This is a genomic window from Bacillus sp. IS1 (assembly GCF_032461585.1).
Classification (GTDB): Bacteria; Bacillota; Bacilli; order Bacillales; family Bacillaceae; genus Bacillus; species Bacillus velezensis.
This window is the reverse complement of record NZ_JAWCWR010000002.1, coordinates 230,685-288,355: the sequence shown is the minus strand read 5'-3', so window position 1 is coordinate 288,355 and position 57,671 is coordinate 230,685. Positions and strand designations below refer to the sequence as shown.

At 47.7% G+C, this 57,671-nt stretch carries 55 protein-coding genes, 1 pseudogene, 1 riboswitch and 1 other annotated feature (1 of these 58 only partly in view); of the genes and pseudogenes, 33 read left to right on the top strand and 23 right to left on the bottom strand.

The features are described from left to right. The 5 genes from RUW00_RS09495 to RUW00_RS09475 all read left to right on the top strand — a co-directional run. Positions 1–272, top strand: partial view of a CidA/LrgA family holin-like protein gene (locus RUW00_RS09495; protein WP_007407725.1) — the 3' portion only. It extends 115 nt beyond the left edge of the window; only the last 272 of its 387 coding nucleotides appear in the window; the start codon falls outside the window, past its left edge; the stop codon is at positions 270–272. Beyond that, positions 254–934: a CidB/LrgB family autolysis modulator gene (locus RUW00_RS09490; protein ID WP_007407726.1), complete on the top strand. Its 681-nt coding sequence runs from the start codon at positions 254–256 to the stop codon at positions 932–934. The genes RUW00_RS09495 and RUW00_RS09490 overlap by 19 nt, the downstream gene beginning before the upstream one ends. Positions 935–1,063: 129 nt before the next feature. Next, complete coding sequence (locus tag RUW00_RS09485; protein WP_280144720.1) at positions 1,064–1,258, top strand: YwbE family protein; 195 nt, start codon at positions 1,064–1,066, stop codon at positions 1,256–1,258. A 155-nt stretch (positions 1,259–1,413) separates the two neighbouring features. Further along, positions 1,414–2,175: a MerR family transcriptional regulator gene (locus RUW00_RS09480; RefSeq protein WP_280145417.1), complete on the top strand. Its 762-nt coding sequence runs from the start codon at positions 1,414–1,416 to the stop codon at positions 2,173–2,175. A 46-nt stretch (positions 2,176–2,221) separates the two neighbouring features. After that, a complete protein-coding gene (locus RUW00_RS09475; protein ID WP_315956600.1) occupies positions 2,222–3,064 on the top strand; it encodes a DUF2268 domain-containing putative Zn-dependent protease in 843 nt (280 codons plus the stop codon). Between the two features lie 81 nt (positions 3,065–3,145). Here the strand turns inward: RUW00_RS09475 and RUW00_RS09470 are convergent, their stop codons facing one another. After that, a complete protein-coding gene (locus RUW00_RS09470) occupies positions 3,146–4,333 on the bottom strand; it encodes a class I SAM-dependent rRNA methyltransferase (RefSeq protein WP_280144722.1) in 1,188 nt (395 codons plus the stop codon). Positions 4,334–4,427: 94 nt separating this feature from the next. On the opposite strand from RUW00_RS09470, the gene RUW00_RS09465 reads away from it, so the two are divergent. Next, positions 4,428–4,811 (top strand): glyoxalase GlxA, encoded by a 384-nt coding sequence (locus RUW00_RS09465; RefSeq protein ID WP_003150894.1) that lies wholly within the window; start codon positions 4,428–4,430, stop codon positions 4,809–4,811. Positions 4,812–4,838: 27 nt separating this feature from the next. Here the strand turns inward: RUW00_RS09465 and celB (RUW00_RS09460) are convergent, their stop codons facing one another. Next, positions 4,839–6,173: a PTS cellobiose transporter subunit IIC gene (celB, locus tag RUW00_RS09460; protein ID WP_007407728.1), complete on the bottom strand. Its 1,335-nt coding sequence runs from the start codon at positions 6,171–6,173 to the stop codon at positions 4,839–4,841. A gap of 161 nt (positions 6,174–6,334) precedes the next feature. Here celB (RUW00_RS09460) and RUW00_RS09455 point away from each other — a divergent pair. Together RUW00_RS09455 and RUW00_RS22990 are read left to right on the top strand one after the other, a co-directional pair. After that, positions 6,335–7,789 (top strand): annotated as a pseudogene (locus tag RUW00_RS09455) (S8 family serine peptidase); the annotation flags it as partial. A 76-nt stretch (positions 7,790–7,865) separates the two neighbouring features. After that, the gene (locus tag RUW00_RS22990) at positions 7,866–8,081 is read left to right on the top strand and encodes a hypothetical protein (RefSeq protein WP_396334718.1); all 216 of its coding nucleotides are present in this window, start codon (positions 7,866–7,868) and stop codon (positions 8,079–8,081) included. A gap of 57 nt (positions 8,082–8,138) precedes the next feature. Here the strand turns inward: RUW00_RS22990 and RUW00_RS09450 are convergent, their stop codons facing one another. Further along, positions 8,139–8,999: a glycosyltransferase family 8 protein gene (locus RUW00_RS09450; protein ID WP_007407730.1), complete on the bottom strand. Its 861-nt coding sequence runs from the start codon at positions 8,997–8,999 to the stop codon at positions 8,139–8,141. A gap of 178 nt (positions 9,000–9,177) precedes the next feature. Between RUW00_RS09450 and RUW00_RS09445 the strand changes: the two genes are divergently transcribed. After that, positions 9,178–9,675, top strand: a complete 498-nt coding sequence (locus tag RUW00_RS09445) for a MarR family winged helix-turn-helix transcriptional regulator (protein ID WP_280144723.1) — start codon at positions 9,178–9,180, stop codon at positions 9,673–9,675. Next, positions 9,672–9,883: a binding site (T-box leader), on the top strand. (Overlaps the previous gene by 4 nt.) A 45-nt stretch (positions 9,884–9,928) precedes the next feature. Next, positions 9,929–11,173 (top strand): tyrosine--tRNA ligase, encoded by a 1,245-nt coding sequence (gene tyrS, locus RUW00_RS09440; RefSeq protein ID WP_280144724.1) that lies wholly within the window; start codon positions 9,929–9,931, stop codon positions 11,171–11,173. Positions 11,174–11,229: 56 nt separating this feature from the next. Here the strand turns inward: tyrS and ywaC are convergent, their stop codons facing one another. Next, positions 11,230–11,862 (bottom strand): GTP pyrophosphokinase YwaC, encoded by a 633-nt coding sequence (ywaC, locus tag RUW00_RS09435; protein ID WP_007407732.1) that lies wholly within the window; start codon positions 11,860–11,862, stop codon positions 11,230–11,232. A 133-nt stretch (positions 11,863–11,995) separates the two neighbouring features. Then, positions 11,996–12,931, bottom strand: coding sequence for a 1,4-dihydroxy-2-naphthoate polyprenyltransferase (locus tag RUW00_RS09430; RefSeq protein WP_007614633.1), 936 nt, complete (start codon positions 12,929–12,931; stop codon positions 11,996–11,998). Between the two features lie 443 nt (positions 12,932–13,374). Between RUW00_RS09430 and RUW00_RS09425 the strand changes: the two genes are divergently transcribed. The 6 genes from RUW00_RS09425 to RUW00_RS09400 all read left to right on the top strand — a co-directional run bounded on the left by RUW00_RS09425 (position 13,375) and on the right by RUW00_RS09400 (position 18,936). Then, positions 13,375–13,524: a teichoic acid D-Ala incorporation-associated protein DltX gene (locus RUW00_RS09425; RefSeq protein WP_003150882.1), complete on the top strand. Its 150-nt coding sequence runs from the start codon at positions 13,375–13,377 to the stop codon at positions 13,522–13,524. A gap of 15 nt (positions 13,525–13,539) precedes the next feature. After that, positions 13,540–15,051: a D-alanine--poly(phosphoribitol) ligase subunit DltA gene (gene dltA, locus RUW00_RS09420; RefSeq protein ID WP_280144725.1), complete on the top strand. Its 1,512-nt coding sequence runs from the start codon at positions 13,540–13,542 to the stop codon at positions 15,049–15,051. After that, a complete protein-coding gene (dltB, locus tag RUW00_RS09415) occupies positions 15,048–16,229 on the top strand; it encodes a D-alanyl-lipoteichoic acid biosynthesis protein DltB (RefSeq protein ID WP_012118762.1) in 1,182 nt (393 codons plus the stop codon). Before dltA ends, dltB begins: the two co-directional genes overlap by 4 nt. 16 nt (positions 16,230–16,245) lie before the next feature. Continuing rightward, positions 16,246–16,482, top strand: coding sequence for a D-alanine--poly(phosphoribitol) ligase subunit 2 (gene dltC, locus RUW00_RS09410; RefSeq protein ID WP_003150875.1), 237 nt, complete (start codon positions 16,246–16,248; stop codon positions 16,480–16,482). Then, positions 16,483–17,661, top strand: coding sequence for a D-alanyl-lipoteichoic acid biosynthesis protein DltD (dltD, locus tag RUW00_RS09405; RefSeq protein ID WP_007407736.1), 1,179 nt, complete (start codon positions 16,483–16,485; stop codon positions 17,659–17,661). Between the two features lie 183 nt (positions 17,662–17,844). Further along, positions 17,845–18,936 carry a branched-chain amino acid aminotransferase gene (locus RUW00_RS09400; protein WP_025650062.1) on the top strand — a complete coding sequence of 364 codons (1,092 nt, stop codon included), beginning with the start codon at positions 17,845–17,847 and terminating at the stop codon, positions 18,934–18,936. Between the two features lie 40 nt (positions 18,937–18,976). Here RUW00_RS09400 and licH read toward each other — a convergent pair whose 3' ends face one another. From licH to RUW00_RS09365, 7 genes are all read right to left on the bottom strand, one after another. After that, positions 18,977–20,305 (bottom strand): 6-phospho-beta-glucosidase LicH, encoded by a 1,329-nt coding sequence (gene licH / locus RUW00_RS09395; protein WP_014419213.1) that lies wholly within the window; start codon positions 20,303–20,305, stop codon positions 18,977–18,979. Beyond that, positions 20,302–20,634, bottom strand: a complete 333-nt coding sequence (gene licA / locus RUW00_RS09390) for a PTS lichenan transporter subunit IIA (protein ID WP_003150867.1) — start codon at positions 20,632–20,634, stop codon at positions 20,302–20,304. Before licA ends, licH begins: the two co-directional genes overlap by 4 nt. Positions 20,635–20,652: 18 nt before the next feature. Continuing rightward, positions 20,653–22,011 carry a PTS cellobiose transporter subunit IIC gene (celB, locus tag RUW00_RS09385; protein WP_007407740.1) on the bottom strand — a complete coding sequence of 453 codons (1,359 nt, stop codon included), beginning with the start codon at positions 22,009–22,011 and terminating at the stop codon, positions 20,653–20,655. 15 nt (positions 22,012–22,026) lie between these two features. Continuing rightward, on the bottom strand, positions 22,027–22,335 hold the full coding sequence (gene licB / locus RUW00_RS09380; RefSeq protein WP_003150863.1) for a PTS lichenan transporter subunit IIB: 309 nt from the start codon (positions 22,333–22,335) through the stop codon (positions 22,027–22,029). 98 nt (positions 22,336–22,433) lie between these two features. Beyond that, a complete protein-coding gene (gene licR / locus RUW00_RS09375) occupies positions 22,434–24,389 on the bottom strand; it encodes a transcriptional regulator LicR (protein ID WP_280144726.1) in 1,956 nt (651 codons plus the stop codon). Positions 24,390–24,535: 146 nt separating this feature from the next. Then, positions 24,536–24,661: a hypothetical protein gene (locus tag RUW00_RS09370; protein WP_260399096.1), complete on the bottom strand. Its 126-nt coding sequence runs from the start codon at positions 24,659–24,661 to the stop codon at positions 24,536–24,538. A 60-nt stretch (positions 24,662–24,721) separates the two neighbouring features. Beyond that, positions 24,722–25,312 carry a DNA-3-methyladenine glycosylase gene (locus RUW00_RS09365; RefSeq protein WP_014419216.1) on the bottom strand — a complete coding sequence of 197 codons (591 nt, stop codon included), beginning with the start codon at positions 25,310–25,312 and terminating at the stop codon, positions 24,722–24,724. 242 nt (positions 25,313–25,554) lie between these two features. On the opposite strand from RUW00_RS09365, the gene RUW00_RS09360 reads away from it, so the two are divergent. From RUW00_RS09360 to katX, 13 genes are all read left to right on the top strand, one after another. Next, positions 25,555–26,553, top strand: coding sequence for a FecCD family ABC transporter permease (locus tag RUW00_RS09360; protein ID WP_280145418.1), 999 nt, complete (start codon positions 25,555–25,557; stop codon positions 26,551–26,553). Continuing rightward, positions 26,554–27,567: a FecCD family ABC transporter permease gene (locus tag RUW00_RS09355; RefSeq protein WP_280144727.1), complete on the top strand. Its 1,014-nt coding sequence runs from the start codon at positions 26,554–26,556 to the stop codon at positions 27,565–27,567. A gap of 16 nt (positions 27,568–27,583) precedes the next feature. Continuing rightward, on the top strand, positions 27,584–28,480 hold the full coding sequence (locus tag RUW00_RS09350) for an ABC transporter substrate-binding protein (RefSeq protein WP_007614657.1): 897 nt from the start codon (positions 27,584–27,586) through the stop codon (positions 28,478–28,480). 102 nt (positions 28,481–28,582) lie between these two features. After that, the gene (locus tag RUW00_RS09345; protein WP_014419219.1) at positions 28,583–28,933 is read left to right on the top strand and encodes an ArsR/SmtB family transcription factor; all 351 of its coding nucleotides are present in this window, start codon (positions 28,583–28,585) and stop codon (positions 28,931–28,933) included. Between the two features lie 13 nt (positions 28,934–28,946). Continuing rightward, positions 28,947–30,245, top strand: coding sequence for an arsenic transporter (locus RUW00_RS09340; RefSeq protein ID WP_280144728.1), 1,299 nt, complete (start codon positions 28,947–28,949; stop codon positions 30,243–30,245). Positions 30,246–30,398: 153 nt separating this feature from the next. Continuing rightward, positions 30,399–30,710, top strand: a complete 312-nt coding sequence (locus tag RUW00_RS09335; RefSeq protein ID WP_280144729.1) for a PTS sugar transporter subunit IIB — start codon at positions 30,399–30,401, stop codon at positions 30,708–30,710. 14 nt (positions 30,711–30,724) lie between these two features. Beyond that, positions 30,725–31,045 carry a PTS sugar transporter subunit IIA gene (locus tag RUW00_RS09330; protein ID WP_061861662.1) on the top strand — a complete coding sequence of 107 codons (321 nt, stop codon included), beginning with the start codon at positions 30,725–30,727 and terminating at the stop codon, positions 31,043–31,045. A 4-nt stretch (positions 31,046–31,049) separates the two neighbouring features. Then, positions 31,050–32,369 (top strand): PTS cellobiose transporter subunit IIC, encoded by a 1,320-nt coding sequence (celB, locus tag RUW00_RS09325; protein ID WP_280144730.1) that lies wholly within the window; start codon positions 31,050–31,052, stop codon positions 32,367–32,369. Positions 32,370–32,398: 29 nt separating this feature from the next. Further along, positions 32,399–33,799 (top strand): glycoside hydrolase family 1 protein, encoded by a 1,401-nt coding sequence (locus tag RUW00_RS09320; RefSeq protein ID WP_267543462.1) that lies wholly within the window; start codon positions 32,399–32,401, stop codon positions 33,797–33,799. 19 nt (positions 33,800–33,818) lie between these two features. After that, positions 33,819–34,700 (top strand): ROK family protein, encoded by an 882-nt coding sequence (locus tag RUW00_RS09315; RefSeq protein ID WP_280144731.1) that lies wholly within the window; start codon positions 33,819–33,821, stop codon positions 34,698–34,700. Further along, the gene (gene manA, locus RUW00_RS09310; RefSeq protein WP_280144732.1) at positions 34,697–35,641 is read left to right on the top strand and encodes a mannose-6-phosphate isomerase, class I; all 945 of its coding nucleotides are present in this window, start codon (positions 34,697–34,699) and stop codon (positions 35,639–35,641) included. The genes RUW00_RS09315 and manA overlap by 4 nt, the downstream gene beginning before the upstream one ends. A gap of 19 nt (positions 35,642–35,660) precedes the next feature. Beyond that, entirely contained in the window at positions 35,661–36,743 is a 1,083-nt protein-coding gene (locus RUW00_RS09305; protein ID WP_017418617.1) for a glycosyl hydrolase, read from the top strand. A gap of 77 nt (positions 36,744–36,820) precedes the next feature. Then, the gene (katX, locus tag RUW00_RS09300; protein ID WP_022553975.1) at positions 36,821–38,434 is read left to right on the top strand and encodes a catalase KatX; all 1,614 of its coding nucleotides are present in this window, start codon (positions 36,821–36,823) and stop codon (positions 38,432–38,434) included. Between the two features lie 39 nt (positions 38,435–38,473). Here katX and RUW00_RS09295 read toward each other — a convergent pair whose 3' ends face one another. Beyond that, complete coding sequence (locus tag RUW00_RS09295; protein ID WP_280144733.1) at positions 38,474–39,460, bottom strand: choloylglycine hydrolase family protein; 987 nt, start codon at positions 39,458–39,460, stop codon at positions 38,474–38,476. Positions 39,461–39,776: 316 nt separating this feature from the next. On the opposite strand from RUW00_RS09295, the gene RUW00_RS09290 reads away from it, so the two are divergent. Then, on the top strand, positions 39,777–41,135 hold the full coding sequence (locus tag RUW00_RS09290; protein ID WP_014419229.1) for a purine-cytosine permease family protein: 1,359 nt from the start codon (positions 39,777–39,779) through the stop codon (positions 41,133–41,135). Between the two features lie 13 nt (positions 41,136–41,148). Here RUW00_RS09290 and RUW00_RS09285 read toward each other — a convergent pair whose 3' ends face one another. The 5 genes from RUW00_RS09285 to RUW00_RS09265 form a co-directional block, all read right to left on the bottom strand. Next, entirely contained in the window at positions 41,149–41,979 is an 831-nt protein-coding gene (locus tag RUW00_RS09285) for an NAD(P)H-hydrate dehydratase (RefSeq protein ID WP_280144734.1), read from the bottom strand. 91 nt (positions 41,980–42,070) lie between these two features. Further along, a complete protein-coding gene (cydC, locus tag RUW00_RS09280) occupies positions 42,071–43,801 on the bottom strand; it encodes a thiol reductant ABC exporter subunit CydC (RefSeq protein WP_280144735.1) in 1,731 nt (576 codons plus the stop codon). Then, complete coding sequence (gene cydD, locus RUW00_RS09275; RefSeq protein ID WP_280144736.1) at positions 43,798–45,501, bottom strand: thiol reductant ABC exporter subunit CydD; 1,704 nt, start codon at positions 45,499–45,501, stop codon at positions 43,798–43,800. Before cydD ends, cydC begins: the two co-directional genes overlap by 4 nt. Next, the gene (gene cydB, locus RUW00_RS09270) at positions 45,501–46,517 is read right to left on the bottom strand and encodes a cytochrome d ubiquinol oxidase subunit II (protein ID WP_014722010.1); all 1,017 of its coding nucleotides are present in this window, start codon (positions 46,515–46,517) and stop codon (positions 45,501–45,503) included. The genes cydD and cydB overlap by 1 nt, the downstream gene beginning before the upstream one ends. Beyond that, on the bottom strand, positions 46,501–47,907 hold the full coding sequence (locus tag RUW00_RS09265; RefSeq protein ID WP_007614697.1) for a cytochrome ubiquinol oxidase subunit I: 1,407 nt from the start codon (positions 47,905–47,907) through the stop codon (positions 46,501–46,503). Before RUW00_RS09265 ends, cydB begins: the two co-directional genes overlap by 17 nt. A 502-nt stretch (positions 47,908–48,409) precedes the next feature. Between RUW00_RS09265 and cimH the strand changes: the two genes are divergently transcribed. After that, positions 48,410–49,753 carry a citrate/malate transporter CimH gene (cimH, locus tag RUW00_RS09260; RefSeq protein ID WP_053285310.1) on the top strand — a complete coding sequence of 448 codons (1,344 nt, stop codon included), beginning with the start codon at positions 48,410–48,412 and terminating at the stop codon, positions 49,751–49,753. A gap of 35 nt (positions 49,754–49,788) precedes the next feature. Here cimH and RUW00_RS09255 read toward each other — a convergent pair whose 3' ends face one another. The 4 genes from RUW00_RS09255 to RUW00_RS09240 form a co-directional block, all read right to left on the bottom strand. Beyond that, a complete protein-coding gene (locus tag RUW00_RS09255) occupies positions 49,789–50,631 on the bottom strand; it encodes a polysaccharide deacetylase family protein (protein ID WP_061861669.1) in 843 nt (280 codons plus the stop codon). Positions 50,632–50,730: 99 nt separating this feature from the next. Next, positions 50,731–51,831, bottom strand: coding sequence for an ABC transporter ATP-binding protein (locus RUW00_RS09250; protein ID WP_014419235.1), 1,101 nt, complete (start codon positions 51,829–51,831; stop codon positions 50,731–50,733). Positions 51,832–51,949: 118 nt separating this feature from the next. Continuing rightward, positions 51,950–52,843 (bottom strand): PucR family transcriptional regulator, encoded by an 894-nt coding sequence (locus RUW00_RS09245; protein WP_280144737.1) that lies wholly within the window; start codon positions 52,841–52,843, stop codon positions 51,950–51,952. Positions 52,844–53,009: 166 nt separating this feature from the next. Continuing rightward, complete coding sequence (locus tag RUW00_RS09240) at positions 53,010–53,846, bottom strand: YitT family protein (protein WP_003150818.1); 837 nt, start codon at positions 53,844–53,846, stop codon at positions 53,010–53,012. Between the two features lie 65 nt (positions 53,847–53,911). Beyond that, positions 53,912–54,013, bottom strand: a riboswitch (guanidine-I (ykkC/yxkD leader). Between the two features lie 346 nt (positions 54,014–54,359). Here RUW00_RS09240 and RUW00_RS09235 point away from each other — a divergent pair. Continuing rightward, the gene (locus RUW00_RS09235) at positions 54,360–54,899 is read left to right on the top strand and encodes a DUF4352 domain-containing protein (RefSeq protein WP_119834765.1); all 540 of its coding nucleotides are present in this window, start codon (positions 54,360–54,362) and stop codon (positions 54,897–54,899) included. Between the two features lie 46 nt (positions 54,900–54,945). Here RUW00_RS09235 and galE read toward each other — a convergent pair whose 3' ends face one another. Then, positions 54,946–55,962, bottom strand: a complete 1,017-nt coding sequence (galE, locus tag RUW00_RS09230; RefSeq protein WP_061861672.1) for a UDP-glucose 4-epimerase GalE — start codon at positions 55,960–55,962, stop codon at positions 54,946–54,948. A 210-nt stretch (positions 55,963–56,172) separates the two neighbouring features. On the opposite strand from galE, the gene pepT reads away from it, so the two are divergent. Beyond that, positions 56,173–57,405, top strand: coding sequence for a peptidase T (pepT, locus tag RUW00_RS09225; protein ID WP_280144738.1), 1,233 nt, complete (start codon positions 56,173–56,175; stop codon positions 57,403–57,405). Positions 57,406–57,671 lie beyond the last annotated feature (266 nt).

Genomic DNA, 57,671 nt, shown 5'->3' with positions numbered 1-57,671 from the left:
TTGTGATTCTTTTCACATTATTGCATTTCAAGATTATCAAACTTGAATGGATTGAGCTTGGCGCAGCATGGCTCCTCGGTGAGCTGCTGCTGTTTTTCATCCCGTCTGCCGTCGGAGTGATTGAATACGGAGATATTATGTCTAAATTCGGCGTAAGCATTTTACTTGTCGTCGTCATCAGCACATTTGTCGTGATGGTTTCAACAGGTACGCTTACACAGCTGATAGCAAAAAGAAAGGAGAAAAAACAAACGTGTTCATCGGAATCATAAGTTTATTCTTAACTGTCTTAGTATATTTGGGCGCGAAAAAACTCTACACTCGTTTTCCGCGGGTGTATACGTCGCCGCTTCTGATTACGCCCGCTGTTTTGGTCGTACTGCTGCTTCTTGTCAATGTCCCGTATCAGACATACAATCTCGGCGGCGGACTGCTGACCGATATGCTTCAGCCGGCAACAGTGGCGTTCGCCATCCCGCTTTATAAATATTTCCCGATTTTAAAGAAATACGCCGTGGAAATTATTTTGAACGTAGCGGTCGGTTCATGTATCGCCATTCTGTCAACGGCCTTTATCGCCAAATGGTTCCATCTCGGCAGCAGCTTAGTCGACAGTCTCGTGCCGCGATCCGTGACGACGCCGATTGCCATGAACGTTTCAGAAATGATCGGCGGGATGCCGGCCGTTACAGCGGTTTTCGTCATTTTAACGGCTTTATTGGGAACGATCATCGGGCCGATGGTCATCCGCTATTTCCGCATTGATAACGAAATTGCCCGGGGCGTGCTGCTCGGAACCAGCGCGCACGGAGCGGGAACATCTAAAGCATTTGAGCTCAGCTCCGTATCAGGAACGATCTCAAGCGTGTCCATGATTCTCGCCGCGATTATGACACTGTGCGCGGCCCCGATTTTGCTTTCGTTTATGTCATAAAAGACTGCTCCTTACAGAGCGGTCTTTTTTTATTTGCTATGAAGGATTGATTTGTCTGTCCTTCATAAAAAGACGAAAACACGATATGATAAGATATGAAGTGAAAAGACTGAAGAACGGATGTGTCATATGAACGGCCAGCAGCGAAGCAGCATCAGAAAAGGACTTGAAGTCGATATCGTCCTGAAAGCCGATCAGCGTTCAGGAAAGCTGACAAGAGGAATCGTGAAGGATATTTTGACGAACTCAAGCTTCCACCCGCGCGGCATTAAGGTCCGCCTTGAAGACAGGCGAATCGGCCGGGTCCAGCACATTATTGAATAGAAAAAAGCCGGAGCTTCACGCCCGGCTTTTTTTCTTTAATTTCAGCAATGAAATCCTCATATGTTCTCCCTTTATATACAAAAAATCTTTATCCAACTATTGACTCTTACGCTGCGTAATACTTTAGAGTAGCCATTAAGGAGGCGGCAAACGTGATGGGTATGAAAGTAAAAGAGGTAGCTGAACTGATTGGAGTAAGCATACGTACTCTCCATCATTACGATCAAATTGGATTATTGACTCCTCAGGAAACGACCGATTCCGGTTATCGGCTTTATTCTGAAGAGAATCTTGAACAGCTGCAGCAGATACTATTTTTCAAGGAGCTCGATTTCTCCTTAAAAGAGATTAAAGAAATCATTAATAGTCCTTCATTTAACCGGAGGGAGGCATTACTTTTACAAAAGAAAATGTTGATTGAGAAACGGAATAGAGTCGATAAGATGATTGCAACCATCGATAAATCAATCAAACATATGATGGGAGAGATTTGCATGACGAACAAAGAGCGGTTTGAGGGAATGAACTTCAATCATAATCTTTATGAACAAGAAGCTCGCAAACGGTGGGGTGATCAACCTGTCGATAAGGTAAATATTAGATTGAAAAACATGACTGATGGTGAGCAAAAAGATTTATCTGATAAGTGGACTGCAATGTTCAATAAATTTGCACTCCTTATTAACCAATCTCCCAAGTCCCCAGACGTACAAACAGCTATCAAAGAGTGGTTTGATTTTCTCAATGAAAATTTTGGTGAATATTCTTTTGATGCCTTTTACGGATTAGGTCAACTCTATATCGAAGATAAACGCTTCACTAAGAACATCGACCGGTATGGTGAAGGGTTGGCGAAGCTCATGAGTGATGCCATTACAATTTATATAGATAACCAAAAAAAGGGTGGTACCCATTAAAATCATTATCGAGGATACAATTGGGCAATACGAAACGTTATTTTCAATGATTGAAAATAGAGAAGATTATTATCGGTATTCAATGATGAAACCTTTTGAAGATATGTGGAAAAAGATGAATGTTCCCTTAAAGGCAAAGGAACCTAACGGATATGATGTAATCATGGCTGCAAATATGCTGGGCTATCTGAGCATATTTGATACGGAAACCGGAAGAAAAGCATTAGAGAATCTAAAAGAAATTCAAGCTCTTCAAATTGCATATGACACTTTAACTCATTGTGTAGAATTTATCAAACAAAACCGCTTAAAAATAAATGCTGATGAAATAAGGTTTGGGATGTATCTGGCTAATCAAAAAAAGCTTGAGTTACATAGAGGGTATTGTGGATTCGGAGGAATTCCGGGATTTATTCAAGTTTCAATATTCCCCAATTCATATAACATACCGAGACTGCCTGCTGTAATCGCACATGAATTTCATCATAATATTCGTTTTTCGTATTTCAATTGGGATTATGGGAACGTAACGGTTGGCGATTACTTAATTATAGAGGGGCTGGCAGAATCGTTTGCCAAAGAACTTTACGGAGAAGCTCTATTAGGTCCCTGGGTTACTTCTTTTGAAAAAGAAGACTTAGAATACTCAAAAGAAATCATCAAAGACTCATTAAATGTGAAAGGGTTTGCTGAGGTCAGCAGTTACATGTTTGGTGACACCTTTGCAGCCGAACAAGGTTATCAGCCTGTCGGCTTATCACCGTTTGCCGGTTATGCGGTTGGCTACCAAGCGGTGCAATCCTTCATGAAAGCCAACAATGTGGGCATTAGTGAGGCCACTTTACTTGGCACAGATGAGATACTAAGAAATAGCGGGTTGTTTCTTTAAGAATGAAGATTATTTTATCCCGTATTAAAGCGATGGAAGAGGGTTTTCTTTTCCCCTCTTTCCACGCTATAAATGATCATCCTATTTTTTCCGCAAGAAAACAACCTTCAAATAATTCCCTTCTTTAAACGCGGGAATCGTTTTGAAATCTTCCGGAAGCATATATTCTTCCAAAATGTCGTAACGCTCATTTGTTTCTTTAAAGGCGGTCTCTATAAAGCCTTTAAATTTCTTCATATTGAAGGCGCTGCTGTTTGTCGAAGCGATGATGATGCCGTTTTTTGCAGTGATGGCGATCGTTTCCTTCAGCAGGTTTTTATAATCTTTCGCCGCGCTGAACGTCCGTTTTTTTGTGCGCGCAAAAGAAGGCGGATCAAGGATGATGAGGTCAAACTCCAGCCCTTTTTTCGCCGCATAGCCGAAGTATTTGAAAACATCCATGACCTTAATGTCATGCGCCTCATAATCAATTCCGTTGGCGCTGAACTGTTCAATCGTTTTTGCGAGACTGCGGTTGGCGACATCGACGCTGGTCGTTTTCTCAGCTCCGCCAAGCGCCGCCGCAACGGAAAATGCCCCCGTATAAGAGAACGTATTCAGCACCCGTCTGCCGTTTGCATACTTATCCCGAATCGCTTTGCGCACATGACGCTGGTCTAAGAAAATGCCCGTCATCGCCCCATCGTTTAAATCCACCGCGTACCGTATGCCGTTTTCTTGAACAATGACCGGAAAATCTCCTCTTTCGCCTTTGACAAAATCGTCGTCTTCCACGTATTGCCCGGCCGTATCGAATCGTTTCTTTTCATAGATCGCTTTATAAGAAAGCTCCAGTCCGTCAATCGCCTCAATCATGCTGTCCTTATAAGCGTAAATGCCTTTACTGTACCATTGAATCAGCAGATAACCGTCATAAAAGTCAATCGTGACGCCGCCGATGCCGTCGCCCTCACCGTTGAAAAGCCGGAACGCCGTCGTATCGGGCGCCTTAAACAGATGGGCTCTTGCTTCAGCCGCTTTTTTCAGCTTGTCCAGAAAGAAACGTCCGTCGATCCGTTCATCTCTCGCGCGGGACAGCACCCAGCCGACTCCTTTATTCTGCAAACCGTAATAGCCTTTTCCGATAAACTCACCCTTCTCGGATGTCACATCAAAAAGATCGCCCTCTGTTAAATGAACCGAGCTTCCGGACAGAGCGTCTTTTTCAATCAGGGGGAATCCTTTTTTCAGCTTTCCGGCAAATGTATCTTTCACTGTAAGTAGCTTCATTGTGCATTCCTCTTTCGTTTTGCTTTCTCTTATCGTACCATAAAACATGATCAACACCGCATTGTCCCGAAAAATTCAAAACAGGGGGAAAACCATGACAGCCAAAAGAATCGACCATACAGGCATTATGGTCAAAGATATTGAAACATCCATCGCCTTTTACCAAGACGTTCTCGGTATGCAGTTAAAGGATCGTATCACTCATACGAACGGCATTATTGAACTTGCCTTTCTCGGCTTTCAAGAAGGGCCGGAGACGGAAATTGAGCTGATCCAGGGCTACAGCAGCGAGCTTCCCGCAGAAGGAAAAGTTCACCATGTCGCTTTATTGACTGAAGATATTGCGGCGGAGTTCACACATGCAAAGCGTCAGGGCGCCGTATTCATTGATGAAGAAATCACGACGCTTCCGAACGGGTACCGCTACTTTTACATTGAAGGACCTGACGGCGAATGGATCGAATTTTTCCAGCGTTAAAAAAACGGGCGAAGGCGCCCGTTTTTTTTATGTTTCTTCTGTGACGTTTTGTTCCGCCGCCCGTTCCTCTCTCCATTTTTGAAGATCCCAAATTCGGAAAAACGGATAATAGATGATAAATGTAATCAGGAGATTGATCAGCTGCATGACCGAACCGGAGATTTTCCCGCCCGTCGCCAAATAACCGGATATCAGCGGCGGCATCGTCCACGGCACGGCGATTCCCGCCGGTTTTGCCACCATCCCCGTGCTCATCCCGATGTACGTCGCCGTAATGGTCAAGAGCGGCGCAATGATAAAGGGCACGATTAACAGCGGATTCATGACGAGCGGCATCCCGAAAATAATCGGTTCGTTAATGTTAAAAATCGCGGGCCCGATGCCGAGACGGCCGAGCTGTTTCATCTGTTTGCTTCTGGAGCGCACAAGCATGGTCAGCACAAGGGCAAGCGTCGCTCCGCTTCCGCCGACATTAATCCATATTTGAAAGAACTGTGTCGTAAAAATGCTCGGCAGCGCTTCTCCCGCCTGAAAAGCCAAACGGTTGGCGTCCATCGCCCCGTACCAGATCGGCGACATGACGCCGCCGATAATGGACGCGCCGTGTATGCCGCACGACCAAAGCAGCATTTGCACGAATTCGGCGATAAGACTTCCGCCGAGACTCCCGCCCAAAATAGACAGCGGGGTGCCCAGCAGATCGCCTACGACATTGTGGAGGCTTTTAAAAGGAGTTATTTCAATAAACAGACGGGCCAGCCATACAAGCGTAATAATAATGAAACCGGGGATGAGCGCAACGAACGATTTGCTGACCGCAGGCGGCACTCCGTCAGGCATCTTAATAACGATATTTCTTTGTATGATAAACCGGTACACTTCCGTAGACAGCATTGCAATGATCATCGCGACAAACAGACCTTTGCTTCCGAGCAGCGAAATCGGAATGCCGCCTCCCACCATAATCTCTGTTGCCGAGCCGTCAGGAATAAACGGAATCTGATACGGCGTCGCCAATAAAAAGGCGGCAAGGGCAATGGCTCCCGACGACAGGGCATCCACCTCATAGCTTTCCGCAAGCCGGTAGGCAATCCCAAAGGCGGCGACAAGCGCCATAATGTCAAAGGACGCATTCACGGGATACCCGAGCTTTTCAACCCAATTTTCACCGAAAAGACCAGCCATAAAATCGGCATAACCGGGAATCGGAAGACTCGTCAGAATCAGAAAAACCGATCCGATGATGATAAGCGGCATAGTCAGAATAATGCCGTCCCGCAAAGCTCTTAAGTGCCTTTGGCCGGCGACTTTTCCGGCGACAGGCATGATTTTTTCTTCCATGACCCGATTGAACGTACTCATTTATCAAAAACCCCCTTTTTGAGTTCATTGCGCAGATGTCTTAAAGCATTTTCTCCATCATATTTTGGAAACGCTTACATTTGCATACAGAAATTTTCCTTATCCCTCAGGAAAAAAAGAATTCCGCACTGCCGATATATAAAGAAAAAGGGGGAATTGCAATGTATCACATCCTGAAACCGATAATGGCCGCGGCCTTGTGCGTCAGCCTGTTCTCCGCCACGGCGCCCGCGCACGCCGAGACGCACGACCGGGACGTTATCGTGGTGTACAAAAATCAAGACGGCAAGGAATCCGCCATAGACAGCGGAGCGGATGTGGAACAGACCTATCAGCATCTCCCGGCAGTCGCCGTGTCAGCCGATTCACAAACGGTGAAAGACCTGAAACAGGACCCTGACATCTTATATGTAGAAGACAATGTATCCTTTCAGGCAGCAGGCGGTTCTGATATCCGCCCGTTATCAGCGGCCCAAAGCAGCAGTTACGCGCTGCCGCAATGGGATATAGAACCGACTCAGGTCAAGCAGGCGTGGAAAGAAGGCTTGACGGGAAAAAAGGTGAAAGTGGCTGTCATTGACAGCGGCATTTACCCTCATGATGACCTTTCCATTGCCGGAGGCTATTCCGCAGTCAGCTATACTTCCTCATACAAAGATGACAACGGACACGGGACGCATGTCGCCGGAATCATTGCGGCCAAACATGACGGATACGGCATTGACGGCATCGCGCCGGATGTCCGGTTATATGCGGTTAAGGCATTAGACAGAAAGGGTGCAGGCGATCTTAAAAGCCTTCTTAAAGCGATCGACTGGTCGATCGCCAACAAAATGGACATCATCAATATGAGCCTCGGAACTAACGCAGACAGCAAAAATTCTTCACGACGCCGTAGACAAAGCATACAAAAAAGGAATCGTGATCGTAGCCGCCGCAGGAAACGACGGCAACAAAAAACCCGTCAATTATCCGGGTGCCTACAGCAGCGTAACGGCAGTCTCAGCGTCAACTGAAAAAAACGGGCTCGCGGCTTTTTCCACGACCGGAAAACAAATTGAATTTGCCGCACCCGGCACCAATATTACGAGCACGTATCTGAATCAAATGTACGCCGCGGCTGACGGCACATCTCAAGCCGCGCCGCACGTCACCGGCATGTTCGCGCTGCTCAGGCAGAAATATCCCGAGGAAACAAATACCCAGCTCCGGCAGCAGATGCAGCAAAACATCAAAGATCTGGGCGCTCCCGGACGTGACAGCCGATTCGGGTACGGCCTGGTGCAATATCACGTAAAGCAAAAGAGCTTTGCCGAACGGGCCGTAATAAAAGCGGAAAAGACGAAAAAACAGGCAGATATCAATCAAGCAAAAACGGCAGTCAGCAAGCTGCCCAAGTCAAAGGGAAAAACCGCTCTCGAGGCGCGGATCAATAAAGTTCAGACGGCAAGAAATGTGACGGACGCAAGAGACAAAGTCCGGACTGCCGAAAAACAAAAGAAAAAAACCGCCGTCAATGCCGCACAAAGCGCCATCCGCAAATTACCGGCCGGTTCAGAGAAAAAAGGGCTGCAAAAACGGCTGAACGCTGTCAACTCAAGCCTTTTGAAAACAGCTGAGGCCAGCGTCAAGCAGGCGGAAAAAAAGACCTCTGAGGCCAGCACCGCAAAAGCCCAAAAAGCCGTCAGCGAAATCCAGCCGGGAAAAGAAAAAACCGCTCTGGAAAAACGGCTTGACCGGATAAAAGATAAACTCAACCGGCAGCAGGCTAGAGACAAAGTAAAAGCGGCTGAAAAAACCAAGACGAAAAAAGCAAAATCAGCGGCGCAAACGGCAGTCAGCCGGTTGAAGCCGTCTGCCGAAAAGACCGGCCTGCAAAAACGCGTGCGTGCGATTCGGGTGAAATAATAAAAAAAACGCTTGAGAGCCGGATAGCGGCTTCACAAGCGTTTTCATCACACCTGCCTATTGGTTCATGGCCGGGCGGTCAATCGTGTTCCATTTCGTAAAGGACATATATCGGAAATAATGATCACGATACGGGTGCGAGGTGCCTGTATTCCAAGGCTTGTCGCTGCCGCAGAAATGGACGATGGCCGGTTCGGCACGTGTTTCTCTGTAACGGATACGGTCGATCAGTTCAGGAGGCGTTTTCTCATTCATGATAATATGCGTCTGCGCGTTCCAGCGCGGATGCAGTTCATGCCATTGATCATATAAGATCGCGTTAAGCGCGTCCTGATCATGAAACACGAGAAAATCCTCCGAGCTGTTTTCGTTGATAAAATCAATCACCTTTTCGGAAATATTTTGTTTTCTCCAAGGTTCGAAATCTATAATCATAATGCCGGAATTAAAATACTTGGCAGTGTCGCTGATATTCATTTTTTTCAGTCTTTCATGCTGTCCGGCGTCTTCTACCGCCGCAACTATTGCCGGGGAAATATCCAAGTCCCATAAAACCGAAATATCTTCCATCACAATTGCATCGCAATCAATGTAAATCATCCGCTTTACGGACTCATCCTTAATTAAATCAGGGATGGAAATGCGGTAATAAGCCGCTTTTGTAATGTGGCTGCTTTCGACTGCATGCTTGTATTGATCAGCGTCTACTTCTAAAAATTCAAGCGGCGTCCCGAATGACATCGCGGTCTGTTCAAGCTTGTCCTTGTTTTCGGCAGTAATTCCGCCGTCGATCACATATAATTTCGCATCCCTTGTTTTATCCATATTCATCAATAAAGAAGCGAACATCCCACCCAAATGACGAGCATAATGATCATCGGCACATGATACGATATGCATTGTTTCATTCTTTCCCACTGATATTCATCTCCCTTTTTGTTGTACAAATGTCTTTCCCTTTTTTTAAAAAGTAAACCTCGATCTTACACATTTTTTCTGCGGGAATGTGCTGTTTGCGATTTGATATCTTTTGCATTCTCTGTTAAAATTCATTTCATAGCTAATGATTCTGACAATAATAAGGAGCATGACGCCATTGACGAATCGCAACGATGCCGGATCAGACAATAAGAAGCCGAACAGGCCTTTTTCCGATCTATCCGGCCGAAACAAAGAGGCGGCCTATATTGCCGCTGCACTCTATCGGTCCGCCCAGCAGCTCCGTGTAAAAATGGAGAAAGAGGTGCTGTCGGCACACAAATTATCATGGACGGCGTTTTCCATCCTGTATGACCTTTGTGAATGGGAAACGCTTGATACAAGAAGGATAGCCGCTCTATCCGGAATTACCGCGGCGACGGCGAGCAATGTCCTGAACACTTTGGAGAAGAAGGGCTTATGCAGCAGACAAACGAACAAAAGAGACCGCAGGCTTGTATTCGTCAGTATTACCGATGAGGGCAGAAAGGTTATTGAAGACCTTTACCCCGACTTTCATCAGGGGGAAATTGAACTGACGGCCTGTCTGGATAAACAGGAACAAAAAATGCTGTCCGCCCTGCTGCAAAAAATCGCTGACAATTTCATAACATAGCAGCTATGACGGGAATCAGTAACGGATTGTCTCCCTGTTTCAGAGAGCCGGCGGATGGTGCAAGCCGGCACAAAGACAAACGTGAATTACCTCCCTGAGCTTTCTTTGTGAACTTCAGTAGCAAAGAACGGGAAACCGTTATTCGAATGAGCGGAAGACGTCGTCTTCAATCAGGGTGGTACCGCGTGCATACAGCCACGTCCCTTTTGGGATGCGGCTTTTTTGTTTGGCTAAAAAAAGGAGGATGTAAAAGATGGAATCAATCACTTTAACGAATGATCAGGAAAAAGAAGTGCAAAGGCAGCTGGATTTGTACATGACCGGCGCCGCGGACGTCATACCGCCTGAAGAATTGAGAAATAAAATCGCCAAATCAGTGGCATCCGGCAAGCCGCTGAACATTAAACTCGGCCTTGATCCGTCCGCACCCGACGTCCACTTGGGCCATACCGTCGTGTTAAACAAACTGCGCCAATTTCAAGAAAACGGCCATATCATACAGCTTGTTATCGGGGACTTTACCGGAAAAATCGGTGATCCGACGGGGAAGTCGCAAGCCAGAAAACAGCTGACTGATGAAGAAGTCCAGCACAATGCCAAAACCTATTTTGAACAGTTTGGCAAGGTGCTGGATCAAGACAAAGTTGAACTTCACTGCAACTCAAAATGGCTGAAGACATTGAATCTGGAAGATGTGATTGAATTAGCGGGGAAAATTACTGTCGCCCGTCTGATGGAGCGCGACGACTTTGAGGAGCGCATCGCCATGCAAAAACCGATCTCACTTCACGAATTCTTTTACCCGCTGATGCAGGGTTACGATTCTGTCGTTCTCGAAAGCGATATCGAACTCGGCGGTACGGACCAGCATTTTAACGTGCTGATGGGCCGCCATTTCCAAGAACGCTACAAAAAAGAAAAGCAGGTCGTCATCCTCATGCCGCTTTTGGAGGGTCTTGACGGCGTTGAAAAAATGTCTAAATCAAAAAACAACTACATCGGTATTGACGAGCATCCGAACGACATGTACGGCAAAACGATGTCATTGCCGGACAGCCTGATGAAAACATATATTCATTTAGCGACAGACTTAGAGCCTGCGGAGAAAAAACAGATGGAGAAGGATTTGGAATCAGGAAAGCTTCATCCGAGAGATGCCAAAATGATCTTAGCGGGTACAATCGTCAGAATGTACCACGGCAGGAAAGCGGCGGATGCGGCAGAACAGCATTTCAAACGTGTCTTCCAGCAAAACAGCCTGCCTGAAGATATGAAAACCGTCATATGGGACGGAGAAAAGACCGTGCCCCTTATTGAGCTGCTCGTCACGATTGGACTCTTTTCTTCAAAAAGCGAAGCACGCCGTATGATTCAAAACGGCGGAGTGAAAGTGAACGAGGAGAAAACGGATGCCCTTCATACCGTCATTACCGCAGAAGACGGCATGACGATTCAGGTGGGCAAGCGAAAATTTGTACAGCTGCGCGTAAACGGATAAATAAACAGCCGGACTGCACATAAAAGCGGTCCGGCTGTTTGTGATGCGTCAATCGTTTAATCGACTTCTTTCTTAATCCCAAGCATCTTTTCGTCTAAATAATGGGCGATGTCCGCCGCTTCCTTCAGCTCGTCGGTCAGATGCTTTGGGACTTCGTTATTTAATTTGTAATAAATTTTATGTTCAAGACTCGCCCAAAAATCCATGGCGATGGTGCGGATTTGAATTTCCGCCTTCACATATTCCACACGATTCGTCAAATAAACGGGAATTTCAATAATCAAATGCAGGCTGCGGTAGCCGTTCGGCTTCGGATGTTTGATATAATCCTTCACCTTTACGATCTTCAGGTCCTTATGCTGCTTCAAAACCTCAGCGACATTATAAATATCGGAAATAAAGGAACAGATAATCCTGACACCCGCAATATCATGAATATGCTCTTTCATTTCCTGCGTCGTCACATCGCAGCCTTTGCGCATCAGTTTATTGACGATACTCTCGAAACTTTTTACGCGTGATTTTGTATGCTCGATCGGGTTATGCCCGTGAATCAAATTATATTCCTGGCTGATGATCGAAAACTTCGTATCCAGCTCATCTAAAGCGAATTTATAAACTAATAATTCATTTTTCCAATCTTCCATGACCGTTTTCAAATCATCCATATGGGCTGTTGACAAGTCCATTTTTTTCATCTCCTTGCTTTGCTGTCCGTATATAAGACGGGTCAGTCCTCAGTCAGGTTCTTTACAAAATCATGAAGATTATTTCATAAAAAAAAAAGCAAATGCCGGTTATGGCATTTGCCTTTTCATTTGATCAGCGGAAATAACTGATCAGGAGTCCGATTGAAAGCAGGAATCCGAAAAATGTATTGGTTTGCGCCGTTGATTTCATCGCAATAATCATGTTCATCGGCATTTCGTTTTTCACAAAGCCTTTCACGGCCTGAACGGGTTTCGGCACGCTCAGGAAGACCAGGAACAGCCACGGGCTTGTGTAACCCATGATGACAAGACCGACGATCCAGATGTAAGCGATGGCAAAAGATGCGGCCAGTATCATGACGGCTCCTCTATGCCCCATCAAAATGGCCAGCGTTTTACGTCCGCCCTTTTTATCTTCCTCAATATCACGGATATTGTTGGACAGGTTAATCGCTCCGACCAAGATGGCAATCGGGATGGAAATCAAAATGCTCTGTTCATTAATTCTGCCTGTCTGAATGAAGAAAGAAATAAGGACAAATACAGAGCCCATGCAAATGCCGGAGAACAGTTCCCCGAACGGTGTATACGCAATCGGCAGCGGGCCGCCCGTATACAGATAGCCGATCAGCATGCCGGCAAGGCCGATAACCGCAAGCCACCAGCTGCTGCTCATGCAGATATAAACACCGAGCACGAGGGCAATCGCATAAGAGCCGAGCGCCAGCTGCAGAATTGTTTTCGGCTTCATGCCGTGGCGGACGATCGCTCCGCCGATACCGACGGAATCCTCCGTATCTAAACCGCGTTTAAAATCGTAATATTCATTGAATAAGTTCGTGGCGATCTGAATCCAAAGGCAGGAAAACAGCATGGCCAAAAACAGCAGGAAATCAACCTTTACGTAAAACATCGCCAATACGGTGCCGAGAAGTACGGGCACAAACGATGCCGTCAATGTATGAGGGCGGGTTAGCTGCCACAAAATGCGGCCCATGCTTTCTTTCTCGGGCGTCTTTTGGCTGCCCCCCATATTGTTTTGATTCATTTTCCTCTTCCTTTCTATTAAAAGGCTTTCACAGTCAGCCGATAACAGTAGTGTTGAATTGGGGTTTTCACGTTTTCTGCTACCTTATCTATCATAATAATTTCTTCCTCATTTCACAAGATGCGGCGCTTTATCGGCTATCCTGCCGGAAACGGCTTTTCGCCCTTCTCCATTGGGGTTCGGCACAAGCCTGCGTAAGAAAAAGCCGCCAAAATTTTTTTACCTCGTTTATATTTACGATAAGTTAAAAATCCCGCCTGAACAGCGCCTTTTTAGTATGATCATTTGCCAATTTATACATGCGTGTTTTCCATCCTTTTGTTTCTCATTCATTTTTAAGGAAATTTTAAGCTTAGGATATTAGACATATTTTGAAACTTTTTGTTAATCTAATCGTCATATACTGGTGTAATTATTGAATACGCGGGGAAGGAATTTTGAATATGATGCAAAAATTAAAACGTGCTTATGAAAATACATTGATCAAATGGACGTTTCATACGGGCTTTTATTTTCTGATATTAGTATTGCTCTTTTGGATGTATGGATTTCATACAGCGAATACCGGCACTTATATTTACAACGATTTCTAATCGGGGAGGATAACTATGAAACTACTTGATGCTATAAAAACATACGCAGACGCCAAGCCGCAGGCTGAAGCGTTTCGTTCCTTAGATCATTCCCTCACTTACGGGGAATTATGGGATTTGTCGGAGCGGGTTGCGTCCGGCATTCAAAAACATACAGCTGACGGTTCGAAAGCGCCTGTCCTGGTTTACGGACATATGGAGCCGAGTATGATCGTTTCTTTCTTAGGAAGCGTCAAAGCGGGCCGCCCTTACATCCCTGTCGATGTTTCCATTCCGGCGGAGCGGATCGTCAAAATCATTGAAAGCTCAGGCGCAGAGCTGCTTATCACCGTATCGGGCGATGCAGTCGATACGGGAAGCAATCTGATTAAAACCGTTACGCCCGAAGAGCTTGCAGCTGACGGAGATGCAGACCTCAGCCGTGAGAACTGGGTAAAAGAGCTGGACACATTTTACATTATTTACACGTCCGGCAGCACGGGAAATCCGAAGGGCGTGCAGATATCGGCTGATAACCTGCAAAGCTTCACTGACTGGATCTGCAGGGATTTTCCTGTGGGCGATGGTAAGACATTCTTAAACCAAGCGCCGTTTTCTTTTGATTTATCTGTCATGGACATTTTCCCTTCGCTTCAAACGGGAGGTACGCTGCATTGCGTAACGAAAGACAAAATCAATAAACCGAAAGTACTATTTGAAGAGCTGGAGAAATCCAAACTGAATGTCTGGACATCGACGCCGTCTTTCGTCCAAATGTGTCTGATGGACCCCGGCTTTACGCAGGAGCTCCTGCCTGAGGCAGAAGTATTTATGTTTTGCGGAGAAGCGCTTCCGGCTGCCGTGGCACAGGAGCTGTTAAACCGTTTTCCGAAGGCCCGCGTATTCAATACATACGGCCCGACTGAAACAACGGTTGCCGTCACCTCCGTTGAAATTACGCAGCAGATCATCGATGAAAATGAATCTCTGCCCGTCGGTTTTGCAAAACCCGATATGAATATCTTCATCATGGATGAAAACGGGAATAAGCTTCCGGACGGAGAAAAAGGGGAAATCATCATCGCGGGCCCGAGCGTGAGCAAAGGCTATCTCGGAGAGCCTTGTCTGACGGAAAAAGCGTTTTTCCCGATCGACGGCCAGTGGGCATATCACACGGGTGATGCCGGTTATGTTCAGGATGGTCAGATTTTCTGCCAAGGACGCCTTGATTTCCAGATTAAGCTTCACGGCTACCGCATGGAGCTGGAGGAAATCGAAGTACATGTAAGGCAGTCTCAATATGTGCGCACGGCGGTTGTCATCCCGTATCAGCCTAACGGACCTGTCGAATATTTAATTGCCGCCATCGTACCTGAAAAACATGATTTTGAAAAAGAATTCCAGCTGACAAGCGCCATTAAGAAAGAACTGGCCGCTTCGCTTCCGGCCTACATGATTCCGAGAAAATTCATTTATCAGGATCACATTCAAATGACTGCGAACGGAAAAATCGACCGTAAACGCATTGGCGAAGAGGTTCTTGTATGACGCCTTACAGCTCGTTTTTCTTCTTTATCTTACTTGGAATCCTTCTTTTGCCGACGATTATTTTAGGGCTGAACGGCAAGAGATTCCAAGGATACAACATGTTTATATCCATCATCGTATTGGCTTTGATTTTCGCGCATGATCTGCACGGCGTGATCGCACTATGTATCTTTACGCTGTGGCAGGTGCTTTTAATCAGGGGTTATCTCGCTTACAGACTGAAAGCCAACAGCGGCTTTGTCTTCAGTATGGCCGTGATCGCGTCCATTTTACCCCTGTTTTTATCTAAATTATGGCCGTTTTTCTTTCCGCCGGCGCCTCATCACCCGGTTCATAACCTGATCAGTTTCTTAGGAATTTCTTATTTGACATTTAAAGGCGTCCAGCTGATCATGGAAACGAGAGACGGGCTGATTAAAGAAAAAATGCCGCTTCACCGCCTTTTGTACTTTATTATGTTTTTCCCGACCATTTCTTCCGGTCCGATCGACAGATACCGCAGATTTGCCAAGGACGAACAGAAAGTATGGACAAAGGGAGAATACGCTGATTTACTGTATACCGGCATTCATAAAATTTTTATCGGTTTCTTATACAAATTCATTATCGGATATGCGATTAACACGTATTTCATTATGAATCTGTCCCATATCACCCACAGCAAACTGTGGGGTAATGTGCTGTACATGTACGGATACAGCTTGTACCTGTTTTTTGATTTTGCGGGTTACACGATGTTTGCCGTCGGTGTAAGCTATATCATGGGCATCAAATCTCCGGAAAACTTTAATAAGCCGTTTATCAGCAAAAACATTAAAGACTTCTGGAACCGCTGGCACATGTCCTTATCCTTCTGGTTCAGAGACTACGTATTTATGCGCTTTGTTTTCTGGATGACAAAGAAAAAATGGATAAAGAACCGGATGGCCGTCTCGAACATCGGGTATTTCCTGCTGTTCATGCTGATGGGCGTCTGGCACGGACTCGCCCTGCAATATATTGTATACGGCCTGTACCACGCCGTATTAATGACCGGGTATAACTTTTTTGAGAAATGGAATAAGAAATACAAGTGGCTGCCCGCCAATCGTTTTACGGCCTTTTTAGCCATCGTCATCACATTCCATTTCGTATGTTTCGGATTTTATATTTTCTCAGGAAAACCATTTCATCACTAAAGGAGATTGAAAACACATGGAATTTAAACAGGAAGTATTAGACGTATTAGCTGAAGTTTGTCAGGAGGACGCTGTGAAAGAAAATCCTGATATTGAAATCTTTGAAGAAGGACTGCTTGATTCTTTCGGAACTGTAGAGCTGCTTGTCGCCATCGAAAACCGCTTCGGCATTACAGTGCCGATCACTGAATTTGACCGTGACGAGTGGAATACGCCAAACAACATTGTAAACAAACTGACTGAGTTGAAGTAAATGAAAAAGCGTTTCTTTGGACCAATTATTTTAGCGTTCGTCCTGTTTGTCGGAGCTATCGCAGTTCCGGCTTCATGGCTTACGCGCTTCATTCCTGAAAAACGTGTCGAAGAGTCGGCGGCAGCCTTAAATCCGAATATGTTCCAGGGGCTCTATCTGCAAAATAAAATGTTCGAAGACTCGAAGTATCTGCCGATTTTCGGTTCTTCCGAGCTTTCAAGACTGGATGAGTTTCATCCGTCCAACTATTTCCAAGTGAACAACCAAGGCTTTACGCCTTATCTTGTCGGAAAAGGCGGGGACCAATCCTTGATACACGCCGTGAACTTTGCGGCGCATTATCAGCAGCTGAAAGGCAAAAAGCTGGTATTCATTGTTTCTCCGCAATGGTTTATCAAAAAAGGTTCTGATGAACAGCACTTTGCGCCGAATTTTTCATCACTTCAGGCATTGGATTTAGCATTTAATAACCAGATTGATCCCGCGGTCAAAAAGAACATGATGAAGCGTATGCTCCGTTTTAAAGTCGTTCAGCATGATGCCGTCCTTTCTGAATTGTACAAGGGAATGGTCAACGGACAATCATGGAAAGTGAAAGCGGTCATGCCGGCTGCCAAAGCTTATTATTCTCTGCTTGAGAAAAAAGATCTTTATTATTCAATGGGAGAAACCAAGGGCCCTGAACGGACGATCTCTGAAAACCTGAAAGGGAAATCGTGGTCAGAGTTAAAAACAGCCGCCGCTCAATTAGGAGAACGGAGCTCCAAGTCCAATCCTTTCTATATCGATGACGCTTCTTATAAAAAGATTAAGAAGAAAGTAAAGAGAGTGAAAGGAATCAACAAAGGAAGAACATACGCCAAATCAGTCGAATATCACGACTTTGAGGATATGCTGGACATTCTGAAAGATGCCGGCGCTGAACCGATGTTCGTGGTTATTCCGGTCAACGGAAAATGGTATGACTACACCGGCTTCCCGAAAAAAGGCCGGACTGATTACTACAAAAAAGTCACTAAGCAAATTAAAGCGAAGGGCTTTCAGGTTGCCGACTTATCCGGGCACGAATATGATCCGTACTTTATGAAAGACACCATCCATATCGCCTGGAAAGGCTGGGTGTACGTCGATAAAGCAATGGAGCAGTTTTACAAAACCGGCAAGGTGACGGTTCACTGAGCACGGTGATGACAGAATACGTAAAAACGAACACGCAGGGGGCATTCTCTCCCCTGCTTTTTATGTGATTTGATTTTTTCACAAATTTGAGGAAAACTATTGCGAATATTTGTTGAAGGTATACAATAGAATATAAATTATTTTCAAATAAGTTTGACAATAACACCAATAGGGAGACAGAACATTATGAAACAAGACATTCGTGTTGAATTGACTTCAGCCAAAAAACCGAAACCGGACCCCCATGACCTTGCGTTCGGCAGAATTTTCACCGACCATATGTTTGTTATGGATTACGACGCCGATCAAGGCTGGTATGATCCGAGAATTATCCCTTATCAGTCCATCTCAATGGATCCTGCGGCCATGGTTTATCATTACGGCCAAACCGTTTTTGAAGGGCTTAAAGCGTATGTAACGAAGGATCAGGAAGTGCTTCTGTTCAGACCGGAGAAAAATATGGAGCGCCTGAACCAGTCAAATGACCGCCTTTGCATCCCGCTCATTGATGAAGAGCTTGTTCTTGAAGGCCTGAAACAGCTCGTAGCCATCGACAAAGACTGGATTCCGAAAGCGGAAGGCACTTCCCTTTATATCCGTCCGTTTATTATTGCGACTGAGCCTTTCCTCGGTGTAGCGGCATCCCATACGTACAAGCTGTTTATCATTCTTTCCCCGGTCGGCTCTTATTACAAAGAAGGCATTAAACCGGTGAAAATCGCCGTGGAAAACGAATTCGTGCGCGCCGTCAAAGGCGGCACCGGAAACGCGAAAACCGCCGGCAACTACGCATCAAGTCTGAAAGCGCAGCAGGTTGCGGAAGAGAAGGGATTTTCCCAGGTTTTATGGCTTGACGGCATTGAGAAAAAATACATCGAAGAAGTCGGCAGCATGAACATCTTCTTCAAAATCAGCGGCGAGATCGTGACGCCGGAGCTGAACGGAAGCATTCTTGAAGGAATTACGAGAAATTCTGTCATCACCCTGCTCAAACATTGGGGACTGACTGTGTCTGAGCGGAAGATTTCGATCGATGAAATCATCCAGGCGCATCGTGACGGCCGATTGGAAGAAACATTCGGAACCGGTACGGCGGCGGTCATTTCTCCGGTCGGCGAACTGATCTGGAATGATGAAAGTCTTGTCATCGGCAGCGGTGAAACCGGAGAGATCTCGAAGAAATTGTATGATACCATTACAGGCATTCAAAAAGGCGCGGAAGCCGACGTGTTCGGCTGGACGACGGAAGTCGCCTCACTAAGCGAATCAAAATAAGCAAAAAACCCGGAAGCGAATCCGGGTTTTTTTACTGCTCTTATGCTTCAATCGACTTAAAGAAATGAGGCAGATGTTCTTTGTGGGCCTCAAGCATTTCATCCAGAATGGCCTTTGCCACGGAGTCTGACGGGACGAGAGGGTTGATCGTCATCGCAAGTAGCGCCGTTTGATAATCTCCCGTGACGGCTGCTTCAGCGGCGACACGCTCAAATGATTTGATTTGCTGGACGAGTCCGCGGACAGACACCGGCAGATCACCGACGGCGATCGGTTTCGGACCGTCTTTCGTCATGACACAGTTCACTTCGACCGCTGAGTCATTCGGAATGCTGGCGATCGCGCCGTTGTTTATCGTATTGACGGGCTGGATATCATGTTTGTCATTATAGATGGAGCTGATCAGGTTGCAGGCCGCGTCACTGTAGTACGCTCCGCCCCGTTTTTCAAGCTGCGGCGGTTTGATGGCGAGATTCGGATCTTTGTACAGTTCGAACAGTTCTTTCTCAACCTTCTGCACGACCTCGGCGCGTGTGCCCTCCGTCTGTGACGCTTCTATTTCATGCTCGAGCATTTCTTTCGTTTTGAAATAATAGCGGTGGTAGCCGCAAGGAATCAGATCGAGCGCCTTCAGGAATTCAGGCTCCCATTCCGCTCCTGAAATATTTTTCATCGTCATGGCGTTTTTCGGGTCTCCCATGGCTTCAATGACTTGATCTTTCACGCTGACGCCGTCTAAGAAAACATCTAATCCGAAGACCATGTGATTCAGCCCGGCAAATTGCACTTCGATCCGGCTGACATCCACATCCAATGCTTTTGCGACGCCCATTTTAATGCCGATCGGCACATTGCAGAGGCCGACGACTTTTGTGAGATTCGAGTAGCGGAGCAAGGCCTCGGTAACCATGCCGGCAGGGTTTGTGAAATTCACGAGCCATGCATTCGGACAAAGCTCTTCGATGTCTTTCGCGATTTCCAGAATAACCGGGATGGTGCGCAGCCCTTTGAATAAACCGCCCGGACCGTTTGTCTCCTGGCCGATTACGCCGTATTTTAACGGAATCCGTTCATCTTTGGCGCGGGCCTCAAGAAGGCCGACGCGGAATTGAGTCGTTACGAAATCCGCATCCTTCAAGGCTTCTCTCCGGTCAAGCGTCAGGTGAATCTCTATCGGAACACCCGCTTTTTCGACCATGCGTTTTGCAAGCGTGCCGACGATATTGAGTTTTTTCTCGCCTTCAGGAATGTCGACGAGCCATAATTCTCTGACAGGCAGTTCCTCATAGCGCTTAATGATGCCTTCCACAAGCTCCGGTGTATAGCTTGAACCTCCGCCGATCGTTACAATTTTAATTCCTTTTGTCATATTTTTGCTCCCCCTTGCAGACTCACTTTTTCATAAATCTCGACTAACTCTGCGGCCAAGTCTTTCACGGTCATGGCATTCATTAAATGATCTTGCGCATGCACCATCAAAAGCGTCATGTCTGTTTTTTCTCCGCCGGCTTCATTTTGGATCAGTTCTGTCTGATAATGATGAGCTTCGGTCAGTTCCCTTGCGGCTTCCTGAAGCTTTTCCTCCGCCATGGCTCTGTCCCCCCGCTTTGCGGCGGCAATGGCTTCCATTGATGCGCTTCTGCCGTTGCCGCCATGCAGGATGATCTGAAAAATGGTCTGTTCCATTTTTTCATTCATGTGTTTCACTCCCTTTCTCTACAGCACGGCTTTTTCGTCTCCCTGTACGGCTGGCGCCTGCGATTGTTCAAGTTCGTTTTCTTCTTTCAGCTTTTGCGAATCCCACATTCTGAAGAACGGATAGTACACGATAAAGGCTGTGATGATATTAATCGCCTGCATGACAGCCCCTGATATTTTTCCGCCCGTGGCAAGATAGCCGGAGAAAATCGGCGGCATCGTCCATGGGACGGCAATGCCGGCAGGTTTGGCGACGAGGCCGGTGCTCATACCGATATAGGTAAGGACCAGTGTGACAAGCGGTGTGATAATGAACGGAATGAGAAGCATCGGGTTCATGACGATCGGCATTCCGAAAATAATCGGCTCATTAATATTAAAGACGGCCGGCCCGATGGCGAGTTTCCCAAGCTGCTTCATCTGCTTGCTTCGCGAACGGAGAAACATGGTGACCACGAGCGCCAGTGTCGCGCCGCTTCCGCCGATGTTGATCCAGATTTCAAAGAACTGCTGGGTGAAAATATTCGGAAGCGCATCGCCCGCCTGAAACGCAATCCGGTTGGCATCCATCGCTCCGAACCAGATCGGCGCCATGACGCCGCCGACTATGTTCGCCCCGTGTAATCCGCACGCCCACAAGAGCATTTGAACCGCTTCGGCTATCAGGCTTCCGCCGAGACTTCCCCCAAGAATCGAGAGCGGCGTCCCCAGTACAACGCTTACAATGTTATGAAGGCTTTCAAACGGCGTCGCTTCGACAATTAAACGCGCACCCCAGATCAGAAAGATGACGGCAAAGCCGGGAATTAAGGCGACAAACGATTTGCTGACCGCCGGAGGCACGCCGTCCGGCATTTTGAAGACGAAATTCCGCTGGATGATCAAGCGGTAAATTTCCGTCGACAGCATGGCGATGATCATCGCGACAAACAGCCCTTTGCTTCCCATGAGAGACAGCGGGATGCCGCCGCCCACCATGATTTCCTCTTTGGCGCCGGAAGGCAGAAACGGAACTTTGTACGGCGTTGCCAAGAGAAACGCCGCCAAAGATATCGCACCGGCCGATAATGCGTCCACCCCGTATTTTTCGGCCAGGCGGTAGGCGATTCCGAAAGCGGCGACAAGACCCATGATTTCAAAGGTCGCATCAACCGGATATTGCAGTTTTTGAGACCAAGCGCTTCCGAACGTCTTTGCCATGAAATCCGCATATCCCGGAATCGGCAGGTTGCCGATGATCAGAAAAAACGAACCGATGATGATAAGCGGCATGGTGAGGATGATCCCGTCACGCAATGCTTGCAGATGCCGCTGGGAGGCAATTTTTCCGGCAATGGGCATGACTTTCTCTTCTAAAAACTGGTTCACCTTATTCACACGGCCCGCCCCTTTCTACGATGCGTTTCCGAGCTGTTCTGCTGATTTCAGAACCTCCGCTCCGTTGCAAGTGCCGTAATGGACGGTATTGATAACTTCAACCGGCACTCCTTTTGATTCACCTAATTTTTTCAGCTGCGGAAGCAAATAACGGACTTGAGGCCCAAGCAGCAATACGTCCGCTTTATCAATATGCTGGTTGACTGAATCGCCTGACACCGCCCAGATTTTATATTCTTTTCCTTGTTCCTGCGCGCTTTTTTCCATCTTGGTGACGAGTAAGCTTGTTGACATCCCTGCTGCACAAACGAGTAATATATTCATGTAAAAGACCTCCTGAAAGTTTGATATTTTGTATGTCTCGATGTTAGTACCATCATATTATGAAATCGCTTTCATAACTACTCAGGCTTTTTCCGCTGCTAACGGAAAAAAGGTATATCCCGGTCTTTCTCTGATCGTTTGTCTCTGAATACTCGTAAAACCTCCTGATAGGTTGTGCATTTTAAGAGACGGCTTACCGCGGCCGGATCATCTAACATGCCGCCGAGCCATTTGTACATATGCTGGAGGTCGGCTTTGCTTTCTTTCTCGACGCAGAGCAGGCAGACAAATTGGACACGCTTATCCGCCCAGTCAATCGGTTTCTTCAGCGTGCATACCGCCCAAAACGTCGTGTCTGTCTGCGGAACGAGCGGGTGCGGAATCGCCGTAAGATTGCCGAAACTCGTAGGAGAAATCGCTTCCCTTTCAAAAATAGAATCGGTCAGAGAATCAGAAGCGAGGCCGGCTTCTGCAACCTGCTGTCCGAGAAAACGGATGACGTCCTCCTTCGTCTCCAGATCCTGCTGCAAAAATACCAGCTCCGGTTTCAGAAAGTTCAATTGTTCCCGCTTTTCTTCCAGCATGGCGTCGATTTTTGTAAAATCCCCGCCGCCCAACAGCGTATGAACCTTCAATACGGGAACGGGCAGGTCTTTTTTGATCGGCACTGTGCTGACCACAAAATCAATCGACTCAAAGGAAAGCTGGTCAAGGCTGCAGTAATCAGCCGTTCCGACGATTTCAAGACGCTTTGCGAACCGGGAACGGAGCTTTTCTCTTAAAAGCTGCGCGCTGCCGGCGCCGGACGCACAAACAATCAAGCAGCGTTTAGGCGGCCGTTCCGTCTTTCTCCTTTCAATGGCGGCTCCGAAATGAAGCGCCAAATATCCGATCTCATTTTCATGAATATCAATGCCGGTTTGCTCCTTGATCACGATTCCCGCAATCACTCCCGCTTCAAATGCGAGCGGATAATTTTCCTTTATGGCGGAGAGCATCGGGTTTCTCAGGTTCATTCCGTACCGGTTTCGGTTAATCGCCGGCTTGATGTGGAGCGCAAGACCCGCTTTCAGCTCATTGTCGTCCGTGATTCCGAGCTTCAGCTCCCGCTCAATGGCTTCGATCATGGCCTCCGTCAAACGGCTGGTTTCCCCGTCTATCAGCCTTGTAAGCTCTTTTCCTTCCAATTGTGAATGGGTCATGCGCTTTGTCCCGAGCAGGTGAATGGCGATATAGGCGGTTTCCTGTTCGGGAAAGGTGACCGAAAGCGCAGATTCAAGCTCTTTTACGATGGCTTCCGCTGACTGATATTCTGTTTCAAGCTTAATATCATGAAGATCTTCCGGGATGAGAGATACATAGTTTTCTGTCCGGATTCGTTTGCAGGCAATGGCGATATGGATGATGAGATTGTTCAGGCCGAAGAAAGAAAGCGGGATCTTGTGGTTTCGAACCTGCTTCATAATGGCTGTGCGGATCACGTGAATGTCGTCTTTCGGCAGAATACCGGCCTTTTCACTCAGGAGATCCGGCTCAGGCTCGCGGTCGTCCACTAAGTATTCCGCCATACAATAACGGAGGCGGAGCTCTTCGCCGCGCAGCTTAAAGCCGTAGTTCGGCCTTGTTTCCAAAATGATGTCATAGGGGCGGAGCCGTTTTTTGACTTCTTTTAAATCAGATTGAAGTGTGGATTTACTGATGAACAGTTCTTCCGCCAAGTCATCCAGCTTGAGGTAGCCGTCGGCCAGAAGCATTCTTTTCATAAGGTAATCTAACCGTTCACCGGGAAAAATCGGCACGGTGCTGTTCTGCTGGAAATTGTCCTGAAGCCAGTTTTTAAACGGCTGCTCATTCCGGATCAGCAGCTTATAGCCGCTCCCTCTGACAGATTGAATGGATGCGCCGTGTTTTTCTACAATGGTTTGCAGTTCCTTTATGTCATTGCGGACCGTCCGCGTCGTTACCTTTACATTTGCAGCGATGACTGAGCTTGTAACCGGTGTTTCAGCAGCTAAAAGCAAGCGCAGAAGTTCACGAAGCCGCCCATGAAGCATGAGAAAAACCTCCTATCAGATCAGATGCAGACGTGAAAAATAGGCAAAAAGAATGAGGAAGGGGTAAATGTATGTAAATTCTATAATGGGGAGGATTTCAAGTCAATGCGGCAATCCGATGCCAAGCCCGTAAAAAAACAGCCGGATCAGCCGGCTGTTCGGGATGCGGACATGCGGTTCCGCTTAGATGTCTTCCGTTCTTTTATGATTTTTCTGATGATCGGATAGATGACGGGCGCCCATTTGATAATCGTTTTGAAAAATTTTTTCAATGTCTGAATCCCCTTTCTTTTACCTTGTCTTTCCCCTGTTATCAGCGTTTATAAACATGGTCAGCGTGAGACATACCGGTTCCCCGTCACCCAATAGCGCCACGGATAATCCCGGGCTTCTCCGCTGTTGTCAATCCCGATTCTCGGGCCTGTTGATATATGCTCAGGCGTAAAGCCCTCCGTAATATACAGCGGCGGTTCCGTGATCATGCCGCCGTAGTCGTTCATTGAAATGCCCATCGCCTTCGTCAGTTTTCCCGGGCCGTTTGTCCGCTCTCTCGGGGGTCTGCCCGGTCTCCTGCTCTCCATCAGGAACTGTCCTTCATGAGGCTCCGCCGCCCTGATTAACACGGCCTGCGGAATGCCGATGTCCGCGGCGACGACGTTCATTAATGTATGAGTGTGCATGACGTATGTATAAATGCGGCCCGCCTCATGGAACATAATTTCCGTCCGTTTCGTGCGCCGGTTGCCGAAGCTGTGCGCCGCCCGGTCATCCGCTCCCATATAAGCTTCCGTTTCCACGATAAAACCTGAAGCCGTTCCCTCGTCCGTCTCCTTCACCAAGAGACAGCCGAGCAATAAAGGGGCAAGCTCCACTGACGGTCTCTGGTAAAATTCAATCGGCAAAGGCTTTCGTTCTCCCGCCATTTGCCTCCCTCCTTTCTGAATATAGCGATTTCCTCTTTCACGTTTTTCACTTCTTTTTTACAATATAAACATGAGAGAAAAAAAGGACATCATTGTTGAACGCTCTATTGCGTTTTGAAAATCAGCTCGGTATAATATGATGGTTCAAATGAAAATGATTCTCATATTCAATAAATACCGGACAATGATCATAAAAGTAGGTGAATTGATTTTTGAGCGATTCTGTCACGTCCGCAAACCGTCTGATCAGCATCTTAAAAAACGGGGTTTTCTTCCTGATCGCGGTGATCGGGCTGCTTGTATCTATTTTTTTCGCTGTCTCATTCGGCGCGAAAGACATTACTTTACATACGGTTTGGTCGGCTGTTGCTGATTACAATCCGAACATAACGGGCCAGCAGATCATTCATGAATTGCGTCTTCCGAGGGTGCTCGGGGCGGCCGTTACAGGAGCAGCTTTTGCTACAGCCGGCGCCCTCATGCAGGGTGTCACGAGAAACCCGCTTGCCGATTCGGGTGTCTTAGGCGTAAACGCGGGCGCCATGTTTGTTGTTGCGCTCAGCTTTGCTTTTTTCCCTCATTTGTCATACGCCCTGCTGATGGTGATGTCATTTTTGGGAGCACTGGCAAGCACCGGCTTGATTTTCTTTATCAGTGCGGCGGGAAAAGGCAGCATGACACCTTTAAAGGTGACGCTTGCCGGGGCGGTCGTGGCCGCTCTTTTACATTCACTCAGTACCGGTGTGGCGATTTATTACGATTTAAGCCAGGATTTGGCCTTCTGGTACGCCGGCGGGGTGTCAGGTATCAAGTGGGCTCATTTACAAGTCCTAGTTCCCGTGATTGCGGTCTTCATCATTCTCGCGACATTCATGGGCCGGTCCGTCACCCTTCTCTCAATGGGAAATGACGTGGCGGCGAATTTAGGGGTGAACACGGCGCTGACGCGTGCCGCCGGATTAATGATCGCCGTCGTTCTTGCCGGTGTGTCTGTTTCCGCTGCGGGCGCGATCGGCTTCGTCGGGCTGGTCATTCCCCATATCGCGCGAAAGATCGTCGGCGTTACGTACAGGCTGATTATTCCGATGTCCGCGTTACTCGGCGCGATTCTATTGATTTTGGCTGACCTGGCCTCACGCACGGTCAGTCCCCCGAGAGAATTGGCGATAGGCATTATGGTCGCACTTGTCGGTGTCCCTTTCTTTCTTTATATTGCCCGCAAGGAAGGGAGAGACTTATAAATGAAAGTGCAGAAAGAAACAAAAAAAGCGGCGGCGGCAGGACTCATTCTGCTGGTCATCGCCATTTGCATGATTCTGATCGGGCTGCATACGGGCTCATTCCGGCTTTCTCCTCTCACCGTGGGAAAAACGCTGTTCGGATACGGCACGTTTCAAAGCACAACCGTTTTATTCGATTACCGGCTTCCCCGGATTCTGGTGACGATGCTGGCCGGCATCGGTTTAGGAGTGTCGGGCGCTATTTTGCAGGGTGTATCCCGAAATCCGCTTGCCGATCCGGGCATTCTCGGACTGCATGCCGGCGCGTCCTTCGGTTTGATGATGTATATCACATTCTTTCATTCCCTGGAGGCGCAGGCGTCGATGTTCATCCCGCTGTTTACGTTTGCGGGCGGAACACTCGCCGCCCTGCTGATTGTAGTGCTTACGTACGACAGGCTGAACGGTTTTTTAACGATCCGTATGCTGTTAGTCGGGATCGCCGTTTCCGCGGGCTTCAGCGCCGTTACATTGTTTATGTCGCTGCGCCTGAATGAAGAAACTTATACATTCGCTTCCCGCTGGCTGGTGGGAAACGTCTGGGGCAGGGATTGGATTCACGTGTGGTCGCTATTGCCCTGGATCGGCATTCTCGCACCGCTTGCATGGCTGAACGCCCGCTCTTTGAATATTTTAATGCTCGGTGACCAGGCAGCCGCGGGGCTCGGCGCACACGTGCAGAGAAAAAGGATCATGCTGATCGCCATAGCGGTCGGCTTGTCCTGCGCGAGCGTCGCGATGGCCGGGGGAATCGGCTTTATCGGCTTTGCCGCCCCTCACTTGGCAAGACGGCTCGTCGGCACCATGCATCAGCATATTATTCCGATTGCGGGATTAATCGGACTTGTCATTCTTGTCGCGGCAGACACCATCGGCCGGTCTTTGTTTCAGCCGAACGCCATTCCGGCCGGCGTGGTTGCGGCAGCCATCGGCGCGCCGTATTTTCTCTATCTCGTCATGAAAATCAAATCATAAAACAAGGAGTATTCCCATGAAAAAAATAATTGCGCTCATCAGTTTCATGTGTATTTTCTTACTGGCTGCCTGCCAATCCGATTCAACACAGCCGGAGTCAAAAAAGAAATCCGGCGATCATAAAATCGCTTCGATGTCCATTCACCTGACAAATGATCTGCTGGCTCTCGGCGTTACACCTGCCGGTTCCGTCGTGGGCGGAGAATTAAAAGATTTTCTCCCTCATGTGAAAAATCAGCTGAAAGACACGAAAAAACTCGGACCTGCCTCAGATCCGGATATGGAAGCTTTACTTGAGCTGAACCCTGACAACATTTATCTTGATAAAGAATTTGCGGGAAAAGATGTGTCAAAATACAAGAAAATCGGAAACACACACGTTTTCGACCTTGATAAAGGCACATGGCGCGATCATTTAAAAGACATCGGAAAAATCGTCAACCGTGAAAAAGAAGCGAAAACATTTATTCAGGATTACGAAGATGAAACAAAACAAGTCAGATCCATGATGAATAAGGAATTAGGGAAAAACGCCAAAGTCATGGCGATCCGCGTGAACGCAAAAGAGCTTCGCGTCTTCAGCACACGCCGCCCGATGGGACCGATTCTGTTTGACGATCTGAAGCTGAAACCGGCTGACGGCATTAAAGAAATGAACACCTCCCGCCCTTATGAAGTCATTTCTCAAGAAGTGCTGCCTGATTACAACGCAGATGCGATTTTCGTTGTCGTTAACAGAGACGACAAGTCACAGCAAGCCTATAAAGAATTGCAAAAAAGCGCTGTATGGAAAGGGCTGAAGGCCGTGAAAGCAAACCATGTCTATAAAATTGCCGATCAGCCTTGGCTTGATTATTCAGCACTGGGAAATAAATTAGCAATGGATGAAGCGAAAAAACTGTTCCAAAAATAAACATGAGCCGGTTTTGCAAAAAGTGCAAGGCCGGCTTTTTTATATTGTCGTTTACTTATATAAACAACCGCTTATATAATAGTGTGAAAAAGGAGTGAGCGCATGGAACGGCGGCATCATGCTTTAAGTTCCGGAGGGATCAGCCAGTGCCTCAAGCTTCTAAGCGACCCGACGAGGCTTTTGATGCTGAAGCTTCTGGAGGATAAGGAATATTGTGTCTGCGAGCTGACGGCTATTTTTGATATAAGTCAGCCCGGCATCAGCCAGCACTTGCGGAAATTAAAGAACGCCGGCCTTGTGCGGGAAAGACGCGAGGGCCAGTGGCGGTACTATGCCATTCATCCGTCCGGTCCGGAATACGCGCTGGTTTGCTCGATTTTGCAGCAGATAGATGAAAAGGACGAAGTTTTACAGACATTGCGGCAAAAAGAAGTCACTGTTACATGCCGGTAAGGGGGATATATTCTTGGGAGTTGCGGTTTTATCAGCGCTGATTTTTGTGCTGACACTTGTGTTTGTCATATGGCAGCCGAAACATGTATCAATCGGCTGGTCTGCCTGCGGCGGAGCGGTCCTCGCTTTGATCGCCGGAGCAGTCAGCCTGCACGATATCGCGGAAGTGACGGGAATCGTCTGGAATGCGACACTTGCCTTTATCGCCATTATTATCATTTCATTGATTCTTGACAGTATCGGTTTTTTTGAGTGGGCCGCGCTGCATATGGCCATGGCGGCCAAAGGCAGCGGGCTGCGGATGTTTCTCTATGTGTCGGTCTTAGGAGCTGTGGTCTCCGCCCTGTTTGCCAATGACGGAGCGGCGCTCATTTTGACGCCGATCGTACTGGCGATGGTGCGGGCTTTGAATTTACCTGAAAAGCTGGTTTTTCCGTTTATTATCGCCGGAGGATTCATCGCCGACACCACCTCGCTTCCGCTCGTTGTAAGCAATTTGGTCAATATTGTATCCGCCGATTACTTTCATATCGGGTACATTGAATATGCATCACGCATGCTGGTGCCCAACCTTTTTTCTCTGGCGGCAAGCATTTTGGTGCTGTATCTCTATTTCAGAAAAAACATTCCGAAACGGTATGACACCGGTCTTGTGAAACATCCGGCATCCGCGATTAAGGATGAACGCCTTTTCCGATTATCGTGGGGTGTCCTGGCCGTTTTATTGATTGGGTATTTCGTCAGTGCGCTGCTGTCGATCCCTGTGTCCTTCGTTGCCGGCTCCATCGCGGTTATTTTTCTCATTCTGGCGCAGCGAAGCCCCGCCGTCCCTGCAAAACAAGTCATCAAGGACGCCCCGTGGGCCATCGTGTTTTTTTCTGTCGGCATGTATGTTGTCGTGTACGGCTTGCGGAATGCCGGACTGACGGATCTTCTTTCTCAGCTTATTCAGAGAGCGGCGGATCACGGATTGTTTGCGGGCACACTCGGGATGGGGTTTATCGCTGCGATCCTGTCCTCCGTTATGAATAACCTGCCGACGGTGATGATTGACGCCATAGCCATCAGCGGAACGGGCACTCACGGGCTGATGAGAGAAGCATTGATTTACGCGAATGTTATCGGTTCGGACCTCGGGCCGAAAATCACGCCGATCGGATCGCTGGCGACATTGTTATGGCTCCACGTGCTGAGCCGGAAAAACGTGAAAATTTCCTGGGGAATGTATTTCAAGACAGGTCTGATATTAACCATTCCGACGTTATTCATCACCCTGATCGGACTTTATTTATGGCTGTTATGGCTCGCTTGAGATGAAAAACCTTTTAAGTTGAATCTTAAAAGGTTTTTTTGTGTCAAAAATCCGAAAAGTAAAACTTTTATATTTTAAAAGTATAGACATTTAATTTCAAAAGATTATAATATTCATGAAAACGTTTTAACTTTATGAAAGAAGGGATTCCTCATGAAAAGAATTTTATTAGTCTGCAGCTCAGGCATGTCCACCAGCCTTCTTGTTACGAAAATGCAGAATTACGCCCGCTCCATCGGTGAGGAAGCCGAGATTTGGGCAGTCGGACAGGATAAAGCAAAAGAAGCGATGAAAGATGCAGACGTCGTACTGATCGGCCCGCAGATGAGTTTTTTAAAAGGTGAGCTTCAAAAAGAGGCGGACCCGCTTCACATCACCGTTGATGTGATTGACATGATGGCTTACGGCATGGGAGACGGCAAAAAAGCATACGAACAGGCCGTTACCTTAATAGAGAACAAATAAAGGAGGCGATAAGCATGGAAACGTACACGGATGAACAGATCAGTTTTCAGCTGATTCTTCACAGCGGTAATGCCCGCAGCTGTATTATTCAATCGATACGCGCTTATAAAGACGGCCGGCCAGATGAGTCAGACACCTTTCTGACAAAGGCTGAAGAAGAACTGGGGAAAGCGCACGACATCCATTTTCAGATGATTCAAAAAGAAGCCGGCGGCGCCAAGACGGATGTCTCCCTGCTTTTTATGCATGCTGAAGACCACTTAATGTCAGCGCTCTCAATGAAAGAGCTGGTTAAAGAAATGCTCGACTTATTTCAATCAAAAAGCCGGGGGTGAAGACGTGTTTGAGAAAATCAGCCAATTCCTTGTTCCGATCGCGGGCAAATTAAACAATAACCGCTACTTGCAAGTCTTACGGGATGCTTTTATGCTGGCGTTTCCGCTGACCATTTTCGGTTCAGTGTTCGTCGTGCTGACGAACCTGCCGTTTTTAAACAAAATCATGAGCAGCTCCGCACTGTCTGTCTTTCAATCCGGATTTGGCGGCGCTTCGACGGCGACGATGGGGATTATGTCCATTTTTGTCGTCTTCGGGATCGGCTATTACCTTTCCAAAAGCTACGAAGTGGAGGCCGTATTCGGCGGAGCGATCGCATTGGTTTCTTTTCTGCTGCTCACTCCGTTCGTCTTAGAGCCGGAAACGGGCAAAGCGGTCGCAGGCGTCATTCCGGTTGACCGGCTTGGAGCAAAAGGAATGTTTCTCGGCATGATAACCGCGTTTTTGTCAGGTGAAATCTACAGAAGAATCGTCCAGAGAAACTTAACGATTAAGATGCCTGCCGGTGTTCCTCCGGCTGTTGCTAAATCGTTCGCCGCATTGATTCCGGCTTTTATCACGCTTACCGTCTTCCTCTTGATCAATGCGGCTGTCACCCAGATCTTTCACACCAATCTGCATGATGTCATTTATCATACGGTTCAAGCCCCGCTTGTCGGACTTGGAAGCGGCATCATTCCTACATTAATCGCTGTTTTCTTTATTCAGATTTTATGGTTTTTCGGACTTCACGGACAAATCATTATCAATTCCGTGATGGACCCGATTTGGAATACATTACAGGTCGAAAATTTGGCTGCGTATACAGCGGGAAAAGAGATTCCCCATATTATTTCTAAGCCGTTTATGGAGATTTACACCGTCGGAATGGGCGGAACCGGAATGACATTGGCCATAGTGATCGCCATCTTGCTTTTTATGAAAAGCAAACAGATGAAACAGATATCCAAACTCGGTCTCGCGCCGGGCATTTTCAACGTCAATGAGCCGGTTATTTTCGGTTTGCCGATTGTGATGAACCCGATCATTATCATTCCGTGGGTCATCGCACCGATGGTTGTCACACTTGTCACCTACCTGGCCATGTCGGCGGGGATCGTGCCCCCTCCTACCGGCGTGACCGTGCCTTGGACCGTCCCCCTATTCATTAACGGGATTATGGCGACCAATTCCGTCATGGGCGGCATTATGCAGCTGGTCAACCTCTGTATTGTGTTTGTCATCTGGTTCCCGTTTCTTAAAGCGCTGGACAAATTAAACATGGCAAAGGAAAAAGAAGCTGAGACCGAGAAGCATGCCCGGGATGACAGCATGAGTATGTAATCAAAATCGCAGTAAGGGAGAGAAATCAATTGACTGAATCAAATATTCAATATCGTTTTCCGGAAGGATTCTGGTGGGGGTCTTCCGCCTCCGCCACCCAAACAGAAGGCGCCGCTGACAGAGACGGAAAAAGCCAAAACATATGGGATTACTGGTATGAAAAAGAGCCGAGCCGTTTTTTTAACGGCGTCGGCCCCGGCGACACGTCACGTTTTTACGATCAATACAAGGAGGATATCCGGCTGATGAAAGAAATCGGCCACAACTCCTTCCGGCTGTCTATTTCCTGGTCAAGATTGATTCCGGACGGAACTGGCGAGGTCAATCAGAAAGCGGTCGCGTTTTATCAGGACGTCATCGATGAAATGCTTGCCCATCACATTGAGCCGTTTGTCAATTTGTTTCACTTTGACATGCCGCTCGTCCTTCAGCGTAAGGGGGGCTGGGTCAGCCGGAACACCGTTGACGCATTTGAACATTACGCCAAAACCTGCTTTTCGCTATTCGGTGACAAGGTGAAAAAATGGTTCACTCACAACGAGCCGATTGTGCCGATTGAAGGCGGCTACTTATACGACTTTCACTACCCGAATCACGTTAATTTTCAAGAAGCGGTGCAGGCCGGCTTCCATACCCTGCTGTCGAATGCAAGGGCTGTCAAAGCCTACAGAGAATTGAAACAGGACGGACAAATCGGAATCATTCTGAATCTGACGCCTTCTTATCCGAGAAGCTCACATCCTGAAGATCTGAAAGCGTCCCGGATTGCCGACGCCTTTTTCAACCGCTCATTTTTAGATCCCGCCGTAAAGGGCGAATTTCCTGAGGAGCTTGTCGAGATTCTCAAGGCGGAAGGCTTTCTGCCGCATTATGAGAAAGAAGATCTCCGCCTCATTCAGGAACATACGGTTGACCTCTTAGGCGTGAACTACTACCAGCCGAGGCGCGTCAAGGCAAAAGAACATGTTCCGAATCCGCATGCCCCTTTCCTGCCCGAGCGTTTCTTCGATCCGTATGTCATGCCCGGCCGTAAAATGAACCCTCACCGCGGGTGGGAAATTTACGAAAAAGGAATCTACGACATTCTCACAAATCTCAGAGAACATTACGGAAATATCGAATGTTTTATTTCTGAGAACGGCATGGGAGTAGAAGGCGAGGAACGCTTCCGCGATGAAAACGGCATCATTCAGGATGATTACAGGATTGAATTTATCCAGGAACATCTCAAATGGGTGCATCGGGCCATCGGAGAAGGTTCAAATGTAAAAGGCTATCACCTGTGGACTTTCATGGACAACTGGTCTTGGACAAATGCTTATAAAAACCGCTACGGCTTTGTATCTGTCAATCTGGAAAACGGGGGCGAACGGACTGTCAAAAAAAGCGGCCGCTGGTTCAAATCCGTTTCCGATCAAAACGGATTTTAACAGATGAGGAGGGACGGCCATGCTTGGAGGTATTGAAGCCGGCGGCACGAAATTTGTCTGTGCCGCCGGACAAAGAGACGGCACCATTCTGGACAGAGCAGAGTTTCCGACGGGAGAACCGGATGACACACTCAGACAGGTGATCCGTTACTTTACAGATTTCCCGATAGACGCCATCGGCATCGGGTCGTTCGGACCGATTGATATCCGTCCCGCCAGTCAAACGTACGGGTGCATCACCGCGACGCCGAAGACAGCCTGGCGGAACTGCCCTATTCTTCAAACGATCAAAAGCGCTCTGGATATTCCCGCAGGCTTCACCACCGACGTTAATGCGGCGGTGCTTGGAGAAGCTTCTTTCGGCGCGGCCAAAAACGCGGACAGCTGCCTCTATTTGACGGTCGGCACAGGCATCGGCGCGGGCGCCATCATGAACGGCAGATTTGTTCAAGGGCTGTCTCATCCTGAAATGGGCCACATTTATGTCAGAAGACATCCGGACGACGGCTACAAAGGCAATTGCCCTTACCATACAGATTGTCTGGAAGGCCTCGCGGCAGGCCCCGCCATTGAGAAACGCTGGGGGAAAAAAGCAGTTCTGCTCACGGATCAGCAGGAAGTGTGGGAGCTTGAGGGCTATTATATTGCCGAAGCGCTTGTGCAGTATATTCTCATACTTTCGCCGGAAAAGATCATCCTCGGCGGGGGCGTCATGAAGCAGCATCAGCTGTTCTCTTCTATCCGTCAGCACGTGAAAAAACGGCTGAATCAATATATTGATCTGCCCGACATTGAAAACCGCATCGTCCCCCCTCAATTAGGCATTCACTCCGGCGCGGCCGGTTCGCTCGTATTGGCGGAGCAGGCCTTAGAAGCGGCAAACCGGGAGGCGGGAAAATGACGAAACTCTTATTTTTGGAACCGGTTTTTAAAGAAAGATTATGGGGCGGGACGAAGCTGCGCGATACATTCGGGTATGAGATTCCTTCTGAGCGGACGGGAGAGTGCTGGGCGATTTCAGCTCATCCGCACGGCACATCCATCGTGCGGAACGGGCCTTTTTCCGGAACATCATTACACCGTCTCTGGAATGAACACCCTGACCTGTTCGGACATCAGAAAGAAGAAGCCTTTCCCCTGCTCACAAAAATTCTCGACGCAAATATGGACTTATCCGTACAGGTTCATCCGGATGACGTATATGCACATCGGCATGAAAACGGAGAACTCGGAAAAACGGAATGCTGGTACGTGTTGGACTGCAAAAAAGACGCGGAGCTCATTTTAGGGCACCGCGCCCAAACGAAAGAAGACTTCGTTCGGCTCATTGAACGAAACGAGTGGGATCACCTGCTCCGCCGCATCCCCATTAAGCCCGGCGACTTTTTCTATGTCCCGAGCGGCACACTGCACGCTTTATGTGAAGGTACGCTCGTTCTTGAAATCCAGCAAAGCTCTGATGCCACCTACCGGCTTTACGACTATGACCGGACGGATGGGAACGGGAATAAACGCGAGCTTCATCTTCAGAAAGCAATTGACGTAACAGGCATTCCGCATACCGATGAAAATGTAAAAAGCACAAAGCATCGGATCGGAAATACTCTTATTACAACACTCGCAGAAACACCTTTCTTTTCAGTTTATCAATGGGATGTGAGCGGGAAAGCATCATTCCCCGCACCCGGCCGGTATTTACTCGCAAGCGTCATTAAAGGACGCGGAGAACTGGATGGATGCCCCATTCACAAAGGCGATCACTTTATCGTGCCGGCGGATTCCGGAGATTTTGTTATAGAAGGAGATTGTGAGGTTATCGTTTCACATCCTTCATCATCTTAAAAATCAGGAGGTCTTTTATATGCTCAAAAAGTTAGCAGTCTGCCTGTCTATCGTTTTATTACTCTTAGGAGCCGCCAGTCCGATATCGGCTCACACCGTTTATCCCGTAAACCCAAATGCCCAGCAGACGACAAAAGATATCATGAACTGGCTGGCGCACCTGCCCAACCGTTCAGAAAACAGGGTCATGTCCGGTGCGTTCGGCGGGTACAGCGATGTCACTTTTTCAATGACAGAGGAAAACCGCTTGAAAAACGCGACGGGACAGTCTCCCGCCATCTACGGCTGTGACTATGGGAGAGGATGGCTTGAAACAGCGGATATCACCGATACTATCGATTACAGCTGCAACAGCAGCTTAATCTCATACTGGAAAAGCGGCGGCCTCCCTCAGGTCAGCCTGCATCTCGCAAATCCGGCTTTTCCATCCGGAAACTATAAAACGGCCATCTCAAACAGCCAGTACAAAAACATCCTGGACCCTTCAACTGTTGAAGGAAAACGGCTTGAGGCGCTGCTCAGCAAAATCGCCGACGGCCTTACTCAGCTGAAAAATCAAGGCGTCACCGTTCTGTTCAGGCCGCTTCACGAAATGAACGGCGAGTGGTTCTGGTGGGGGCTGACAGGCTACAACCAAAAAGACACGGAAAGAATCTCGCTGTACAAAGAGCTTTACAAGAAGATATACCGCTATATGACAGAGACAAGAGGATTGGATAACCTTTTGTGGGTGTATTCGCCGGATGCCAACAGAGACTTTAAAACAGACTTCTACCCAGGCTCATCTTATGTGGATATTACCGGTCTGGACGCTTACTTCACTGATCCGTATGCGATATCAGGCTATGATGAAATGCTGTCTCTGAAAAAACCGTTTGCCTTTGCCGAAACCGGTCCGTCCGGCAATATCGGAAGCTTTGATTATGCTGCTTTTATCAATGCGATCAGGCAAAAGTATCCCGAGACCACGTACTTTTTGACATGGGATGAACAATTAAGTCCGGCGGCCAATCAAGGCGCGCAAAGCCTTTATCAAAACAGCTGGACACTGAACAAGGGCGAAATATGGAACGGCGGATCTTTGACGCCGATCGCGGAATAACCGCTTCTTTTGAAAATCGGTTTTAAAAAACGGCTCTGCTGGGCATATTGTTATCGTTCAAAAAGGAGGGTTCAACAATGGAAAATAACAAAAACAGCGAAGAAACGCTTTCCAGTAAGACGACCGGTAAAGGCGAGTCAGAAGACACGCTGACAAACCGGCAGGGCCATCCGGTCACTGACAACCAGAATGTCAGGACAGTCGGCAATAGAGGACCGACGACATTGGAGAATTATGATTTTTTGGAGAAAATCAGCCACTTTGACCGCGAACGGATTCCCGAGCGCGTCGTTCACGCGCGCGGCGCCGGCGCACACGGATACTTTGAGGCGTACGGAAGTTTTGGAGACGAGGAGATTTCTAAATACACAAGAGCGAAAGTGTTTCAAAAGAAAGGAACGAAAACTCCGGCGTTTGTGCGGTTTTCTACCGTCAACCACGGAAAGCATTCCCCGGAAACATTGCGTGATCCCCGGGGTTTTGCCGTTAAGCTTTATACCGAAGACGGCAACTGGGATCTGGTCGGCAACAACCTGAAAATCTTTTTTATCCGTGATCCGCTGAAGTTCCCGGATCTTGTGCACGCATTTCAGCCTGATCCCGTTACGAACATTCAGGACGGCGAGCGTATTTTCGACTTCATTTCCCAATCACCCGAAGCGACTCATATGATCACTTTCTTGTTTTCGCCGTGGGGCATCCCGGCCAACTACCGGCAGATGCAGGGCTCAGGCGTCCATGCCTACAAATGGGTCAATGAAGAAGGAAAAGCCGTGCTCGTCAAATATCACTTTGAACCGAAACAAGGCATCCGCAACCTGACACAGAAGGAAGCGGAAGAGATTCAGGGGAAAAACTTTAACCATGCGACACAGGATTTGTATGAAGCGATTGAAAAAGGCGATTACCCTGAATGGGAAGTGTATGCGCAAATCATGACTGATGACGAACACCCCGAGCTGGATTTTGATCCGCTTGATCCGACCAAGCTGTGGTATAAAGACGATTTCCCTTGGAAGCCGATCGGTAAATTGGTTCTGAACAAAAACCCGGAAAACTACCATGCCGAGGTGGAACAGGCCTCATTCGGAACGGGCGTGCTTGTGGACGGCCTTGATTTTTCAGATGACAAATTACTTCAGGGGCGGACATTCGCCTATTCAGATACCCAGCGGTACCGGGTCGGCGCAAATTACCTGCAGCTTCCGATCAACTCGCCGAAAAAGCATGTCGCCACCAACCAGGAAGGCGGGCAAATGCAGTATCGGGTCGATCGGGCAGAAGGACAAAACCCGCACGTCAACTATGAGCCGTCCATTATGGGAGGACTCAACGAAGCAAAGCAGGATGGGAAAGACCATACACCTCATGTCGAAGGCGATGTGAAGCGGGAAGCGATCGACCGGTCGAATAATTTCGGCCAAGCCGGAGAAACATACCGCAGATTTTCGGAATTTGAACGGAACGAATTGATCACAAACTTGGTCAATACGCTTTCTTCCTGCCGGAAAGACATTCAGGATCAAATGATTGAGAATTTCACAAAAGCAGATCCGGACTACGGAAAACGTGTTGCGGAAGGGCTGAAAAAGGTTTCCGAAAACAACAGCAACGGGCCGATCGGCACTACTGATACGGAACAGGCTGCAAAGCAGGCTGAACAGGAAAGCCATCCGTCTGATCCGTATTAAATAAAAAAACAGGACAATCGCGTCCTGTTTTTTTTTGAGCTAATTCAGCTCCTGTATATTCTGCTCCGCCGCGGCCGCAAATACTTTCGGCTCCGGACGGTCAAGATCTTCATGGAATAAACTTACTTTGTGAATCTGCCGGTTGTCGTACAGATGAAAGTAGTAGTTCCCGCTGTCACAGCACATGACCGACGTATACTGCGTATAATCAATTTCATTCTCCTCTGTGATCACCGCGCCTTTTGGAATATTCACATTGGACAGCACGTGAAAAGCGGCTGTAACGCCATCCGTTTCATGAGCGGCAGGCTCTAAATGCTCTTTCAGATAAGCGGCTCTGATGAATCGGGATGGCGGCGTGTAATCACCGGGAAGCCCGATCGTTCCAGATCCTTGGCCGAAAGCGGTTAATGTCATTCCGCCCAATGTTTTGCTTTCTGACTGCTGCGGCCTGATTCCGATATAATGGCGCAGATTGGTCACATGCCAAGGAAATTCCGGACTGTTGGTCATCACTCCGGGTTTGTTGTCATATACTTTCATTCCCTCCGGTGTCGGCTCGATGACAATGCAGCCGCCCGTGCGGTCTGATAAAATCCAATGAAGAGGCAGCACCGTATCCAATAACATTAACTTCTTCTCTACAATCGTCAGCATTGAGAGCTTTTCCATTATGTCTTCAAGAGATTCACAGTTTGATAAGGCCCAGGTGACAAACTCATGAGGAGCGATGTGACAGGTGCCCTCCCGTTCCGCTTTCTCGTATCCCGCAAAGCCCGGAAAATACAGCGTCGCACACGACAGCCCCTTTTCATTTACGCCGTCGGCAAACAGAACATTGCCGAGATTTCTCCCCATGCCGATAAATGCGTATTTCGTCTTATGCATCCTGCCGTCAGCTTCGCTTTTCCAGCTGTACTGACGAGGGTAAAGCACGACGTCCGTACCGAGCTGAAATGCAAAATCCATCGTTCGCGCCAATAGGTGATTACCGTCTGTCGTTTTCAATGTAAGACTTGTACACATATCATCAATCCCCTTTTCATTAATGAAATTTACACAAAGTAAACTATTCTTTCAGCTTAACGAATAATGGCTCCATTCGTCAAAAGATTGACACATTTCTCCTTAATACATATTAGTCCGTAAGCATATCCATGCCTTTTAAACCCTGGCAAATCGTTTTGGCGGCAGTGTTTGTTCCGTTTTTCAAAAAAACTTTTGAACGGCTGTCAGCGAGGCTTTACAATGTTTTTCCTGCATGCTGGAATTTGTAAACGGCAGGTCAATCTGTTAAGCTATGTTTTTATGTTAAAGAAGAACATACGGAGGAGATTATCTATTGAAAGTAGAAAGGCGAACGATTGAACATATTCCGCATGACGAAAGACACGGAAAGGCTAAAGATTTATTCCCCGTCTGGTTCGGGGCTAATATGCATATTACGACGTTAGTCACAGGCACACTGCCCGTTACAATGGGACTCGATCTCTTTTGGAGTATCGCCGCCATTATTATCGGAACCTTTATCGGCGCAATCTTTATGGCGTCTCATTCCGCACAAGGACCTCAGCTCGGAATTCCGCAAATGATTCAAAGCCGCGCGCAATTCGGCGTGATCGGAGCGATTCTGCCCCTCTTTTTGGTCATGTTTATCTACCTGGGCTTCTTTGCGAGCAGTACGATTCTCGCAGCCGGTACATTGAGCAGCTTTGTACCGATTCCGGCTTCATGGTGTATTATCGGCTTAAGCGCCATCTGTTTTTTACTCACGATCTACGGTCATGATCTGATTCACAAAATGCAGAAAATCCTCTCTTGGACCTCCTTTGCCGTTTTTTTTGCTGCAACGATTCTTATTTTTCAACTGCCGATTCCTTCAGGAAGCTGGGTGCCCGGCTCATTAGACCTGCCTGTTTTTCTAGTGGCGGTCAGCGCGGTGGCCACATGGCAGCTGGCATATGCGCCATATGTCGCAGATTATTCCCGTTATCTGCCGGTCAAAACACCGGCATCGCATACCTTTTGGTACAGCTACGCAGGTACGTCAGTCAGTTCCATCTGGATGATGCTTCTCGGCGCCATTTTGACGACGGCGCTCCCGGAATTTACCGCTAATGCGGGAAATGAGATTGTCCGATTGTTCGGTCCGTTTTCCTTTATTATGCTGATCATTGTCCTGTTCGGACAAATGGCGATCAACGTCTTTAATTTATACGGAGCCTTTATGTCAACCACGACTACTTTGGAGCCGTTTTTAAAACTGAAGGTGACGCCGAAAACGAGAGTGGTAATGATCCTTTGTGTGACGGCAGCGGGTACTGTATTAAGTCTCTTGGGCCAAAGCAATTTCATGGAACTGTTTTTAAATTTCATCTTTTTCATCAGTTATTTCTTAATTCCATGGACGGCGATCAACCTCGTGGATTACTATTTTATCCGACGCGGAAAATACCACGTCAAATCGATGTTTGACGTCAACGGGCAATACGGCAGGGTCAATTGGATTACAGCGGCCGCCTTCGTTTTGTCGATTATATTAGAAATCCCGTTCATCAATACATCCTTTTACATCGGGCCGCTCGCTGAAATATTCGGCGGAGGCGACATTGCCTGGGTCATCGGCCTGGCCGTTCCGTCGCTGCTGTATTATGTCCTGATGAAATCAAGGGTAAAACAAAAAGAGGCGCCTTCCCTATGAAGACGCCTTTTCTTTATTCATATTCCTTCCATACACGCGGCAGCAGTTCAGAAAGTTCGTGCGCCAACAAGGTATGGGCGGAGCGCTCTTTCGTCCATAATTCCGCACATTCGCCGTGAAGGCGGACGGCGTTCAATACGGCATGCTTCGGGTCTTGATGACAGCACAGCATGCCGAGAATCATTCCCGTCAGCGTGTCACCGGTCCCGCCTTTTGCAAGCGCGCCGTTTCCGGTTGTATTCCTGCGGCATTCCCCGTCGGGAAAAGCGATAATGGTTTCGTTTCCTTTCAGGACAATCGTGGCATGAAGCCGCTCCGCCCATTCCGCGGCATATCCCGCTCTGTTCTGCTGAATCTCTTGAATCGGAAGGCCTGTCATTCTGGAAAATTCGCCGGGATGAGGCGTCAAGATCACGGGGGCTTTCCTCTTTGGATAGGTTCTTTTCGTTATGGCGCCCGCGTCCAGTATGACGGGATAATCGACAGAAAGCAGCTGATCAGCCGCCTGCTGCATTTCGTCTGTTTGAGGAAGGCCCGGCCCGATGGCAGCGGCCCGGATGGTTTCCCCGGGCTGGCCCGCCGCGGCTTTTTTCCAGCCGTCCCGCCAGTACGTCGCTTCCGGCAGCACCGGGACGATAAGCGGAATGACGCCTGCCGATGTACCGATGACGAGCTTGCCGACACCGCTTCTCATCGCGCCCAATCCGGCCAGAAGGGCGGCTCCCGGCATGTCATCGCTCCCGGCCAGCAATAACGCCGTCCCGAACGTTCCTTTATGGCTGTCTGCCTCCCGTTTCGGCAGCGTATCTTTCACATCCTGTTCCGTCCAATCCATTATATTCATCTCTGTACCTCCTCTTCTGTCTCCTATTTATATTCCAAACAAGAAGAGATTTTAAACCGCACAAAAAAAACAGCCGCTCGTTTGCGGCTGTTTATGTTCTGATCGGAACATCAAGACGGTAAAGCTTCCGGTACCGTTCGTTTTCTGCAAGCAGCTCTTGATGGGTTCCTTCCATTTCTGCTTTTCCATTTTCTAAAAAGACGATTTTATCAGCTGTTTCCACACCCGCTAAATGGTGTGTAATCCAGAGGATCGTTTTCTCTTTAAAGACATCAAAAATCGTATCAAGCAATTCGCGTTCAGTGACCGCATCAAGGCCGACCGTCGGTTCATCAAGGATAATGACCGGCGTATCTTGGAGCAGAATACGGGCAAGCGCGATCCGCTGCCGTTCCCCGCCTGAGAAACGAATTCCCGTCTCCTGCACGGACGTTTCATATCCGTCAGGCAGTGATTCAATATAATCATGCAGCTTCACTTGCCGCGCCGCACGCTTAACATCTTCATCACTCGCCTTGCCGTTTCCGAGCCGGATATTGTTCATAATGCTCGTGTTAAAGAGATGAGGTTTCTGATTCAAAACGGCCACCGCTGAGGAAATCTGCTCCTGCACGGCCGCAGTTTCCAGCCCGTTCAGCATCACTTTGCCCGAATCGGGAACTAAGGCGCCTTCAATTAAAGCAAGAGAGGTCGACTTACCGGAACCGCTCCTGCCGAGCAGCGCCATTTTTTCACCTTGGCGGAGAGTGAAGGAAAAACGGTCAAGCACATGACTGTGCTGATCATAAGAAAACGTCACGTTATCAAATGTAAGTGTCACATCAGATACATCCAGTTTCTCATCCGTCTGCTTCACCTCACGACTTAGCAGCTCCGGAGCCGCCTTACTCATTCTTTTGATGGAATCCTGATAAGAAGGCACTTCCGTCAGCGCATCCGAAAGGGGCAGAAACGCCTCCGTCAATGGAAATACGACAAGCACAAAGGCCGCGATCATCGTGTTGGCGATGCTGCCGTCCGCATACTGACCCGCCGTCCAGAACAGCATGATCAATATGAAGCCGCCGACAAGACATTGCGCGGCGAGATCACGCCATCTTGTAAACCGCTGACGTTTGCTTTCAAGGTCAAACCATGCCTTCTCTTTCTCTTCATAAGAGGAAATAAAGGCCGCCTGGCGTCCCGAAAACATCCAGTCGCTCACGCCGAGCACGGCATCTGTCAGCCGGCTGTAGAGCGTATTCCGGCCGCTTTTCAGCCTCATGTTTTTCGCTCTCGTCACAAGAAGCGACACAACCGGAAACAATACAACCAATATAAACAGGTAAATCGCCGCAAAAGCGGCAAACGGCCAGGAAAAAAAGCCGAGTCCGATAACGGAGGCCGCATACAGCAGCAAAGCGGAAACCGCCGGGAAAATCGTTTTTAAAAACGCATCCTGCAAATGCTCAATATCCTCAGCCAAAATGCCGAGCATGTCGCCCGTCCGAAAACGGGATGAAAGCATGAGCGAGCCCGGCTCCAGCATATTGTAAAGCCGCACCCTCATGTCGGACACGATTTTCAAAATGATATGGTGCCCCGTCAGACGCTCGGCGTACCGTGAGACTGAACGGGCAATCCCGAAGGTGCGCACGGCCACAATCGGAACGTACACCAGCAGGATATTCTCAGGCCTTGTCGCCGACTTAGAGATCAAAAAACCGGAAGTGAACATGAGAAAGGCCGCCGAAAAAATCGTCACCGCGCCTAAAAAAATCACAAGAACAAACAAACGGGCATTTTGCTTCATATACGGCAGAATCCATTCTTCTTTTCTCATGTTCTTTCCCCCAGTTGCGCCTTTACAAGTTTGGCGTATACGCCTTGTTTCGCCATCAATTCGTCGTGGGTGCCGATTTCCGCCACCGCGCCGTCATCAAGCACGATAATTTCGTCCATCTCAAGCATCCAGTGAAGACGGTGAGTGGCCAGAAAAACAAGCTTATTTTCAAACAGGTCTTTCATCGTTTCTTTTATTTCATATTCTGTTTCAATATCAAGGTGAGCGGTCGGCTCATCCAAAAGGAGAATCGGCCGGTTTCCTAAAAAGGCTCTGGCCAGCGCGACACGCTGAGCCTGTCCTCCGCTGAGCGCCCGTCCGCCCTCGCCGATCCGGCCGTCAAGGCCGCCGGGCAGATCACGGATCAGTCCGGAAAGACCCGCTGAAGCAGCGGCCTGCGCCGTTTCCTCATGCGAAGCATCAGGATGATAAAACCGGATATTATTCAAAAGCGTGTCATCAAAAATGTACGGATGCTGCGGAATATAGAGCAGCTGCTTCTGCCAGCCGTCCGACTGCAGATGCGAGCGGGATTCACCGTTTACCTTGATCTCACCGGACGCAGGCTCTAAAAAGCCGCCCAGCACATCAATGAGTGTCGATTTTCCCGCACCGCTTTCCCCGATAATCCCGATTTTTTTCTTCCCTTTAAAGGACAGATGAAATTCAGACATCGATTCTCGGACGGACAAACGCGTAAGCTGTAATTCATCCCCGTCAGTCCACGTATCAAGTTCGAGCGGCTTTTCTTCTTTAAAACCGGGCTGCGCCAAAATCGCTTGAATGGTTTTCCCCGCCTCCTGCCCGTTTAACGTCGCGTGGTAATCATTTCCCACTTCGCGGACCGGGAGAAAATATTCAGGCGCGAGAATCAGCGCGGTCAGTGCCGGCCCGAGCAGAATTTGTCCGTCTATCAGCCGCAAGCCGAGAAACACCGCCACTGTCGCCACCGACAGCATCGTAAAGAAATCCAGGGCGAATGATGATAAAAACGCGACCCGGAGCGTGCTCATCGTCGCCTTACGGTATCTCTCACTGACATGAAAGATGTTTTTACTGTGTGATTTGCTTAATCCTAAAAACCGCAATGTCTCCAGTCCGCGAAGCGAATCCACGAAATGATTGGAAAGCGTCTGATAGGACTTCCATTGGCGATCGGCTTTTTTCTGTGCGACAAGTCCGAGCAGAATCATAAATACAATCAAAATCGGAAGCGCAAGAATCAGAATCAATGCCGATGTTTTATCCTGAAAAAACACGTAAATAACAACGGCCGCCGGTACAATCGCCATGCTGACCATTTTCGGCAGAAACAGCTCTAAATAACGGCGGAACTGGCTGATGCCTTCCATCGCCAGCGTCACCATCCGGCCTGTTCCCTCTTTTTTCGCAAAGCGGGGGCCGAGACGGAACAATTGCTCAAGAAATCTTTTTCTTAAGTCTGCGCCGGTTTGCGCGGCATATTGGTACACGATTTTCTGCCGGACCGTTGCCACCGCATGCCGGACCAAAAACGCAAGCAGGAAAAAGCCGATAACCGGATAAAGAGAAGCAATCCGCTTCCCGTTAAATAATCCGGTTACCGCCTGGCTCAGCCATTCCGCCTGCAAGATGATGGCGGCCGTTTGTATAATCGTTAATCCCGTAATGATCGCAAGAATCCGCTTCATTCCTTTATAAAGAAACAGGTCTTTTCCCATTAATAAGTCATAGGCTCCTTATGGCTGACGCGTTTCCGGAAGACATAATAGCTCCAGATCTGACTGCCGATGACAAACGGCAGCAGAGTCAGTGCGACAATTGTCATGACCTTAAGTGAATAATCACCGGAAGACGCGTTAGCTACTGTTAAGTCATACGCGCTTTTCAGCGAGCTGACCATGACGCGCGGGAACAGAGAGATAAAAATCATCGCAACTGTCAAAGCAAGACCCGCGCCGGTCATACCGAATGCCCAGCCGTCTTTTTTCTTGCTCATGAACACAACGGCAAGAACGTTGCAGATGACAATCAGCACGAATACCGGAATCGTGATGTTTGCCCGGCGTGTAAACATATCCGTATCGTATGCAGACATCGCAAAGAAAGCAAGTACAACAAGAAAGATAACACCGATTACGCGTTTTGCCATTTTTCTCGCACGCTCTTGTAAATCACCGATCGTGCGCAGTGTGATAAACATTAAACCGTGCAGGAATGAAAGAAGGGTGACGGCCGCTCCGCCGAGAACGGAATACACGTTCACAATATCTGAAAAACCTGCGTGAATGTTCATATGTCCGTCAATCGGCACACCGCGGAACAAGCTTGTGAAAATAAGTCCGAATACAAATGGCGGGATAAGGCTGCCGAAGAAAATCACCCAGTCCCATGTTTTGACCCATTTCAGATTATTCACTTGGCCGCGGAATTCAAATGCCACGCCGCGCCCCATCAAAGCAAGAAGAATGATGATAAACGGAATGTAATATCCGCTCAGCATCGTCGCATACCAGTTCGGGAATGCCGCGAAGATCGCTCCCGTCCCTGTGATAAGCCACACCTCATTCGCATCCCAGAACGGGCCGATGGTGTTAACCAGCACTCTGCGTTCTAATTCATTATGGCCAAGAAATCGGGTCGAAATGCCGACACCGAAATCAAAACCCTCTAAAAAGAAAAATCCGACAAACAAAACTGAAACGAGTATAAACCAAAGATCATGAAGTGACCCCATGGTAGACCTCCTGACTGAACGGATCCGTTGATACAGGAACATCCTTATGATCATCATGGTCCGCACCTTTTTTAATTTCACGAACGAATAGGAAAACCAGCAGCGCGCCTAAAATCAAGTACATGACGCCGAAGCTGATAATTGAAAACAGCAGAGATCCCGTCGTTACGTTAGGAGAAACGGATTGTGCGGTCGTCAATTGTCCCATGACCGTCCACGGCTGGCGGCCGATTTCAGTCATAATCCAACCGGCAGAGTTCGCAATGAATGGAAATGCGATCAGTGCGATCATGCCCCGTAAATACCACTTGCTCGTATGAAGCTTTTTGCGGCGGTTCAGAATAAAGCCGGCAATCGCGGCAAAAATCATAAGCGCGCCCGCTCCCGCCATAATGCGGAAACTCCAGAACGTCGTTTTAACAGGCGGGATATAGTCGCCTTTTCCGTACGTTTTTTCGTATTCTTTTTGAAGTGTTTTCATCCCTTTCACACTGCCGCTGAACTTCTGGTAAGCCAAGTAGCTCAGTGCGTAAGGAATTGAAATTTCTGATGTGTTTTTTTCTTTATTCGTATCAATATTCGCAAAAGCCGTCCACGCGGCAGGATCACCGCTGTCATCCCATAGCGCTTCACTGGCGGCCATTTTCATCGGCTGCGATTCCATTAAATGCTCAGCCTGCATATGTCCGCTGAACGCAACGCCGATACCGGCGATCAGACCGACAATCATCGAAAGCTTGAAAGATTTATGGAAGAAAGGCACTTCTTTTTTCTTCAATAATTTAAATGCGCTGACACCGGCGATAAAGAAAGCACCCGTCGCAAGCGCCCCGAAAATGACGTGAGGGAATTCAACCCAAAGCTGAGGATTTGTCAAAAGCGCCCCGAAATCATTCATTTCCGCGCGGCCGTTTTTAATCGCAAAGCCGACCGGCTCCTGCATGAATGAGTTTGCCGTCAAAATCCAGAAAGATGACATAATCGTTCCGAAGGACACAAGCCAAATGCAAAGCAAATGCACTTTTTTAGATAAACGGTCCCAGCCGAAAATCCATAATCCGATAAAAATAGACTCCATAAAAAACGCCAAAAGCGCTTCAACCGCAAGCGGAGCTCCAAATACGTCTCCGACAAAACGGGAATAATCAGACCAGTTCAGACCGAACTGGAATTCCTGAAGAATCCCTGTGACGACGCCGACAGCGAAGTTAATTAAAAAGAGATGCCCCCAAAATTTAGCCATTTTGAGATAGGTCTCTTGTTTTTTGACAACATAAAGCGTCTCCATCAAAGCAACCATAAACACAAGCCCGATAGACAAAGGCACAAACAAGAAGTGAAACAATGTTGTAGATGCAAATTGAATGCGGGCTAATACCAACTCACTCATGATGTTTTTCCTCCAATCTGGTAAATTGCTCAACATTTCACAAACATAACGAGATCATTGCTCGGTATTTCACAAAAAATGATATATTTGCTCAATGTTTCACAAATTCGTCAAAACTATTGAAATATCAGCCTGTACACCCTGGGGGACAGCGGCTGTCATAGAAATGATTCAATATCATTACTTTACAACGATTCAGCCTAAAAAAAAAGATCAATATACCTAAAATAAGGCTGAAATTGTGACCGATTATTGTCGAATTTGTAGAGATTTTATGTCAGCGCCTAGGATATTTGTCCCTTTGATATCGTACCCCTTTTTTATTCGTGTGGCGAACAAAATGCTTTTCTCGGCGAAAAAGCCCGCCAAATCGCCATTTTGAGAAAGAAAATGTGAAGAAAGCATGTCCTCTAGTAAATTCATAATATATGAACAATTTAAATTTTTTAGTATACTTTAAATGGGGATATTTTTTCACTACATAACGACTGGGGGAACAAGCATGGGAGAACTTCAACCAAAATTGCAAACGGATTCAATCCAAAAACAGGAACGGACTGATAACTGGTTTGCCAGAGCAATGAATATAAGAATCGGCATTATTCCTCTTCCTATCTATATCCTGCTTTTCTTGCTTATTACGGTGTTTGTCATGAGCCGTGATGTAAAAAGCGACATTCTGACATCAATTGCCGTCATGAGTTTTTTCGGATTTACCTTCGGCCAGATCGGAAAATCCATTCCGATCGTGCGGTCCATCGGCGGCCCTGCGATTCTCGCAACCTTTATTCCATCCGCTGTCGTCTACTACCACCTGCTTCCGAAAGACATTATTACTTCAACAACAGAATTCACAGAAAGCTCCAACTTTCTCTATCTATTTATTGCCGGTATCGTCGTCGGCAGTATTCTCGGGATGAAAAGAGAGACGCTCGTCAAAGCTTTCGTCAAGATTTTTATTCCGCTGATCGCCGGCTCGATCGCGGCCGCCATCGTCGGCTTATGCGTCGGGACGCTGCTCGGGCTCGGCTTTCAGCACACGCTGCTTTATATTGTCGTTCCGATTATGGCGGGGGGTGTCGGTGAAGGCGCGATTCCTTTATCCATCGGCTACTCCGATATTATGCCGATGTCCCAGGGAGACGCCTTTGCGCTTGTGCTGCCGTCCATCATGCTCGGCAGCCTGTGCGCCATTATGTTATCGGGTTTGCTGAATGTCATCGGGAAACGCAAACCGAAATGGACGGGCAACGGGAAGGTTGATAAGTCTGATCATTCCGCTCCCGCATTGGAACAGCCGGCCAATGATAAAACATTTGATTTGTCCTTTTTCGCTTCGGGCGGTATTTTAGCGGTTTCCCTCTATTTGGTCGGCATGCTGGCGCATGATTTCTTTCAGCTTCCGGCTCCTGTTGTGATGCTCGTCCTTGCCGTTCTCATTAAGCTGTTCAGGCTGGCGCCGGCTTCGATTGAAAACGGAGCCTTCGGCGTCTCGCGCTTTTTCTCGACAGCCGTGACCTATCCGCTCTTATTTGCGATCGGCGTTTCAATGACACCGTGGGACAAGCTGATTGCGGCGTTTACGATCAGCAACATCATTACCATTTTATCAATCGTCGTCACGATGATGGCCGTCGGTTTTCTGACCGGAAAATGGCTGAATCTGTACCCGATTGAGACGGCGATTATTAATGCCTGCCATTCCGGCCAGGGCGGCACCGGCGACGTCGCGATCTTGAGCGCCGCTGAACGGCTTGAGCTTATGCCGTTCGCCCAAGTGTCGACCAGAATCGGCGGAGCGATTACCGTGAGTGTCACCCTTCTGCTGCTTCATCAATTCTATTAAACTGAAAAAAGCCTCCGCATGATGCGGAGGCTCTGTTATTTCATCACATTTTGAATATAAGAGCCGAATGCCGCGCCGGACATGCCCGGCGACACACGGACGCGGTGAAGCCCGTAAAGCCCCTGATCTCTTGACGCCGCTCCCGGCTCCGTCGTGACCGCCATACGGTAGCCTGACGCGGCGGCGGCTTTTAATGTTTCCTTATTATATCGTCCGACAGGGTAGCTGATCATAGACGTCCGCTGTCCGAACATTTGATCAAATAAACGCTTAGAGTCCTTCATTTCACGTCGCTGCTGCTGCGGTGTGAGCCCGTTCAATTCGAGATGGTTCATCGTATGGCTCTGAATGGAAATGCCGTGGGCGGCCATCTCCTTCATCTGCTTCTCAGTCAGATGATTCTTATGCCCGATAAAGTTTCCGATCATAAAAATTGTCGCTTTCATCTTGTATTTCTTTAAAATGGGATAGGCCGCTTTCACATTGTCGGTATAGCCGTCATCAAATGTGATCAGAACACATTTTTCACGCGGCTCCTTATCTTCCGTCAGCATCAGATAGGCCTCTTCAGGAGTCATCGTATAATAGCCGTGATCATGAAGCCACTTCATATGCTGCCGGAATTCTTCCTTCGGCACACGCAGGCTGTTTCCCTCAGAAATGCTGTGGTACATCAGAATCGGCAGTCTTGCCGTTCCTTTCGTTTTAACCCAGGCGGACGTATCCGGCTCTTTTTTGATTTGGCGCTTTACAGACTTTTTATCGTGGTGCGCCTCTGCCTTCGGAATGCTTTGTTCGGCGCTTGCCTCATGGCCCGAGCAGGCAGCAAGCGTAAACACGGCAGCCAAAAGGCACATGCACATGATCATGCGTTTCATCGTTTTCCTGCTTTCTGTCTTCTATTTACTTTTTATATCGGTTATGCGTCAAAAATTGTTACATCAAAAAAGCCGGACATCCAGCTGTCCGGCTTTGCGTTATGAGCGGATTCTGATTTCTGTTTCACTGTCAAAAAAGTGAGCCTTATTCATGTCGAAAGCGACGGTCAATTCCTCACCGGCATGAATGTCATGGCGGGCGTCAATCCGGGCGATAAAATCCTGATCCCCGATCCGGGAATAAACCATAATTTCTGACCCGAGCAATTCCGCGACATTGATTTTAGCTGTGATGGATGAATTCTTATAGGATTCCACCACAATCAGCTCGTCATGTATGTCTTCCGGGCGGATGCCGAAGATAACATCTTTGCCGGCATACCCTTTTTCCCGGAGCATTTTCATTTTCCCTTCCGGCACGCCGAGAGCGGCTGAACCGATCTGAATGGCGCCGTCCGTCAGCTTTCCTTTGAAAAAGTTCATCGCTGGGGAGCCGATGAACCCGCCGACAAATACATTTTCGGGATGTTCATACACGTCTTTCGGGGTGCCGATCTGCTGAATTTTTCCGTCCTTCATGACTACGATGCGTGTCGCCATCGTCAGTGCTTCTGTTTGGTCGTGCGTCACATAGATTGTGGTTGTTTGCAGCCTTTGATGCAGCTTAATAATTTCTGCCCGCATCTGCACCCGAAGCTTTGCGTCCAGATTTGACAGCGGCTCATCCATTAAAAACACTTTGGCGTCCCTGACAATCGCCCGGCCTAATGCAACCCGCTGCCGCTGACCGCCGGAGAGCGCCTTCGGTTTGCGGTGCAGATACTCTGTGAGCCCCAGCATTTTTGCCGCTTCTTCGACCCGTTTTTTAATCTCCGGTTTCGGCATCTTCCTCAGCTTCAGACCGAAAGCGATATTATCATAGACCGTCATGTGCGGATATAACGCATAGTTTTGAAACACCATGGCGATATCCCTGTCTTTAGGAGCGATGTCATTCACTCTCGTGTCACCGATATAGAAATCGCCCTTCGTAATGTCTTCCAGCCCGGCAACCATCCTCAATGTTGTCGACTTGCCGCACCCCGACGGACCGACAAACACGATAAATTCTTTATCTTTAATATGAAGGTTAAAATCATCGACAGCCGCTTCTTTTTGATCGTAATACTTATAAATATGCTCCAGCCGAAGTTCCGCCATGTCATCTCCCCCTTTTTTTGTAAACGCTTTCTTAAATAGGATTGTAACAGTGGCAGACGGCGGCGGATATAGGCAATGTTCATAAAAAAAGTCCGCTGCCTTCGTGCACATTTCCCATTTAATGTGATTTTTCATACTGCAGACAAATGAAATAAGCCAGCAGGGCGCCCTGATATGTCTTAATATCAATACCCGAGCGTTCCGCAAATTTATCAATCCGATATTGAAGACTGTTGCGGTGCAAATGCAGTTTTTTCGATGTGAGCGACATGTTCGAGTTATGTTCAATAAAAGTCTGAATCGTATGCTTCAGCTCCGGTTCTTTCTGAAACAGCAGCGCCGCTTCTTCGTGAAGCAAGGCTGAGAGCTTTTCTCTGCTTTCTTCCGTGAGCATGGCCGGAAATACCGTTTCCGCGGTCAGCGTGCTCAGCTGCGGGAGATAACGCCGGCCAATCTGACAATATTGCTGTTCTCTCCGATAATGAAGACGCAGACGTTCTCCCGCGTCATAATACCTTCCGATGAAAAAACGGACACTGAAATAAAAATCGCCTTCGAGAATCTTCACAAAAGATGCGATGTCATCCGAATCTGGCGCTTCCAGCTTTTCTTCCTCCACAATCACGCCTTGATCCCTTCCCGTCCGGACAACTGTATATGAAACCGGCCAGAAATGGCGCAGCGCTTCCGTAAATGCCCCCCAGTCCCGTTCTCCCAATAAGTCATAATGGATAAAACGGACACGCGGCTCCTTGACATCAGGCACTGGGCCTTCTTCCAGCAGAAAACGCCGCCACCTCTTTGCTGCCGCCGTCTCCGGAAAAAAATCGCCTTTTTCTTCAGCGGGCGTCAAAAATGATTCCAGAAGCAGTTTCTCCTTCGGGGTGATATCCTCCTTCGGAATGGCGACATAGACCCGCCTTTTCTCATCATAAAAGCAAAAGACATCCTCCGCCGTACAGCACGTATCAGACAACACAGCCCTTGGGTAAATTGCCAATAACGGGTTCATATGCGCTCCTTTCTATCGCTCTATCATATTTTCAGTATAAAACGTCCGGCCGATTGTATCCACTTCGTTTTAAGAAACAGCTTTCAGGCTATTTCCCGGGAAACGGATCATAACCGCTTCTGCCGGCATAAGAAAAAAACCCTCCGCGCCGGCAGAGGGATTCTTTTTATTTAGAGATATCGACGAAGCCTTCGCCAAAGACGTCACGCACATCATGAACAATGACAAACGCTTTTGTATCACAGCTTTTAATAATTTTTTTGAGCATGGAAAGCTCTTGTTTCTGGATGACGATATATAAAATTTCCTTCGACTGCCCCGTGTAATTTCCTTTACCCGACAGCAGCGTAACCCCTCTGTCCATAAGCGTGTTGACCTGCTCAGCGATTTCGTGCTTATGCTCAGATATAATCGTCACCGCTTTTTTCGTATTCAGGCCTTCAATGATAAAGTCCATCACCTTCGTTCCGATGTACAGCATGACAATGGTAAACATCATTTTTTCCGCACCGATGATGAAATAAGAACTGAAGACGACAATCAGATCAAAGAACAAAAGCGCATAGCTGATGTTCCAATCGAGATATTTGTTCGCAATCCTCGCCAAAATGGCAGAACCCGCAGTCGTGCCTCCGACTCGAATAATGATCCCGATTCCGACACCGGCAAACACACCCGCAAAAATAGTATTAATAATGAGTTCATGTGAAGGCGAGTGCCAATCATGCGTCAGATGCAGAAACAGTGAGTTGGCAACAACGGTAATGATCGTATAAAGCGTTGTTTTTCCGTCTAAAAATTTATATCCGATAATCAATAAGATCCCGTTCAAAATGATATTCGTCACCCCGGGCGACCACTCAAACACATAGTACAAGATCAGGGTGATTCCCGTTACCCCGCCCTCTCCAAGATCATTCGGAATGGCGAATAAATTAACGGCCAAAGCAAAGATAAAAGCTCCAATAATCAGCATCAGCACATCCAGTAATCTCTTTTTCATCCCAGACACTCCTTTTTTATAAAATCAAAAAAGCCCGGGAGAGCACTCTTCATCAAAAGAGCAGAAACTCCCGGGCTTTTATCCCAACGTGTCACAGCAGGAACCTGCTGTGTGTTTTCTCTCGGTCCAGACCAATTCAGCATTGCGGAACCCTAGAAAACCACTGTTTTTTATGTTCAGTTTTTGTATATCTTTCAAGATTATACGGGAAATCACGAACATGTTCAACCACTCTTTTTTCAATAAACCTATAAAAAATTCGAACGATCTGCCGATACTAAAAAAGGCCTTTAAAATACATGACTAAAAAACCATTAAAATACTTTTTTTCTCAAAATATTATTGACTATAGGTTATTTTACAGGCATTATAGTATGTAGTTTTTAAGAAATAGTTTACATAGGAGGAAATATTATGGCAGGCAACCTGGTGTCTTGTAAGGCATGCGGCAAAGAAATCGCTAAAGGCGTTAAAAAATGCCCAAACTGCGGTAAAGATCAGAGAAACTTTTTTATGAGACATAAAATTATCACATTGCTTCTGGCAGTAGTGGTTATTATCATTCTCGTAAACATCGGCGGCGGAGGCGGATCTTCATCATCTAAAACCGCGTCTTCAAAAGCTGCGGAATCCAAGGAAAAACTGTATAACATCGGTGACACTGTTAAGACTGAGAAAACTGAAGTTACTGTTACCAAAGTGGAAAAAAGAGATTCAGTAGGCTCTCAATTTGTCGAGAAAAAAGCGTCTGACGGCGGCGTTATCGTAGCTGTTCAATACACAGTTAAAAATGTTTCAAACAAGCCGTTAAGCTCTTTCTCCATTCCAAGAGCGAAATTAGTAGATTCTAAAGGAACATCCTATGATTCAGATATTGATGCTTCTTCAAGCTATGCAACAGAAACAAAAGTAGACAACAGTAAAATTTTAAGTGACTTGAACCCGAACATTAAAGTTACTGACGTAAAAGCTTTTGAAGTTGATAAAAACGCATACTCTAAAGGCACTTGGAAATTAAAGTTCAGCAACGATGTTGAAGTGAAAATTAAATAATGACCGTAATAAAAGAGACCTTCACCATTTGAAGGTCTCTTTCTTTTTACACCTTTTGGTACCCGTTCACATTGGAGGACTGCCACTTCCAAGAGTCGGCGCACATTTCTTCAAGCCCGCGCTTTGCTTCCCAGCCTAATTCAGCCTTCGCTTTTGCCGGGTCTGCGAAGCATGCGGCGATGTCTCCCGGGCGCCGGTCGGCAAAACGGTACGGCACTTCTTTTCCAGATACTTTTTCAAACGCCTTGACCATCTCAAGAACGCTGTAGCCTCTTCCCGTGCCGAGATTATAGGCATCCGCGCCTGTTGTGTTCAGCACCTTCTCAAGCGCTCTGACGTGGCCCTCGGCAAGATCAACGACATGGATGTAATCCCGCACGCCGGTGCCGTCCTTTGTCGGATAATCATTGCCGAACACCTGCAATTGCTCAAGCTTGCCGACAGCGACTTGGGCGACGTACGGCATTAAATTATTCGGGATGCCGTTCGGGTCTTCTCCGATCCGGCCGCTCGGGTGCGCGCCGAACGGATTAAAGTAGCGGAGCAGCGCAATGCTCCATTCAGAGTCCGCTTTATGCAGATCGCGTAAAATCTGTTCCAGCATCAGCTTTGTCTGCCCGTAAGGATTGGTCGCGCTTAATGGAAAATCCTCAGTGATCGGCGTTGTTTCCGGAACGCCGTAAACCGTCGCTGAAGAACTGAAGACGATTTTTTTCACACCGTGTGCCTGCATGGCTTCACATAAAATAAACGTCCCCGTCAGATTATTATGATAATAACGGAGCGGAACAGCCACAGACTCACCGACCGCTTTTAATCCCGCAAAATGAATGACGGCTTCAATCTCATTTTCAGCAAACACCCGGTGAACGGCATCACGGTCAAGGAGATCCGCTTCATAAAACACAAGCCCTTTTCCGGTAATGTCTTTCACACGCTCCAATGCTTCCGGTGAACTATTTGACAGATTATCCAGAACCACGATGTCATAGCCGCCGTTTAACAGCTCGACACATGTGTGGCTTCCGATATAACCCGCTCCGCCTGTCACTAAAATCGCCATGAAGAAAGCCTCCTCTATTGAATGAATTGACCATATTATATCGGTTTTTTCTTTCTCAAACATCCATTTCCAAAAAGTTTAATCGTTTAGTCATCGTTTCTTCATAATTTGTTTTCATTCGCGTAAAACACAGAGCCCTCGAATCAAACCGGTTGTGAAATAGAAATCCCTCCCCCGCGCATGGTAAGATAAGACAAAGGAGATGACGGTATGAAAAATGAAATCATTGAACGCTTTACCTCTTACGTAAAAGTCGATACACAGTCTGACGAAAACAATGAAAACTGCCCTTCAACCCCCGGCCAGCTGACATTGGCCAACATGCTGGCAGATGAATTAAAGTCGATCGGCATGACAGAAATCACAGTCGATGACAATGGGTACGTCATGGCGACTCTGCCGGCGAATACGGATAAAGATATGCCGACTGTCGGTTTTCTGGCTCACGTGGACACAGCGACCGATTTTACCGGGGAAAATGTGAATCCTCAGATTATTGAGAGCTACGACGGACATGATATCGTTTTGAATGACAAACTCAATGTCGTCCTGTCGCCTGAGCAATTCCCGGAGCTCTCCCGCTATAAAGGCCAGACGCTGATTACAACAGACGGCACGACGCTGCTCGGAGCCGACAACAAAGCGGGTATTGCCGAAATCATGACGGCAATGGCGTACTTGATCAAACATCCGGACATCAAACACGGAACGATCCGGGTCGCGTTCACGCCCGATGAAGAAATCGGCAGAGGGCCTCACAAATTCGATGTCGGCCGCTTCAACGCCGCATTCGCCTACACGATAGACGGAGGCCCCCTCGGCGAACTGCAATATGAAAGCTTTAACGCAGCCGCCGCAAAGCTGACTTGTTACGGAAAAAGCGTCCACCCGGGAACGGCGAAAAACAAAATGGTCAACGCTTCAAAAATCGCGATGGAATTTCATCAAGCGCTGCCGAAAGAAGAAGCGCCGGAATATACGGAAGGGTATGAAGGCTTCTATCATTTACTTTCCATGAACGGAGACGTTTCTGAAGCCGCCCTGTCGTACATCATCAGAGACTTTGACAGAGACCGCTTTGCAGAACGAAAAGAATATATGCAGAAAACCGCCGATGCGCTGGCGGCCAAATACGGCAAGGAAAGCATCAAGCTTGAACTGCGTGATCAATATTACAACATGAGAGAAAAAATCGAACCGGTCAAAGAGATAGTCGATGTCGCCTATCAAGCCATGAAAAACCTCGATATCGAACCGATTATCGAACCGATCCGGGGCGGAACCGACGGATCACAGCTCTCTTACATGGGACTGCCGACACCGAACATTTTCACGGGCGGCCAAAACTTCCACGGAAAATATGAATACATTTCCGTAGATCATATGGAAAAGGCGGTAAACGTCATTGTTGAAATCGCCAGGCTCTTTGAAGAGCGCGCTTAAAACCAAAGCCCCCTGCTTTGGTTTTTTTCTTTCACATGAAACCTTTCCTTCTTTCTTTCCGTATATAAGGTATGAAATGGAAAGAAGGAGTGAAGACTATGGCAAGAGGAACTGTAGCGAAAGAATTGAAAAAAACCTTAAAAGACCCCCGTGTTCTGGAGACGAAATCAAACCCTTTTAAAAAGCTGCGGAAAATGTTCAAACGATTTTTTTAAGATAACATCTCGTTTTCTTTAAAAAAATAAAGAAAGCGCTGTCATTCCGCA

Coding starts and splice junctions, on each gene's coding strand:
- RUW00_RS09485 (WP_280144720.1), top strand. CDS start 1,064: ATGAACGGCCAGCAGCGAAGCAGCATCAGAAAAGGACTTGAAGTCGAT.
- RUW00_RS09480 (WP_280145417.1), top strand. CDS start 1,414: ATGGGTATGAAAGTAAAAGAGGTAGCTGAACTGATTGGAGTAAGCATA.
- RUW00_RS09475 (WP_315956600.1), top strand. CDS start 2,222: ATGATTGAAAATAGAGAAGATTATTATCGGTATTCAATGATGAAACCT.
- RUW00_RS09470 (WP_280144722.1), bottom strand. CDS start 4,333: ATGAAGCTACTTACAGTGAAAGATACATTTGCCGGAAAGCTGAAAAAA.
- RUW00_RS09465 (WP_003150894.1), top strand. CDS start 4,428: ATGACAGCCAAAAGAATCGACCATACAGGCATTATGGTCAAAGATATT.
- celB (WP_007407728.1), bottom strand. CDS start 6,173: ATGAGTACGTTCAATCGGGTCATGGAAGAAAAAATCATGCCTGTCGCC.
- tyrS (WP_280144724.1), top strand. CDS start 9,929: ATGGAATCAATCACTTTAACGAATGATCAGGAAAAAGAAGTGCAAAGG.
- ywaC (WP_007407732.1), bottom strand. CDS start 11,862: ATGGACTTGTCAACAGCCCATATGGATGATTTGAAAACGGTCATGGAA.
- RUW00_RS09430 (WP_007614633.1), bottom strand. CDS start 12,931: ATGAATCAAAACAATATGGGGGGCAGCCAAAAGACGCCCGAGAAAGAA.
- RUW00_RS09425 (WP_003150882.1), top strand. CDS start 13,375: ATGATGCAAAAATTAAAACGTGCTTATGAAAATACATTGATCAAATGG.
- dltA (WP_280144725.1), top strand. CDS start 13,540: ATGAAACTACTTGATGCTATAAAAACATACGCAGACGCCAAGCCGCAG.
- dltB (WP_012118762.1), top strand. CDS start 15,048: ATGACGCCTTACAGCTCGTTTTTCTTCTTTATCTTACTTGGAATCCTT.
- dltC (WP_003150875.1), top strand. CDS start 16,246: ATGGAATTTAAACAGGAAGTATTAGACGTATTAGCTGAAGTTTGTCAG.
- dltD (WP_007407736.1), top strand. CDS start 16,483: ATGAAAAAGCGTTTCTTTGGACCAATTATTTTAGCGTTCGTCCTGTTT.
- licH (WP_014419213.1), bottom strand. CDS start 20,305: ATGACAAAAGGAATTAAAATTGTAACGATCGGCGGAGGTTCAAGCTAT.
- licA (WP_003150867.1), bottom strand. CDS start 20,634: ATGAATGAAAAAATGGAACAGACCATTTTTCAGATCATCCTGCATGGC.
- licB (WP_003150863.1), bottom strand. CDS start 22,335: ATGAATATATTACTCGTTTGTGCAGCAGGGATGTCAACAAGCTTACTC.
- licR (WP_280144726.1), bottom strand. CDS start 24,389: ATGCTTCATGGGCGGCTTCGTGAACTTCTGCGCTTGCTTTTAGCTGCT.
- RUW00_RS09365 (WP_014419216.1), bottom strand. CDS start 25,312: ATGGCGGGAGAACGAAAGCCTTTGCCGATTGAATTTTACCAGAGACCG.
- RUW00_RS09355 (WP_280144727.1), top strand. CDS start 26,554: ATGAAAGTGCAGAAAGAAACAAAAAAAGCGGCGGCGGCAGGACTCATT.
- RUW00_RS09350 (WP_007614657.1), top strand. CDS start 27,584: ATGAAAAAAATAATTGCGCTCATCAGTTTCATGTGTATTTTCTTACTG.
- RUW00_RS09345 (WP_014419219.1), top strand. CDS start 28,583: ATGGAACGGCGGCATCATGCTTTAAGTTCCGGAGGGATCAGCCAGTGC.
- RUW00_RS09335 (WP_280144729.1), top strand. CDS start 30,399: ATGAAAAGAATTTTATTAGTCTGCAGCTCAGGCATGTCCACCAGCCTT.
- RUW00_RS09330 (WP_061861662.1), top strand. CDS start 30,725: ATGGAAACGTACACGGATGAACAGATCAGTTTTCAGCTGATTCTTCAC.
- RUW00_RS09315 (WP_280144731.1), top strand. CDS start 33,819: ATGCTTGGAGGTATTGAAGCCGGCGGCACGAAATTTGTCTGTGCCGCC.
- manA (WP_280144732.1), top strand. CDS start 34,697: ATGACGAAACTCTTATTTTTGGAACCGGTTTTTAAAGAAAGATTATGG.
- RUW00_RS09305 (WP_017418617.1), top strand. CDS start 35,661: ATGCTCAAAAAGTTAGCAGTCTGCCTGTCTATCGTTTTATTACTCTTA.
- katX (WP_022553975.1), top strand. CDS start 36,821: ATGGAAAATAACAAAAACAGCGAAGAAACGCTTTCCAGTAAGACGACC.
- RUW00_RS09295 (WP_280144733.1), bottom strand. CDS start 39,460: ATGTGTACAAGTCTTACATTGAAAACGACAGACGGTAATCACCTATTG.
- RUW00_RS09285 (WP_280144734.1), bottom strand. CDS start 41,979: ATGAATATAATGGATTGGACGGAACAGGATGTGAAAGATACGCTGCCG.
- cydC (WP_280144735.1), bottom strand. CDS start 43,801: ATGAGAAAAGAAGAATGGATTCTGCCGTATATGAAGCAAAATGCCCGT.
- cydD (WP_280144736.1), bottom strand. CDS start 45,501: ATGGGAAAAGACCTGTTTCTTTATAAAGGAATGAAGCGGATTCTTGCG.
- cydB (WP_014722010.1), bottom strand. CDS start 46,517: ATGGGGTCACTTCATGATCTTTGGTTTATACTCGTTTCAGTTTTGTTT.
- RUW00_RS09265 (WP_007614697.1), bottom strand. CDS start 47,907: ATGAGTGAGTTGGTATTAGCCCGCATTCAATTTGCATCTACAACATTG.
- cimH (WP_053285310.1), top strand. CDS start 48,410: ATGGGAGAACTTCAACCAAAATTGCAAACGGATTCAATCCAAAAACAG.
- RUW00_RS09255 (WP_061861669.1), bottom strand. CDS start 50,631: ATGAAACGCATGATCATGTGCATGTGCCTTTTGGCTGCCGTGTTTACG.
- RUW00_RS09250 (WP_014419235.1), bottom strand. CDS start 51,831: ATGGCGGAACTTCGGCTGGAGCATATTTATAAGTATTACGATCAAAAA.
- RUW00_RS09245 (WP_280144737.1), bottom strand. CDS start 52,843: ATGAACCCGTTATTGGCAATTTACCCAAGGGCTGTGTTGTCTGATACG.
- RUW00_RS09240 (WP_003150818.1), bottom strand. CDS start 53,846: ATGAAAAAGAGATTACTGGATGTGCTGATGCTGATTATTGGAGCTTTT.
- RUW00_RS09235 (WP_119834765.1), top strand. CDS start 54,360: ATGAGACATAAAATTATCACATTGCTTCTGGCAGTAGTGGTTATTATC.
- galE (WP_061861672.1), bottom strand. CDS start 55,962: ATGGCGATTTTAGTGACAGGCGGAGCGGGTTATATCGGAAGCCACACA.
- pepT (WP_280144738.1), top strand. CDS start 56,173: ATGAAAAATGAAATCATTGAACGCTTTACCTCTTACGTAAAAGTCGAT.